This window comes from Lysinibacillus sp. NPDC098008, from assembly GCF_044760715.1.
Taxonomy (GTDB): domain Bacteria; phylum Bacillota; class Bacilli; order Bacillales_A; family Planococcaceae; genus Lysinibacillus.
Genome location: NZ_JBIWBA010000013.1, coordinates 39660 through 97330, shown reverse-complemented (window position 1 = coordinate 97330; position 57671 = coordinate 39660). Strand labels below are relative to the sequence as shown.

The following is a 57671-nucleotide window of genomic DNA, read 5'->3' as shown; positions in this document are numbered from 1 at the left end:
ATATTAGCCTCGTCGCCACCTGCTGCCCCACGGATTTCCATAATAACGTTTTTATTATCGTTCGGGTCTTTTGGAATTAACAAAATACGTAAACGTTCTTCTAATTCTTCCTGCTGTGCTTTTAATAGGTTAAATTCTTCTTTCACCATTTCGTGCATATCAGGGTCTTTTTCGCTATCTAACATTTCACGTGCATCTGCTAATTGCTCTTTGACACTTTTATATTCACGATAAGTATCCACTGTTTCTTGGATATCTGATTGTTCTTTTGAATACTCACGTAATTTCTTACTATCGTTCACAATATCTGGATCACTTAAAAGCTCTGTTAGCCTTTCATAACGATCTTCCACTGCTTGTAATCGATCAAACATGGATTTCACCTCTATTTAGTTTTTTAAGCATTTCTTCTTTTTCACAATTAACGAACATTGCTATTTCCACTACTTAGTATAAGAAAAATTTTGCATGGATGCTACTTTTTCTTGCTATCTTTAGCAATGCATTAGAGCGGCGGATTTGCGTGACATTTACGACAAACTGGATAATAAGCATCATTGCCACCGATTTGAATTTGATCTCCTGTATAAACAGGCTTACCGCTTTCATCTACTCGTAAATTCATTGTTGCTTTTTTATGGCAAAACCAGCAAATGGTTTTCATTTCTTCAATTTTATCCGCATATGTAAGCATATACTGACTGCCTTCAAACAGCTCATTTTGAAAATCATTTTTTAAACCAAAGCCCATCACCGGAATATCTAATTGATCCACAATATTTGCAAGCTGTAAAACATGTGCCTTTTTTAAAAATTGAACTTCATCCACAAGCACACAGTATGGCTTTACAGCATTGCTCTTTACTAGCTCAAAAATATTTGTATCTTCATAAACAGGAATCGCTTGCTGTCGTAAGCCTACTCGACTAGAAACAAAGCCAACCTCATCACGAGTATCTAAACCTGAAGTAAACATCATTACAGGCTTTTTTTGCTCTTCATAATTATGAGCAACTTTTAAGATTTCTATTGATTTACCACTATTCATTGCACCATGTTTAAAATAAAGCTGTGCCATCTATGTCTTCTCCCTTTCTTATTATCACATTAGATTTTGAAAAGACTATTTTCTATATACTGAAAAAAATACCTGCCAAGCACATGCTTGGCAGGTATTAAACTAACATTAGTTTTTAAGACCGTATTTTTTGTTGAAACGATCCACGCGACCATCAGCAGACGCGAATTTTTGACGGCCAGTATAGAATGGGTGACATTCGTTGCAGAACTCAACAACGATGTTTTCTTTTACTGAACCAGTTTGGAAAGTGTTACCACAAGAGCAAGTTACTGTTGCTACTTTGTAGTCTGGATGAATTCCTTGTTTCATATTCGTTTTCTCCTCTCGCCCTGAACCATCTGGAACAGAGTATTCTCGAACTGTACCTTACATAGCCCGAATATGTCGATCAATAATTTATATTGAAAGTGGAATGTCAGCTATATATGTACACGTTGCATACCTATGAAGTATAGCATAAGTATTTTGATCTTTTCAAGTAAAAAATATTAAATAGCTAGCATATCAATTACGCCCCAACGTAATTGTATCTGTCAACCGCTTTTAATAACGTCTATTTACCACAACCATTTGGACCAATAATCGTAGAAATTTGCCCTTCAGGAATCTCTACGCTTAAATCATTCACAATTAGCGTTGAGGAATAACCAATTGCAACGTGCTCTATTTCAAGTACCGACATTTTTAACTTCCTTTCATTTTTTATATTTGTAAGCCAAATTGAGCTGTATATAAACCATAGTAAGCATTTTGTCTTTCCATTAGCTGTGTATGTGTACCTTCCTCGATAATGCCTTTTTTCGATACAACGACAATTCGATCGGCATCCTTAATTGTTGCTAAACGATGGGCAATCACTAGTGTTGTCCGACCAATCGAAAGCTCATTTAACGCTTGTTGAATGGCCTGCTCTGTTTCTGTATCAAGTGCAGATGTTGCCTCATCTAAAATTAAAATTTTCGGGTTTTTTAAGAAAATACGCGCTATGGATAATCTTTGCTTCTGCCCACCTGATAACTTCACTCCGCGCTCACCAATCAATGTATCCATTCCTTCTGGAAGTGCATGAATCACATCCGTTAGTTGTGCACGCTGTGCAGCATACCAAATTTCCTCTTCACTAGCGTTTAAATTACCATAGGCAATATTTTCACGAATTGTTCCGTCAAATAAAAAGACATCTTGCTGAACAATACCAATATGTGAACGTAAAGATTGTAGCTTAAAATCGCGTATATCGATACCGTCAATTTTAATCGAGCCTTCATTTACTTCATAAAAGCGTGGCAATAAACTGCAAATAGTCGATTTCCCTGCTCCAGACGGTCCTACTAGCGCAACTGTTTCACCTGGCTGCACCTTTAAATGTATTTGATGAAGGGCACGTTGATTGTCTGTATAGCCAAATGAAACATTTGTAAATGTAATGGCCCCATCGATTTCATCAATAGCTTTTGCATTAGGACGGTCGGCAATTTCGGGCTCCGTTTCTAAAAATTCAATATAGCGTCTAAACCCTGCCATACCTTTTGGATAACTTTCAATAAACATATTAATTTTATTAATAGGGCCTAAGAGAATACCCGCTAGCAAAATAAAGGCAATAAAATCACCATTTGTTAAATGCCCATTTAATACAAAATAAGCTCCAACAAAAAGTGTAAATAATGATAAAACCTTTGTCAGAATACCTGAAACGGCTTCATTCCATGCCATCACCTTATAAGAAAAAAGCTTTGTCATTCGAAATCGTTCGTTGTTAACTTTAAAGCGTTTAATCTCATGTTCTTCATTTGTAAAGGCTTGGACAACACGAATACCACTGACATTATTTTCAACACGCGCATTAAAATCGGCAATATCTCCAAACATTTGGCGAAAAGCCTTAGACATTAATTTTCCAAAAATAATTGTTAGCACTAAAATAATTGGTACAAGGAGGAAAATAAGAAGTGTAAAGGTTGGATCAATATAGAACATAACTCCAAATGTACCGATAATCGTCATGGCAGCAATAAAAATATCCTCTGGACCATGGTGAGCTAGTTCACCGATATCCATTAAGTCATTAGTTAAACGAGAAACAAGATGCCCTGTTTTATTGTTGTCAAAGTAGCGAAATGATAGCTTCTGTACATGACTAAAGGCTTCTTTTCTCATATCTGTTTCAATATTAATTCCTAGCATATGCCCCCAATAGGAAACGATAAAATGGAAAATAGAATTAACAATATATAAGGCAAATAGCAATAAGCTCGCCATAATAATCCACTTTAATTCACCATCTGGTAAAATATCATCAATCACTTTATTTAAAACAATCGGGAATGCTAGCTCAATTAATGCCACTAATATGGCACAGCTAAAATCTAAAATAAATAAGCCTTTATATGGCTTGTAGTATGAAAAAAAACGCTGTAATAGCATAATGTAGCCTCCTATTCATAATCCCAGTAAATAATGGTTTGCTTTTTCTATCCTTAATTGCTGCAACTAAACTTGTGGTCTGGCTTTAAAAGTACGCTATAAATGACGTGTACTTATATGAAGCATATCTGCAAGTGCTTGTATAGATAATGGTTGATGAAGATGTTGCTCAATATATAAGCGCGCTGCCTCTGCCTTATCTATTGCATGAGGTTTTCCTTGCCCTTCGGCTAGCTCTTGAAATAGCCGATAAATTAACTCATATAAAAAGGCCTTCACAGATAAATGCTCTTGAATAGAGCCTGACTGCCATTTGCTATACATATCTCGCAGAATTGTCTGAATAGCTATAGAACTTGCTGGAGCACAGGAGAACGTTGTTTGGAATGGCTGGTATTACATTTGCAAATGCTATATAAGGGCATTCTGATACATCACATCACCCTTATAGCTAATAAGAAAGTATCTAACATGCTGCTGTGCTGTTATTTGAAGATACTATGATTTGCCGATATGAAAAATTGTAAAGCGTTGTACATAGTAAGGCTGCTTATCAATTACAATTTGTACTTCTCCTGTAGTAATAATTAGCAAGGTGCTATATGTCAATAGCTTTGACACTTGAACATCTGACTTATTTATGTAATCAATATGCTTTACCTGCACAAATGCATTTTGCCAGAGAAGCATATAGGCATCATATTTCATCTTTATCTCCTTTAAAAATAGCTGTATATAGCATTATTATAGTGATAATGATTATCAATTTCAATAAGCGATAAAAAAATCACCATCGATAATTTCTTATCAATGGTGATCTTTATGCTATAAAAGTCCTTTACCTTTTGTTGCCTTTTTCATATCTTCATTTAGCTTTTCGAAGAATTCATCATTCGATTTTGTAGTGCGTAACTTTTTCAGGAAACGCTCTGCAAAATCTGGTGCATCTGAAAAGGTTTTGCGAATCGCCCATAGCTTTTCAAGTTGCTCTGGTGCAAGAAGAAGCTCTTCCTTACGTGTACCTGAACGACGAATATCAAGCGCAGGGAAAATACGGCGCTCCGCTAAGTGACGATCTAAATGTAATTCTAAATTGCCTGTCCCTTTAAATTCCTCATAGATTACTTCATCCATACGAGAACCTGTATCTACTAAAGCTGTTGCTAAAATTGTTAAACTACCGCCCTCTTCGATATTACGCGCAGAACCGAAGAAACGTTTAGGTCTATGGAAAGCAGCAGGGTCAATACCACCTGATAATGTACGTCCACTTGGAGGAATTACTAGGTTATAGGCACGTGCTAAACGTGTAATAGAGTCCATTAAAATAATAACATCACGTTTATGCTCTACTAATCGACGTGCGCGCTCTAAAACAATTTCAGCCACTTTCACATGGTTTTCTGGCACTTCATCGAATGTTGAGCTAACGACATCTGCATTCACAGAACGTTCAATATCTGTTACTTCCTCAGGACGCTCATCGATCAGTAAGACAATTAACTCTGCCTCTGGATGATTTGTTGTAATAGCATTTGCAATTTCTTTTAGCAAAGATGTTTTCCCTGCCTTTGGCGGAGCAACGATTAAGCCACGTTGACCAAAGCCTACAGGCGCAACTAAATCCATAATACGTGTCGATACATTACGCTGTGTTGTTTCAAGCTTAATTTGACGATTTGGATATAGAGGCGTTAACGCAGGAAAATGGACACGCTCCTTTGCTACTTCAGGGTCTTCGCCATTGACAGCATCCACCTGTAATAAGCCATAATAGCGCTCATTTTCTTTTGGTGGTCGCACCTTTCCTGATACCTTGTCCCCATTACGCAGGTCAAAGCGGCGAATTTGAGATGCAGAAATATAAATATCCTCTTTACTTGGAGAATAGTTAATTGGTCGAAGGAAGCCAAAGCCCTCTTGCGAAACAATTTCTAATACACCTTCCATAAAGAAGTAGCCCTCTTGCTCTGAACGCGTTTTCAAAATAGCAAATATTAATTCTTTTTTCGTTAGCTTGCTATAATATGAAATTTTGTATTGGCGTGCAAGGGCGTAAAGCTCTTTTAACGTCATGTTTTCTAATTGAGCGATTGTCAATGCAGACATATGCACAACTCCAGTCTTTTTCAAAATATAATGCCGTTTTTGGGGTTATCATTGAAGTTTTTTACAATGACTCTGTTAATGCTTGTCTGGTTGTTTCAAACTATAGGCACTCTTCACAACCATAAACCATTGAAACAAAGCCCTACAAAACTATGGGATGGTTTATCTTAGTTCGGTGGGTATAGAAACGCCCGTTGAATCAAGATCATGTCACAGATTTTGAAGAGGAGCTTTTCGAGTGAATTCGAAAAAATCTGGACACATTGTTTATCTGCGTGAAAGCGAAGCGCCAGCAGCAGATGCTTTATGTGCTGAAAGCATTCGCGACAGGTACAATTACGCCAAGACATAATTGATTGTAAGAAAGAAGGTACCTAGCGCAAGTAGATGCACTAGGTATATTTTAGAAGAAAATATCATTAATAGCTAGGTTTTTTCTCAAGAGCATGACGGCCTTCAACAAAACGTACTGTGCCAGATTTTGCACGCATAACAACTGAATGTGTTAATGCATATGCACCTTTATATTGAACACCCTTTAATAGCTCACAATCTGTTACAGCCGTTGCTGCAAAAATAGCATCGTCACCTTTTACTAAATCATCTAAATAAAGAACTTTCTCAACATCTACACCCATCTTTGTGCAGCGTGCTAATTGTTCCTCATCTTCTGGTACTAGTTTTGCTTGGAAATCTCCACCTAAGCATTTTAAGGCTACTGCTGCAATAACGCCCTCTGGTGCTCCACCTGTTCCAAACATAATATCAATGCCTGTTTCATCAAAAGCGGTATTAATCGCTGCGCCAACATCGCCATCTTGAATAAATTTAATACGTGCACCAGCCTCACGAATTTCATCCACAATCGCTTGGTGACGTGGTCGATCTAATAGCGTAGCTACAACATCAGAAATATCTTTATTTTTAGCTTTTGCTACTTGTAATAAGTTATAAGTGACAGAAGCATTGATATCTACTTTGCCCGCCGCTTCTGGTCCTACAGCAATTTTCTCCATATACATATCTGGTGCATTCAGTAAGTTTCCTTTATCTGCAATTGCAAGAACTGTCATTGCACCATTTGTACCTTTTGCGACAATATTTGTACCTTCTAACGGGTCCACGGCAATATCTACTTGCGGACCACCATTGCGTAAGCCAAGTTCTTCACCAATATAAAGCATTGGTGCCTCATCCATTTCACCTTCACCAATTACTACTGTAGCATGCATTGGAATTGTATCGAACATTTTGCGCATCGCTGTTGTTGCTGCATCATCTGCTTCAATTTTCAAGCCACGTCCCATCCATTTCCCGGATGCGATTGCTGCTGCTTCTGTTACTCGTACTACTTCCATCGATAAACTACGTTCCATTGTTGCTTTGCCTCCCGCTATCGGCAGCTTTTTGCGCCGAAACATTCAAATTACCTCTATTGTAACATAGTTAGATGAAAACTTTTAGCTCTCATTATTCTTTTGCTTCTGCTACGCGTGCCATGATTGTTTCACGTCGAATATCAGCGCCCAAATCACGTAATTTTTCAATAAGTGAGCTATAACCGCGTTCAATATGGTAAATATCATGGATTTCTGTTTCGCCTTCTGCTAGTAACCCTGCTAAAACTAAAGCAGCTCCAGCACGAAGGTCTGTAGCAGTGACTGTAGAGCCATGCAATTTACTTGGGCCTTTAATAATTGCTGTATTGCCTTCTACACGAGCATTAGCATTCATACGACGAAGCTCGTCAATATGTTTAAATCGAGCTGTATAAATTGTATCCGTTACTTTTGAGGAACCAAATGCCTGTGACATTAACACAGCAAGCGGTTGCTGAATATCCGTTGGAAACCCTGGATAGACCAATGTTTTGACATCCACTGCCTGCAATGTTGCGAGATCGGTTTTTGGCACATAAATACTTTCTTCACCAATCTCAATTTTTACACCCATTTCACGAAGCTTGGCAATAATCGCTTCTAAATGCAGTGGAATGACATTATCGATGGTAATCCCATCACCGACTGCTGCAGCCATAATTAAAAATGTTGCTGCTTCAATGCGATCTGGAATAATTGTATGTGCTGTACCATGTAGCTCTTCTACACCTTCAATACGGATAACACTTGTACCTGCACCTTTAATATTAGCTCCCATATTTGTTAGTAAAGTTGCAACATCAATAATTTCAGGTTCCTTAGCCGCATTTTCAATAACAGTACGTCCTTTCGCAAGAACAGCAGCTAGCATAATATTAATCGTTGCTCCAACACTTGCAACATCTAAATAAATTTTTGCCCCAATCAATTCATCCGCGCGTAAATAAATGGCTCCATGCTCATTGGTAATTTTCGCACCCAATGCCTCAAAGCCTTTAATATGTTGGTCAATTGGTCGAGGTCCTAAAAAGCAGCCTCCGGGCAAGCCGATTACAGCTTTTTTAAAGCGTCCAAGCATAGCGCCCATTAAATAATAAGAGGCACGCAGCTTTTTCACGTTGCCGTTTGGTAATGGCAATGCAATCATCTCTGTTGGATCAATGGTCATCTTGCCATCTTCAAACGTCACTTCCCCACCAATTTCCTCTAATAAAGCCTTTAACGTCCAAGCATCTGAAATTTCAGGTATCCCTCCAATAGTCACTGGAGAGTTCGCCAAAATTGATGCAGGAATTAAGGCGACTGCACTATTTTTTGCACCACTAACTTTAATTGTACCTTGTAGACGATTCTCGCCAGTAATTTTATAAACATCCATTTTGCGTTCTCCCTCATGATTGGAAAGTAGTTTTTTGCGATTGGCTCACTTTATAATCTTATTATTCGCTTTTTCTCTTATTCCAATCCGCTAAAAATCCTTCAATTCCTTTTTCCGTTAATGGATGGTTGAAAAGTTGCTTTAATACTTTAAATGGAGTCGTTGAAATATGTGCGCCCGCTAAAGCTGCTGCTGTAACATGCTGTGGATGGCGAACAGAGGCAGCAATAATTTGCGTATCGATATTATGGATTGTAAAAATATCTGCAATTGTTTCGATGAGCTCAACACCATTTTGACCAATATCATCTAAACGGCCGATAAATGGTGACACATATGTAGCACCTGCACGCGCAGCCATTAATGCTTGGTTGGCACTAAAGATTAATGTTACGTTTGTTTTAATGCCTTTGTTGGCAAAGAAGCGACAAGCCTCTAATCCTGCTGGTGTCATTGGTAGCTTTACTGTAATATTTGGCGCAATTGCAGCTAATTCCAAGCCTTCTTTAATCATACCTTCTGCATCAAGTGCAATCACTTCTCCACTTACAGAGCCGTCAACAAGCTCCGCGATTTCACGAAGACGATCATGGAAAGAAACATTCTCTTCTTTAGCAACTAATGATGGGTTTGTTGTCACTCCTGATAAAATACCCCATGCATGTGCCTCTTTAATCTCTTCAAAGTTTGCTGTATCAATGAAAAATTTCATACTATTTCCTCCTGATCATTCCTTAATTATATTTAGTCTTTGCCAAAATTCATGATTTCAAAAACAAGAGAAGGTCGATTGATAGCATCAACACTTCTCTTATTATGTGTATTTATCTATACTTTTTCCATATATGAAATGCAAAAATTATGCTTTTTGTGCACTACCAAATTCGCGGATTTTACCAATAACCGTTGCTTTAATCGCTTCACGTGCTGGCCCAAGGAATTTACGAGGGTCATAAACAACTTTATCATTGTCAAGAATTTCACGAATTACTTTTGTTGCTTCAATTTGATTTTCAGTATTGACGTTAATTTTAGCTGTACCTAATGAAATGGAGCGTTGGATATCCTTTGTTGGAATACCTGTACCACCATGTAAAACAAGCGGAAGGTCTGCTAACTTAGAAATTTCCTCCATTTCCTTAAAGCCTAGGTTTGGCTCACCTTTGTAAGGACCATGTACAGAACCAAGCGCTGGTGCTAAGCAATCGATATCTGTGAGCTCAACCATTTTACGGCACTCCTCTGGATCAGCATAAATAATACCGCCAATAACACCGTCTTCATCGCCACCAACTGTTCCTAATTCTGCCTCAACGGAAACACCTTTAGCATGTGCGTACTCTACTACTTCCGAAGTAATTTTGACATTTTCGTCAAATGGATGATGTGATGCGTCAATCATAACAGAGGTAAAGCCTGCATCAATTGCTTCTTTACATTTTGCAAAGCTAGAACCATGATCAAGATGAATCGCTACAGGAACTGTAGTACCATAAGATTCCATTAAACCTTTTACCATATGAACGACAGCGATAAAGCCGCCCATATATTTGCCTGCGCCTTCTGAAACACCAAGAATCACTGGTGATTTTTCTTCTTCTGCTGCCTGTAAAATTGCTTGCGTCCATTCAAGGTTGTTAATGTTGAATTGACCAACAGCGTAACCTTCTGCTTTTGCTTTAATTAACATCTCTTTCATAGATACTAATGCCATACTAAAAATCCTCCTTATAGGACTATTCTTTCTACATAAATATGCTCCTCAATCATAGCAAAAATAATAGCCCCTGAAAAGCAGGGGCTATTATTTTCTACACGAAAGCGCAGTGAAACGAAGCGTCAGTGTCCACCGAAGTGAAGTGAAACGCAACATAGGCTCTCTTGCCCCTGAAAAGCAGGGGCTATTATTTTTGCTATGATCTAAGGAAATACACGTGATTTAAGAGTAGATACCCGCGGAGTCCATGCTAATACACGCGGCTCTGAGCTAAATACGCACGAAATAACTAAAATAAAAACAGGCCGTGTAGCTACACCGCCCGTTAGTTAAACTTGTAATGTTTTATTAACCTCATCACGCACTTCAAAAATATCAAAAGGCTTTGTAAAGTAACGAATTGCTCCTAGCTTTAAAGCTTCTTGTACAACATCTAGCTCACCATATGCTGTCATCATAAATACTGGAAGCTTTGGCCATTTCTCTTTTAAACGTCTTAAAATTTCAATACCATCCATTCCCGGTATTTTCATATCTAATAACACACAATCCATCTCTTGCTCACTGGCAAACTTTAATGCCTCTGGTCCATTAGCTGCTAAATATGTCGTATAGCCTTCCTTTTTCAATACTTCATTTAATAGCAACCGAATCCCCTGCTGATCATCGACAATTAATAATCTTTTCACATTCCATCATTCCATTCCACCCTTTTTTATTTTATTGTTTCATAAAAATTTTCTTCATTATTAATTATTCGCCTTTTTCCGCGTAATACCTTCTAATATTGTAAATTATCTGCTTTTGCTTTCTATCTTGTCCACCTCTATAATATGGAGAGAGGTGGGAACATGTCAAAAATTTTAACAACACAATTAAGTGGTTTACTACAACGAATTACGCAAAATGAAGAAGATGCCATTGAGGAAACAGCAAGGCTCCTTGCACAAGCAGCCATTGGTGAAGGACATGTCTATTTCGCTTGCTTTGGTGAAATGCAAACGATTGAGCTAAATGCCTTGCAAGCAGTTGAGCCATTCCATAAATTGGTTCCTTGGACAGCAGATACGGTTTTAACGGAGGCAGATCGTGTTTGTATTTTTACCCGTAGTGCATATAACATAGAAGCATTAGCCTTAGCGGAAGAATTACATCAGCGCTTTATTCCATTTGCGGCTATTGCTAGTGAAGTGGCAAATGCCGACAATCCGCTGGCAGATTTAGCTTATACGTATATTTCTACACGTGTTAAAGGTGGTTTATTGCCAAACGATGCTGGACAGCGAATTGTTGTACCACATGCGCTTGCTGGTCTTTTTGTGTACGAAGCAATAAAAATAGCCTATGATGAAATGCTGGAATTTGATGAGGAAGAGCTGTAGAATAACAGAATTTCTAGTAAAGAAAAACCCAAACTATTTGTATGAAACAGCCATTTAGTGTTTCGTAATAGTTTGGGTTTTGTTATTTATTGTTTATTTAAATGTTGCTCCAATAAAGTCGCGGAACAATGGTTGTGGACGGTTTGGACGTGATACTAGCTCTGGGTGGAATTGGCAGGCTACAAAGAATTCATTATCAGGCAGCTCAATAATTTCCACTAATTTTCCATCAGGGCTTGTTCCTGAGAAGACAAGTCCTGCTGCTTCCATTGCCTCACGGTACTCGTTGTTAAATTCATAGCGGTGACGGTGGCGCTCATATACAAGCTCTTTGCCATAAGCTTTGCTTGCTTTAGAGCCATCTTTTAATTTACATGGATATAATCCTAAGCGTAATGTACCACCAATATCTACATTATCATTTTGATCTGGTAAAAAGTCGATAATTGGATACTCTGTATCTGCATCAAGCTCTGTAGAATGCGCACCTTTTAAGCCAAGAACATTACGAGCAAACTCTACTGTTGCTAGCTGCATGCCTAGGCAAATACCTAGGAAAGGTACATTGTTTTCACGCGCATATTGGATCGCTAAAATTTTCCCCTCAACACCACGATCACCAAAGCCACCTGGTACTAAAATAGCATCAACGCCTTTTAATAGGCTCGCTACATTGTCCGCTTCTACATGCTCTGCATTAATCCATTCAATATCAATATCCGAATTAAATGCATAACCTGCATGCTTTAATGCCTCTACAACTGAAATATAAGCATCTTGTAGCTCCACATATTTCCCTACTAACGCTATTTTTCTTTTATTTGGTAGATTTTTCACTTTTTCTACAAGGTCGCGCCATTCTTCCATATCTGCCTCTGGTGCTTCAATACCAAAATGATCTAGCACAATATCATCAATATCTTGTGCATGTAGGTTTAATGGCACTTCATATAAATGCTCCGCATCGCGAGATTCAATAATTTCATGTGGTTGCACATCACAGAATAAAGCTAATTTTTCCTTCATATCCTGTGGTACTTCTTGCTCTGTACGCACAACAATAATATTTGGTTGAATGCCTAGAGAGCGTAATTCTTTCACAGAATGTTGTGTTGGTTTTGTTTTTAATTCACCAGCAGCTTTAATATAAGGAATTAATGTACAGTGGATATACATGACATTATCATGCCCTAAGCTTGTTTTCATTTGACGAATGGCTTCAAGGAATGGCAATGATTCGATATCCCCTACTGTTCCGCCAACCTCTGTAATTACTACATCTGCATTTGTTTCACGACCTGCACGTTGGATACGATCTTTAATTTCGTTTGTAATATGAGGAATAACTTGTACTGTTCCACCATTGTAATCACCACGACGCTCTTTCTGTAATACAGATTGGTAAACTCGGCCTGAAGTTACTGTAGAATGCTTTCCTAGGTTAATATCAATAAAACGTTCATAGTGCCCTAAGTCTAAGTCAGCCTCTGCACCATCATCTGTCACAAAAACCTCACCATGTTGATAAGGGCTCATTGTACCTGGGTCAATATTGATATATGGATCAAATTTTTGAATCGTAACTTCTAAACCACGATTTTTTAATAATCGACCTAGGGATGCTGCAACAATCCCTTTTCCAAGTGATGATACAACTCCACCTGTTACAAAAATATACTTCGTCATGAAAAATTCCTCCTTATGATGTACTAAAATTGCTAGTTCCATTGTTTGAATCGGGAATATACCCTAAAACAAGAAAAGCCGAGAATGTCTACAAAAATGTAGTCGATTCGAAGCTGTAATCGGTTCTATCTCTTTATCACTTTCCTTTAAATCCTGAAACACTAACATGTAGTCAGCCAACGTTTACAATTGTATTGGGAGAACTGGACTGAACCAAGGTAAAAAATAAAAAAACGTTCCTCCTGCATAGGTTTGCAGGGGGAACGTATTATATACACGGTCTTTCTCCTTCTTTTAAGGAGCCCAAGTAAAAGATTAAACGTAACCGTGGTAGAAGTCAAGATTTTTTACTTCTTGCCTAGAAGAAAATTCTAAGCTTATTGCTCTTAAAGCTCTTCTTCTTCCTCTTCAAACTCTTCTTCTTCATCGATAAAGTCTTCGTCAATTTCTTCATCAATGTCTTCTAAGTCGTCATCATCAAAATCGATATCTTCTTTATCATCATCTTCTTCATCAAGCTCATCGTCTTCCACGAACTCTTCAAAATCTTCATCAAAGTCAATATCTTCTTCGTCTAAATCGATATCTTCTACAAGATCATCGTCCTCATCGAGAACAGCTTTTGATTTTTTCTTTTGTACCTTTACAGAAGGCGCTGTTTCTTCTTCAATTTGCTCTACTTTAAACCATTCACGTAAGCCCCAGCCTGTTTCTTGGTTAAATAAGAAACGCCCATCTATATTGATATCTGTGTAAAATTGCAGTAAGCGAGATTTTATTTCTTCATCACTATAGCCCACAAGCTCTTGGATAATTTTCAATAAATCATTAAAAGCTATTGGGGTACGTTTTTCATTTAAAATTGCATACGCTAAGTTAATTAACGACTCTTCAGCTAATTGTTCCTTTGTCATTTCACGAAAATTCAATTCGTGCACTTCCTTTCCCTTATCACAATGGTTTTAAAATTACATGATGCTTTATTTCCAAGCGCAGCAAAAAAGCTACGCAAAAGTCACTTTTCATATCATAAGCATAATACCCATTATATACAAAGTTTTAGCCCCTTTGCTAGCTTCAATTACTGTTTTTTATATTACGCATTTTTTTAATGCCTAGATAAAATAAGTAGACAGATAATAGCAATAGAGGAATAGCGCCAATTTGCTTATTATACAGGAAAATGGCTCCCAATACTAAAGCTACTATGATGATGTAGTGAAGAATCGATTTCATCCTCTACCGCGCCTCCTCTTTTTTACAGTTCTATTATAACTAAAATACAAAAAAGTGCCTAATCCGAAGACTAGACACTTCAAATAAATTACATATTACGGCGATATTGTCCGCCTACTTCATATAAAGCTTTCGTAATTTGCCCTAAACTAGCTACTTTCACCGTTTCCATTAGCTCCGCAAAAATATTGCCATTGTTGACAGCCACTTCTTGTAAACGAGCAATCGCCGCTGCGCTTTCGTCCTCATGCTCCTTCCAGAAAGCATGTAAATTACGTATTTGTGTTTCCTTCTCCTCTGTTGATGCACGTGCAATTTCCATATTGTCAATATCTGCATCAGAAGGTGGGTTCGGATTTAAGTACGTATTAACACCAATGATTGGTAGCTCACCTGAATGCTTAAGCATTTCATAATACATAGACTCCTCTTGAATTTTACCTCGCTGATATTGTGTTTCCATTGCCCCTAGTACGCCACCACGATCATTAATGCGATCAAATTCTTCAAGAACCGCTTCCTCTACAAGGTCTGTCAATTCTTCCACAATAAATGCACCTTGCAGTGGATTTTCATTTTTCGTTAAGCCATGCTCTTTTGTAATAATCATTTGAATAGCCATAGCACGTCGTACAGATTCCTCTGTAGGTGTTGTAATCGCCTCATCATAGGCATTTGTATGCAATGAGTTACAGTTATCCTGTAATGCCATTAATGCCTGTAATGTTGTACGAATATCATTAAAATCAATTTCCTGTGCATGTAAACTGCGACCAGATGTTTGAATATGATATTTTAGCTTCTGTGCACGCTCATTTGCACCATATTTATCGCGCATAACAATCGCCCAGATACGACGAGCTACGCGCCCAATAACTGTATATTCAGGATCAAGCCCATTGGAGAAGAAGAATGATAAGTTTGGTGCAAAATCATTAATATTCATGCCACGGCTCAAATAATACTCTACATACGTAAAGCCATTTGCTAATGTAAAGGCTAATTGAGAAATAGGGTTTGCTCCAGCTTCCGCAATATGGTAACCAGAAATGGAAACAGAATAATAGTTACGCACCTTATGGTCTATAAAGTATTGCTGAATATCTCCCATTAAACGCAACGCAAACTCTGTCGAGAAAATACATGTATTTTGCCCTTGATCTTCCTTTAAAATATCAGCTTGTACTGTACCACGTACAACCTGCAATGTTTTTTCACGTGTCTCTGTAAATTCTTCAACTGTCAAAGTTCGACCAAGCTCTTGCTCACGTAATTTTACTTGCTGATCAATTGCCGTATTCATAAACATTGCTAAAATAATTGGTGCTGGACCATTAATCGTCATAGATACAGATGTGGACGGTGCACATAAATCAAAGCCTGCATACAGCTTTTTCATATCCTCTAATGTACAAATCGATACACCTGATTCCCCAACCTTCCCATAAATATCTGGACGATAATCAGGGTCTTCACCATATAATGTAACCGAGTCAAATGCTGTAGATAAACGTTTAGCATTATCATCCTTTGATAGATAATGGAATCGTTTATTTGTACGCTCTGGTGTGCCTTCACCAGCAAATTGACGCTTTGGATCTTCCCCCTCACGCTTGAATTGGAAAACACCTGCTGTATATGGAAATTCGCCAGGTACATTTTCTTTATAGACCCAGCGTAATATCTCACCATAGTCCTCAAATTTTGGCAATGCTACCTTTGGAATTTTTGTGCCAGAAAGACTTGTTGTTTTTAAAATGGTGCGTATCTCTTTGTCACGTACCTTTGTCACAAATTCATCTCCAGCATACGCTTCTTTTAAAGACTGCCAATTATCTAAAATACGCTTGGATTCCGCAGTTAATTCATCTCTGACACCTTCTGCTAAAGAAGTAAGTGAAGCGACAAGGGCATCATCTGGTGCTTTTTCCTGCACCGCTGCAATAGCACCCTCTAATTGGAATAAGCGTCTTGCAAATGCCACCTGCTGCTCTGTTTTTTTATGATAGCCCCGAACAGTATCCGTAATTTCACGTAAATAGTAGCGGCGATCATTTGGAATAATAACATCTTGCTTTTGCGTTTTAGCAAATTGCTCATAGCTTGTTTCCCAATCACTGCCTGTTTTTTGATTAATAATATTTACTAATGCGGCAAATAATGCATTTGTCCCTTTATCATTAAATTGACTTGCAATCGTGCCATACACTGGCATATTTTCAAGTGACTCATCCCATAGCTCGCGCGAACGTTGATATTGCTTTTGCACTTGACGTAATGCATCCTCAGAGCCTTTACGCTCAAATTTATTGATGGCAATAACATCAGCAAAATCAATCATATCAATTTTCTCAAGCTGTGTTGGTGCACCAAACTCACTTGTCATAACATACATGGATAAATCTGTGTATTTTGTAATTTCGGCATCACCTTGACCAATACCACTTGTTTCCACAATGATTAAATCATAGCCTGCTACGCGTACAACATCTAGCACATCGCCAATGGATGCAGATAATTCAGTACGAGAGCCTCGTGTTGCTAAGCTACGCATATAGACACGATTATTAAAGATAGCATTCATGCGAATTCGATCTCCAAGCAATGCCCCGCCTGTTTTTTGCTTTGTTGGGTCAACCGAAAGAATGGCTACACGCTTATCAGGAAACTCTTTTAAAAAGCGACGAATCAGTTCATCTGTTAAAGAGGATTTACCAGCGCCCCCTGTTCCTGTAATACCTAAGATCGGTGTGCCCTTTGAACGCTTTCTTGCTTCCTCTAGCATTTTTTGTGTTTCTTCATCTGCATTTGCCTCGGCAGCTGTGATTAAATTCGCTAAAATTTCAGGTGTTTCAGGCGTTAATGCCTCTAGCTTTTCTAAATAGTTACCTGTTGCTGTTGAGAAGTCTGTTCCTTTGATTTGCTCATTAATCATTCCTTGCAGCCCTAAAACACGGCCATCCTCTGGCGAGAAAATGCCTGCAATTCCGTAATCATGGAGCTCCTTTATTTCACGCGGTAAAATAACCCCGCCTCCACCACCATAAATTTTAATATGTGGTGCACCTTTTTCACGTAGTAAATCGTACATATACTTAAAGTATTCCATATGCCCGCCTTGGTAAGAGGAGATGGCAATCCCTTGTGCATCCTCTTGTATCGCTGCATTTACGACTTCCTCTACAGAACGGTTATGACCTAAATGAATTACCTCTACACCGCTAGCTTGCAAAATGCGACGCATAATATTAATCGAAGCATCATGTCCATCAAAAAGGCTTGATGCTGTTACAAAACGTACGTGATTTTTTGGACGATATACTTCTACCTTTGTCATCTGAAATCCTCACTCTCTCCCTGAATAAATTGAAAAAAGCCGACAATTGCATGATCGCTGTATGCAATTGCCGACAACCCCTTTACGAAATATTAGAACCCCTTTATGCCTGAAATGAACAATGTAATTTGCATTTCAATAAACTCGTCAATGGAATGCTGACGATGTAATGCCCATTTACGGAATGCCCAACTTTGCCCTGAAACGACTAAGTTATTGGCTGCTAAATGGATTTGCTTGTCTGTCATTGTTAATTCACCAGACTGCACACAACGTTTTAACAATCGCTCAAAGGTAGCAACCATTTCAAACTCTTTACTAAAAACATAGCGTTGTGCTTCTTTGGATAATGATTTTGTTTCCTGATACATAATGGTTAGCTCATCAACCATGTGATCGATTTGCAGGAAGTATTCTCGAATCATTTCTTTTAATTCTTCAATTGTTCCTGCCTTTACTTCATAGCTTGAAAGTCGCTCCATCGCATGATGATAAATGCTATCACATACAAGGTATAAAACGTCTTCTTTCGTTCGGATATATTCATATAACGTACCGATACTAAAGCCTGCTGCTTTTGCGATCTCTCTCGTTGTAGCACGATGGAATCCTTTTTCTTTAAATAGCTTAATAGCTCCTTGAATCATTTGCTCACGACGCATGGCGATTAAATTTTCATCTTTTACAGTTGACTGTACTTGGGGCCTTTTCTCTTTTTCTGGCATCCGTTATTTTGTTAGCATACGCGAGATTACTAGACGCTGAATCTCCTGCGTACCTTCATAAATTTGGGTAATTTTTGCATCACGCATAAAGCGCTCAACAGGATAATCTTTTGTATAACCATAGCCACCAAATACTTGAACCGCCTCTGTTGTTACACTCATTGCCGTATCGCCAGCCATTAATTTCGCCATTGCAGATGCTTTACCATATGGTAGGTTATTAGATTCTAACCAAGCAGCTTGGTATGTTAGCAGTCGAGATGCCTCAATTTGAGTTGCCATATCTGCTAGTTTAAAGGATACGCCTTGATTAGCAGCGATCGGCTTGCCAAATTGTACACGTTCTTTTGCATAGTCTACTGCTGCATCTAATGCTCCCTGCGCAATACCAACAGCTTGAGCCGCAATACCATTACGTCCACCATCTAATGTTGTCATCGCAATTTTAAAGCCTTCTCCCTCAGCTCCAAGCAGATTTTCCTTTGGCACACGGCAATTATCGAAAATAATCTCCGTTGTAGGTGATGAACGAATACCTAGCTTTTTCTCCTTTTTCCCTACAGAGAACCCTTCGAATCCTGCTTCTACGATAAATGCAGATGTACCATGCTTTGCTTCTGGGTCTGTTACTGCAAATACAATATATGTATCCGCTACTCCACCATTTGTAATAAAGATTTTTGAGCCATTTAAAATATAATCATCACCATCACGCTTCGCATACGTTTTCATACCACCTGCATCTGAGCCTGAGCCTGGTTCTGTTAAGCCGTATGCACCAATATGCTTCCCTTCAGCCATTGGACGGAGATATTTTTGCTTTTGCTCTTCTGTGCCAAACTTATAAATCGGCCAGCCAGCTAGTGATGTATGTGCAGATAATGTTACTCCTGTTGAAGCACAAACTCGTGATAACTCCTCAACAGCAATGACATATGCGAGGTAATCAAATCCTGCGCCACCATATTCCTCTGGCCATGGAATACCTGTTAACCCAAGCTCCGCCATTTTATCGAATATCGCACGGTCAAATTCTTCCTTTTCATCACGTTCTGCCGCTGTTGGTGCTACTTCATTTACTGCAAAATCACGAATCATTTCACGTAATTGCTCATGCTCTTCTGTTAATTGAAAGTTCATTGTCCATTTCCCCTTTGCATTAAACTTTGTTTGATTGTGATACTCTGGATTGAGCGCTTATTATTTCAATAAATGTTTGCTAATGACCAATCGTTGAATTTCACTTGTACCTTCATATATTTCTGTCACTTTGGCATCGCGGAAATAGCGTTCCACAGGGTAGTCCTCTGTATAGCCGTAGCCACCGAATACTTGAACAGCCTCAATTGCCGTTTGTACGGCTGTACGTGATGCAAAAAGCTTAGCCATTGAGGCTTCCGCTCCACATGGTAAGCCTTTCGCACGTAAATCTGCTGCACGATAGACTAAGAGCTTTGCTGATTCAACAGCCGTAGCCATATCCGCAAGCTTAAAGCTAACTCCCTGCTGGGCAGCAATCGGCTTGCCAAATTGAATGCGCTCCTTAGCGTAGGCTGTTGCAGCTTCAAGTGCTGCCTCTGCAATACCTAGAGCCTGTGCGGCAATACCAATTCGACCAACATCTAAATTAGCCAGTGCAATTTTAAAGCCTTCTCCCTCTTTCCCCAATAGGTTGTCGGCTGGAATTCGGCAATTATCAAATGTTAGCTGCACTGTACGTGAGCCATGTAAGCCCATTTTCTGCTCATCTTTGCCAATAATAAGCCCCGGTGTACCTTTTTCTACAATAAACGCAGAAATCCCTCGTGTTTTCTCCGCTGGATTAGTGGAGGCGAATACAATATATACATCAGCCTCTCCACCATTTGTAATAAATGCCTTTGAGCCGTTGATGACATAGTCATCGCCATCTCGTACTGCCTTGGATTGTAAAGAACCTGCGTCTGAGCCAGCACTTGGTTCCGTTAAACAAAATGCACCTAAATATTCCCCTGTGGCAAGCTTTGGTACATAGCGTTTCTTTTGTTCATCATTGCCAAAATAAATAATTGGATTTGTTCCAACAGAAGTATGCACCGATAAAATAACACCCATTACAGCGCTTACTTTTGATAGTTCATGAATCGCAATAATATACGATGTAAAATCCATCTCTGAGCCACCTAGCTCTTCTGGCGTTGTAATGCCCATTAAGCCAAGCTCGCCCATTTGTTCAAGAAGCTCGCGTGGAAACTCCCCTGCTTCCATACGCTCGATCCATGGCTGAATTTTTTCCTGAGCAAACTGACGCACCATATCACGCATCATCAATTGCTCATCTGTAAATTGCAAATGCATCTATCATGTCACCCCTCTAAGTTGTCACGTAACATTTAAATAATCCCATCCCCATAGCATTATTCATATACGTAAAAGCCTCTTCCTGATTTCTTTCCTAGCCAGCCTGCTGCCACGTATTTACGAAGCAACGGGCACGGACGGTACTTACTATCGCCTAGACCCTCATGTAAAATTTCCATAATGTATAGGCATGTATCTAAGCCAATAAAGTCAGCTAATGTTAATGGTCCCATCGGATGGTTCATCCCAAGCTTCATGACATTGTCAATGGCTTCCTTTGTTGCTACCCCTTCATAAAGCGCATAAATTGCTTCATTAATCATTGGTAGTAAAATACGGTTTGAAATAAAGCCTGGAAAATCGTTTACTTCCACAGGTGTTTTAGCTAACTTAAGTGTCATTTCTTCAACCGCCTTGTATATCTCGTCAGCTGTTGCTAAACCTCTAATAATTTCAACAAGCTTCATCACAGGTACAGGATTCATAAAATGCATACCAATAACCTGCTCTGGACGCTTTGTCACCGCTGCAATTTCTGTAATTGGTAGTGAAGAGGTATTTGTCGCTAAAATAGCATGTGCTGGTGCAATCTCATCAAGCTGCTTAAAGATCGTTTGCTTGACATCCATATTTTCGACAGCAGCTTCAATAACAATATCTACACCACTAGCATCCTGTAAATCTAAGGATGTGTGAAGTCGTCCTAAAATAGCTGCTTTCTCTTCCTCGGTTTTACGTCCTTTTTCAACATCACGCGATAAATTTTTTATAATAACCCCTAATCCACGCTCTAAAAATTCTTGTTTCACGTCATTTAATGTCACTTCATAGCCTGCCTGTGCGCAAACTTGTGCAATACCGGAGCCCATTTGTCCTGCCCCAATGACCATTACTTTTTGAATTCCCATCTGTTTAGTCCCCCTGTTTTGGTACTTCAATCATAATTGCATCGCCTTGCCCACCGCCTGAACAAATAGCTGCAATGCCAATACCACCGCCACGGCGCTTTAACTCCTGTGCAAGTGTTAATATAATGCGTGCTCCAGATGCACCAATTGGATGACCTAAAGCAACTGCTCCACCATTAACATTGACTTTTTCTGCATCTAAATCTGCTAATTGTGTGCTAACTAAGGCAACTGCTGCAAAAGCTTCATTGATCTCAAATAGGTCAACATCTGCTAGTGATTTATTGGTCTTTTTCAATAATTTATTAATAACAAGCCCCGGTGTTTGTGGGAAATTTTCTGGTTCAATTGCAAGCTCTTCATGACCAATAATAAAGGCTAGTGGTTCCCGACCTTCACGTGCAGCACGTTCCTCACTCATCACAACAAGTGCACATGCTCCATCATTTACTCCTGGTGCATTTCCTGCTGTAATCGTGCCCTCCTTATCAAAGGCTGGCTTTAGCTTTGCTAATATTTCCATAGATGTACCCGCTCTTGGTGCTTCGTCTGTAGCGACAATAAGCGGTTCGCCTTTTCGCTGTGGAATTTCTACTGGTACGATTTCCTCCGCAAAATAGCCTTTTTCAATAGCCGCAAGCGCACGTTCATGACTGCGTACAGACCACGCATCCTGCTCTTCACGGCTTAATGAAAATTCTCTAGCTGTTGTATTACCATAGTTCCCCATATGTGGTCTTGCTTTATCAAACGCACATGTTAAGCCATCATAAAGCATGCCATCGACCATTGTTGAATCTCCCATACGTAAGCCTGTTCGACCATTTAACAAGTAATATGGCGCATTGGACATAGACTCCATACCACCAGCAACAATCACCTCTTCGTCCCCTAATCGAATCAATTGATCTGCCAATGTTACTGCGCGCATCCCCGACGCACAGACTTTATTGATTGTTTCGGTTTTTACACCTATTGGTAAATTAGCTTTGATAGCAGCTTGTCGTGAAGGAATTTGCCCCTGTCCCCCTTGTAAAACAGAGCCTAAAATCACTTCATCTACTTCCTCTGCTGCTAGATTTGCTTTCTCTAATGCCCCTTTGATTGCAATCGCACCTAGATCACTTGCCTGCAATGCTGCTAGTGAGCCACCAAACTTACCAAATGCTGTTCTTGCTCCTGCTAAAATTACAGCTCTATTCAAGTAAAACACCCCTTTTGTTTTACATTCACAATGAAGCGGCGAAGTATCATTAATTGACTGAACGCTCGCTCGACTTCTACCGATGAAAAATGGGAGTATCAAATGCCACTCCCATTTCCATTTAATCTTATTCTACAAAACAATTTTTTAATGTGCAATTTATATTTTTCAGATAATGAAAATATTGCTGCAATAGCAATTACTTTTCTGCGTTTGATTCTCCATTTTCTATCGAGGCCACTACTTCTTCAAGTGTTTCCTCACCTGAAGTTTCCACTGCTTTTACCTTTTCCCCAAATACTGAACGCTCCAATAATTCTGCAATATCAAATGTGCCAATGGCATCTTCAACCTCTTTTGCCTTCGTACCATCCTCTAGCATTGTTAAGCAATAAGGGCAGCCAGAAGAAATAACGGATGCATTCGTTGCTAAAGCTTGCTCTGTACGAGCTACATTAATACGGTTGCCGACATGCTCCTCCATCCACATTAAGCCACCACCTGCACCACAGCACATTGCTGTTTCGCGATTACGCTCCATTTCTACCAGTTTGACCCCTGGAATGCCACGTAAAATCTCACGTGGTGCATCATAAACGTCATTATAACGACCTAAGTAGCAGGAATCGTGGAAGACAATTGTTTCATGAACCTCATAATTTAACGCTAGTCGATTTTCTTCAATTAGCTGGTTCAATAATTCTGTATGGTGATATACCTCACCCTTCCAGCCAAAATCTTGATATTCATTTTTAAAAATATTGTACGCATGAGGATCAATTGTTACGATTTTTTTCACATCATTTTTGACGAATTCATCAATATTAGCTGTTGCTAGTTCCTGGAATAAAAATTCATTTCCTAAACGGCGAGGCGTATCCCCTGAGTTTTTCTCTTTATTACCTAAGATTGCAAACTTCACGCCTGCTTCGTTTAATAGACGACAGAAAGCTAAAGCAATTTTTTGTGAGCGATTATCAAATGCCCCCATTGAGCCAACCCACAATAGATATTCCATTTCCTCGCCAGATTTCTTTAGCTCTTTTACTGTTGGAATATGGATTGTTGGGTCTAAATCACGCCAATTTTCTTTTTCTTTACGGTTTAAGCCCCAAGGATTGCCTTGTCGTTCGATATTTGTCATTGCACGTTGCGCATCTGGGTTTACTTTCCCTTCCGTCATTGTTAAATAACGACGTAGGTCAATAATTTTATCCACATGCTCATTCATTACTGGACATTGATCCTCACAGTTACGACAAGTTGTACAAGCCCAAATCTCTTCCTCTGTAATAACATTGCCAATTAAAGATGGACTGTAAATATCTTCAATTACTGCACCTTCAGCACCAGCTGCCATTGCAAGCTGATTACCCTTTGTATTCGCAAAAAATTGATAAGGAACCCATGGCTTTTGCTTTGTCACAACTGCACCTGTAAATGTTAAATGATCACGTAGCTTTACGATTAAATCCATAGGTGATAGCATTTTTCCTGTTCCTGTTGCTGGACACATATTTGTACAGCGTCCACATTCTACACAGGAGTATAAATCAAGCATTTGCTTTTGTGTGAAGTCCTGTATGCGTCCAACCCCAATTGCAGGCATTTCCTCTTCACTCTCAGCATTTTCTAAAGCTTCAAAATCGATTGGTGTTAATGTACCTGCTCGATCTAAGCGATTCATATAAACGTTAAGCGGACTAACAATTAAGTGGAAATGCTTAGATTGTGGTACATAGACAAGGAATGTTAATAGAATTAAAAGGTGTGCCCACCACATTACATAAAACACACCAGCGGCAACTGATGTAGGTAGGAAGCCAAAAATAGCAGCAATGCTAGAAGCAACTGGCTCTGTATATGTTAGCCCTTCACCATGCCAAATTAACCCCATACCATTCGCGATTAATGTCGATACCATTAAGCCACCAATGAAAATCAATACTAGTCCATTTTTCCAGCCACGTTTTAAACGTACTAGCTTTTCAACATAACGGCGGTAAAATGCCCATACTACCGCTATTAAAATCATTAAAACAACAAGCTCTTGGAAGAATGTAAAAACACCATAGAAAATGCCTAAAGGCAAATGTGAGCCCGGTGCTAATCCTTTCCAAATTAAATCAATGGCCCCTAGCTGCACCATTAAAAATCCATAGAAGAACATTACATGGATTAAACCACTTTTTGGATCTTTTAATAGCTTATTTTGACCAAATACATTGACCATAATATAACGCAGTCGTTCTTTAACACTTTCATCAAACTCAACCTTTTTTCCCAATTGCACATACTTATAGCGTGTTTTTAACAGATAGAAGAACAACCCTACTGCATAAAGCACAACCACGACTGTTAAAATAATATTGGCAATTAATAATGGACTCATGGTTGGTCCCCCCCCTTTAATTTGTCGCAATTTCTCTCTTTGTGGCAAATTTGCTAGTTCATACAGAAATGTAAGTCACTTAATCATTATATTCCTATTCTAATAAATGAGTGAGCATTCAGTCAACATAAAACAGAAAATCTTTCTGATAATTTTCTATTCTTACATTTTACAAGAAAAAAAGCCACCCTGATTTTTTCAAAGTGACTCTTTCAGCTAAATTATTTTTTAAAAACATTCCCGCTGCGAATATATTCAACATCTGCTACATTTAATCGAACATTGACAACACGTGCTGCTGCAAATAAATAATCGGATAAACGGTTTAAATATTTTTGTACAACCTTTGGTACATCTTCGACTTCTTTCATAAGTGTTACCATTTCACGCTCCGCTCGGCGTGCCACTGTACGTGCAATGTGTAGAGTTGCCGCAGCTGGTGCACCTCCCGGTAAAATAAAGCGTTGAAGAGGCGGTGCTTCATCTGACAATGCATCAATACGAGATTCTAACACTTCAATCGGCTGCTCTGTTAGCTTATAATGGCGCTCCTTCATCACATTAGCAAGATCACCGCCAGCATCAAACAGCTCATGCTGAATCGTTTCTAGGTCTGTTAAAATATCCTGAAACAGCGCTGCATCTAATTCACTAACAGCCTTGCCAATAAAAGAATTTAGTTCATCGATGGCTCCATACGCCTCCACACGCAAACTATCTTTATCAACACGTCCACCAATAAGGCTTGTTTTCCCCGTATCGCCTGTTTTCGTATAAAGCTTCATTTCCCTCATCCTCCTAGGACTGACTTTTATAATTCTTAATAGCCTGAACTGTTGTTTCAAAAACACCCTTGGCAATTATTTTTCCTACCTCTGTAATCGGGCCAGCATACAGCATTTCTTCCCCTTTTTGTGTTGCAGCAATTAACAAGCTATCCGTAGCTGTCCCTGTAGCAATTGTTCCGCTACGTGCATCATGAATATTTTCTGATTGCAGCGCTTTTGTCTTCGCCTCAGTAGCGGTCATTGTCGCCTGTAAAAATGCCTCCTCAGATAAGCAGCCATTAATAATCACCCATGTATTAATTGTACCAATATATGGCTCATCCTGCCGTTCATACACACGCGATACATCAACCGCATTGCCAACACCAGCTGTTACAGCTACTATCATATTGCCAAAGGGTGCAGAAAATTCATTGATTGCTACAAGAGATGTTGGCACTGCCGTTAGCATTACCACCGTGCTCGTAGGTGCAAAATTTTCTCTCTGTAAAAATTCATTGACCTCTCGTTTTACATCACTAATCACATAATCACCTGGCACTGAACGATTTAATAAGCAGGTATACCAGCCAATGCCGGGATTATGTACGGCTGAAGATACTGTTTTTAAAGGAATTTCTGATTGTAGCTGAATATAATGCTCCGTTATTGTAAAATGCTCTTTTTGAATAATAGCACGTTGCTGCCGATCACTTGTTGTAGGCATTATTGTAATTTGGGGCTTTGGAATTTCAGGATGTGCATAGGTTGCTACTCTTGCTTGATAAACATCTTCAATTTGTGAGGCAATAATGACTTCATGTGGTGCGCCAAATGCTCGCATCTGCCCGCTCTCCATTAGCAATAATTCATCACAATAAAGCGAGGCTAAATTCATATCATGCAATACCATCACAACTGTTAAACCACATTCCACAGCCTCTTTGCGCACCATATCTAAAATTTGACGTTGATGGGCAATATCTAGATGGTTTGTTGGCTCATCTAGCAATAAAATTTCTGCGGTTTGAGCAAGTGCCTGTGCCACAAATACTCGTTGCTGCTCTCCACCTGATAGAAATTCCATCGGTGTATGCTCATAACGTTTAACGCCTGTCTGCAGCATCGCATGTTGGACAGCCTGCTCATCACGCTCAGACCAGCTAGCAAAAAAGCCTGTTTGGTGTGGATAGCGTCCAAGCGCAACAACCTCTCGCACACTATTGGAAAAGGCATTAGCATGTAGCTGCGGTAAAACAGCCATTTTTTTCGCTAGAGCACGTGCATTATAAGAAAGAATAGGTTTCCCATCAATCGCAATTGCGCCTGTAGCAGCTGGCAAAATACCGCTTATAACCTTTAATAATGTAGACTTTCCACTACCATTGGGTCCTAAAATACCAAGCACTTTTCCCTTTTCAACCGTAAAGCTAATATCTTTGACAATCGGTGTATCTTCATAGCCACCTGACAGATGTTTAACAACAATCATGCCCGCACCCCCTTGCTTTTACGCTGCTTATAAAAAATATAAGAAAAAACGGGCGCTCCAATAAAGGCTGTGATTACACCAATAGGCAGCTCTCTTGGCAAAATGATTGTACGTGCTACTAAATCACAAACAATTAGTAATGTTGCTCCATTTAAAAATGATAGTGGTAGCAAATGACGATGGTCAGAGCCCCAAATCATTCGTGTCATATGTGGCACAACTAATCCTACAAAGCCAATTGTACCAGACACTGCTACAGCAGCTCCTGTTAGCATAGAGCCACCTGCTAAAATGATATACTTACTACGCTTCACATTAACCCCTAAATGCCTAGCACGCTCCTCACCATATAATAAAACATTTAGCTCTCGTCTTTGTGTCCACAGCATAAGAGAGCCAATCACTACGAATGGGATAATCATTTGTACATATGGCCAGCCTCGCATCGATACCGAGCCAAGCAGCCAGCCCACTACTTGTCGTAGCTCCTCACCCGATAAAGCAATCATTAAAGAAATCAATGAACCTAAAAAGGAGCTAAAAATAACACCTGTTAAAATCAATGTTTCCATCTTCAATGAACGATCTATCGCTCTCGCAAAGGTCATCACAATAATCATTGTAAAAATCGCACCAATCATGCTGAAGATTGGCAACGTATACAGTCCTACAGCAGGGATTGATATACTTAAAAAAATTGTCATTACCGCACCAACAGAAGCACCAGAAGAAACACCTAATGTGTAAGGGTCAGCTAATGGATTTTTTAATAATCCTTGGAAAGCAGCCCCTGCAATCGCAAGAGAAGCCCCTACTAGCCCTGCTAATAACACACGTGGCAAGCGAATTTTCCAAAAAATATTGGCGGCTGTTTCATCAACCGCCTGATTCCATAAAATTTCAAATGGAATATGAACTGAGCCTATTGCTGCACCGCACCAAATACTGATGATAAGAAGCATGCATGCTACGAAATAGGCTCCTGTTATTTTTTTCACTCAAATACCTCTGGGTGGATCGCTTTTGCTAATTCCTCAAGTCCCTCTGCTAAACGTGGTCCTTGACGGCTTGTTGTACTTTCATCTACTTGCACGATTGCATTATTTTTCACGGCATTTACTGTATCAAAGCCAGCACGCTGTGGAATTTTTGTTAAAATATCTGGTACATAGTGGTATGTCACGATCAGCACATCTGGGTTTTTCGCGATAATTTGCTCTGCATCAATCTTATACCAATCTTCACCATCTGCTGCTACATTTTCTGCATGAAGCATTTCTAGCATAGCGTTCATAAATGTACCATTACCAGCTACATAAATATCTGGCTCATCGGATGCTTCTACTAGGACTTTCTTAGGCTCAACATCCTTCACTTTAGCTTGAATCTCTTCTACCTTCGCCTTCATATTAGCGATGATTTTTTCAGCCTCTGGTAGCTTCCCTGTAGCACGGCCAAGCTGCTCAATTGTTGCATATGTTTCATCAAAATCCTGTGCATTTTTCACAACAAATACTTTTACACCTGCTGATTCGAGCTGTGCAATCGCTGCTTCTGATAAGGACATGCTAGATTCATGTGAAAACACAATATCTGGCTGTAGGGCAATAACCTTCTCAATATCGTACTCCATACCACCAACCTTTTCCTTATCAGCAGCCTCAGGTGGGTAATCATCATTATCTGTCACACCTACAATTTCATCATTTAAACCAAGTCCAAATAATATTTCTGTATTACTCGGAATAAGCGAAACAATTTTCTTAGGAGGCGCTTCAAGTGTAATCTCCTTCCCAAGCGCATCTGTCATTGTCATTGGGAATGTAGCTTCATCCTCCTGCGCTGTACCTTGCTCTGTTTGTGACTCGTCCGTTGAAGGCTTAGTATTCTTATCTTCCTGTCCACAGGCAGCAAGTATACCGATTGCTAAAAATGCGGATAACCCTATTTTCCAAAACTTCTTCATTATAATCCTCCTTATTTATCTACCGTTGCTTTGAATAATGGCATGACAGAGCAGCCACTATTCAATCGATTTTATTATACACGAAAAGAAAAAAAGTCGCCTCCATCTCAAGGCAACTGACTTTAATTGAGTTAAAAAATGATAAAGGCATCGAGAAGTTCAAGCTCGATGCCTTTTGTCTATGGTTCGAAGGGTGACTGCATATTATTATACAATTTCGGAAAAATATCGTATGGTCTTCATCTCTGCACCCATTTGTCGTAACGACCATGTCTGCTCTAAATATATATCTGCTAGTTTTTCATATTTACCACCAAATTTTTGTGCCCATTCCACAGCTACGACACTTTCATAAAGATGCGCCATTTTTTTTGCCATTTCTTTTGCTTCAAATGTTTTAGTCGCGTCATCTAAAGCACTAAACCGTTGTAATGTTTCAGTTAGTATCGCTAATTGCTCTTTGACAATTTTCACTAATGGGCTATCTGCTAGCGGTGCTAATCGTTCTCCCATCTTCTGCACAAATAATTGATGTGCATGAAATTTATCTACTAAACGAATTAGCTCCAAGGCAAGAATATTTGCAGTCCCCTCCCATACTGTTAGCACCTGTGCATCTCTTAGTAAACGAGGTGTCACAAAATCCTCAATATAGCCATTTCCACCGTGCAATTCAAGCGCCTCACTTGCATAGTGAACAGCTTGTTCTGCTGTTTCCTTTTTCATAATGGCAATATATAAGCGATTCATAATAATATCCTGCTCTGTTCCTTGCCCACTCGTTACTTTGTCATATAGTTGTATAAGATCAAAAACAGTTGCTACTTCAACATGTAGCTTAGCTGCAAAGTTACCTAATGTATCCTGAATCATCGGATAATGTGTCAATGGCTTACCGAAGGCATAGCGATTTGTTACATAGTGCTTTGCCTCTAAATAGCCACGACGCATAATGCCAAGCGATGCAACTGCATTACAAATTCTCGATAAATTGAGTGCCTCCAGCATATAATAAATTCCCTTATGTTGCTCACCCACCACATAAGCAAGTGCCCCATCAAACTCCACCTCACCTGACGGAACAGCCCGAACACCTAATTTATCCTTTAAGCGTCGAATCCGAAGATTATTGACGCTTCCATCCTCCTGTCGCCACGGCACTGCAAATAATGTTAAGCCTTTAGAGCCCGCCTGTGCCCCCTCTATACGTGCTAGCACCATGGCAACTCCACACATACCCGCATTGGAGGCAAAATATTTTTCGCCATAAAGACGATAGGCATCTCCATCTTTTCTTGCCTCCACAATATTTGCGCCAACATCTGAGCCTCCCTGACGCTCTGTTAAAAATGTTGCACCTTCATAAAGCTCTGTGTCACCTGTTGCACAAACATGCGGTAAGAAGCGCTGCTTTACCTCCTTATCTGCATAATGGTCTAAAAGATAGGCTGTAGCCATTGTCAATGTAACAGGACAATAAAAGCCAAGCTCTGCGTGCGACAGTAAGTAGCCCTGCGCAAAGCTATAAACGTAATTCCCCTTGCGACCTAATTGCGGGATAGCTTTATGCACATAGCCAACAATACCTGTATTATATGTTTCCTCAATCGTTTTTTTATAGCCATCATTAACCCAAATTTCAGATATCTCTTCACCATAGGCATTATATCTTTGAAGCTTCGGCTCACCTTGTCGATCTGTATGCCTTGCCCGTACATCAATATCATTCGCACATAACTCTCCAAAATCTGTAAGCTCACGCTGTGCATATGTTAAAAGCTCTTGGTCTAGCATCATCTCTAATACTTTGTGCAGTGTATCATCCTCTGTAAAAAAATTTGTTGTACGTCTGGCTTCCTGCTGTAATACTTTCATGCTAGTTCACCTCTTGCCCCTTTAAGGATTGTTTTAAAATTTTGCCCGATGCATTACGTGGCAGCGCTTCTACTTTTTCAAAAATACGTGGAATTTTATATTTGGCAAGATGCTTCTCTAAATAGGCTTTTAAAGCCTTCTCATCAATATCATGCTTTGCAGCATAAACAGCCTTTACTGTTTCTCCCCACTGTGGATGTGGCACACCAATAACAGCCACCTCAAAAATGCCCTCATAGCTTAGCAGACAATCCTCAATTTCCTTTGGATAAATATTGACACCACCTGAAATAATGACATCCTTTTTACGATCAACAATCCAAATAAAGCCATCCTCATCCATACGTGCTAAATCTCCTGTTTTTAGCCACCCATTTATAAAGGCTGCATTTGTCGCCATTTCATCCTTATAATAGCCAAGCATATTGCCCTCACCAAACAGGGCAATTTCACCTATTTCACCAACACCTACATCCTCCCCATTGTCATTCATGATTCGTAGCTCTGTGCCAAGTGGTGCTCGTCGTCCAATACTTCCTGCCTTTGCAGCATGTTCTTCACCAAACAATAATGAGCCGCTTGGACCTGCCTCTGTTAGACCATAGACGCATGTTAACTGCTCTGTTCGGAAAGCCTGCTGAATAAAACGAATTTCATTTTGAGATAATGGCGCACCACCATATACCCACCATTTCATCGACGCTAGATCAGCCGTTTGTAAACGTGGCATTTGTGCTGTTAACAAATAGGCAACTGGCGCACCAAAGAAGTGAGTTGTTCTTTCCTGCTCAATGGAGTCAATCAATAGGTCTGGTGTAAATGTTGGTGTTAATACATTTGTTGAGCCTACAAGTACCCCTGCCATTAAAAATAAATGCAGTGGCGCTGAATGCGTTAATGGCATCATCAGCAAAATACGGCTTTCAGGCTTTACTTCCATTTCTACAGCAATCATTTGTGCCACCGTTAAAATATTGCGGTAGCTAAATAACACACCCTTTGGTTTCCCCGTTGTACCTGATGTATATAAAATAGTCGAGGCATCATCCTCACAAAGCTGGCAATCAATTGTTACTGCGCTAGCATTTTGAAGCATTGCTTCATATTGAAGCCAGCCTACCTGCTCCTGCCCTGTTTTAATTTTTATTGGCATAGTTATCTGCTCAACTGCCGCAAAAATAGCTTCATGGGCAACAATTGCCTTCGCTTCAGCATGCTGTGCAACATATTCAACCTCTTGCAAGGTAAATTTCGCATTAACTGGAACAACGATAGCGCCAATACGCTGAATCGCAAAATAGCTAACTACAAACTCTACAACATTTGGCATAAAGATAATAACCTTATCGCCCTGCTTTACTCCCTGCTCTAGTAAAGCATGGCTAAAACGGGTCACTTGCTCATCTAAATCGCGATATGTCACTCTTCTGCCATGACAAATAACAGCTTCATGTTGCGGATACTTACGGGCATTACGTGCTAATAAATTGGAACTATTCATCATGCATTTCCCCCTTTAAAGTCGCTAATTTTTCACTAAACATCCTATGCAATTGCTGCAATTCACCCTTCATTTGCATTAGCTCAGCTATTTTGCTATTAATCTCTTGGATTTTTTGCTCACCATATTCAACAGTTCGCTCTAGCTGCTGCATGCCTGAGCGATCAAAATCAAATAGTAAAACCATTTCTTTAATTTCCTCCAAGGAAAATCCATAGCGCTTTCCCCTAAAAATAAGCTTGAGCTTTGCCAATTCTTTTTTTGAAAAGGTTCGTTGATTTGTTGATGAACGTTGAGGACAAAGCAGCCCAAGCTCCTCATAATAACGAATTGTTCGTGCTGACACATTAAACTCCTTCGCTACTTCCTGAATCGTCTTCAATCCCATCTCCCCCTTCCTTGTTGGCAACAGTATACCATTGACGTTAACGTAAACTTCAACAACATTTTTGATATTTATAGAAAAATCCATACACGAAGTAGCTACTTTAAAAGGCAGCTATCCGTCACCTTGGCGGTTCTATCCATCACTTTTGCGAGTCTATCCGTCACTTTTATACTTCTATCCATATAAAAAGCCCCTAGCATACCTAAAATGCTAGGGGCTAAAAGCTGCTATTACATTTTTTCAGGTGCAGATACACCGATTAGGCGTAGTGCATTGGCAATTGTTGTACGTACAGCTGTAATTAATGCTAAACGAGCCTCTGTCAGCTCTTTATTTGTAGCATCTAATACCTTCTCCGCGTTATAGAAGCTATGGAAGGCTGCTGCTGTTTCTTGAATATAGTTGGCGATACGGTGTGGCGTGCGGTGTTTTGCCGCTTCTGCTACCACTCGTGGGAAGTCGCCTATTTTTTTCAATAAATCAATTTCCTTCTCTGCTGTTAATAGATCAAGATGTGCTGTTGAAGCAGCAAATCCTTGCTCATTTGCAGAACGTAAAATAGAAGAAATACGCGCATGTGCATATTGTGCATAATACACTGGATTTTCATTGGATTGTGATACGGCAAGATCAAGATCAAAATCCATATGAGAATCGCCTGCTGTTTTTACAAAGAAATAACGCACTGCATCTAAGCCAACCTCTTCCACAAGCTCACGCATTGTGACAGCATTTCCTGTACGTTTTGACATTTTGAATTTTTCACCGTTTTTATAAAGCTGAACCATTTGAATAACTTCCACTTCTAACGTATCACGATCATAGCCAAGCGCTTGGATTGCCGCTTTCATACGTGGAATATAGCCATGGTGGTCAGCTCCCCAAATATTAATTAGCTTATCGAAACCACGCACAATTTTGTCCTCATGATAAGCAATATCTGGCATTAAATAGGTGAATGAGCCATCATTTTTAATTAACACACGGTCTTTATCATCACCAAATGTTGTGGAACGGAACCATGTTGCACCATCTTCTTCAAATACATGGCCATTAGCCTTTAATTTATCTAATGCTGCTTCAATTTTACCGTTTTCATAGAGAGATGTTTCTGAATACCAAACATCAAAATTTACACGGAAGTTTGCAAGGTCTGTTTTTAGCTTGTCCAATTCTAGCGCTAATCCATGCTGGCGGAAAAATGCAAAACGTTCTTCCTCTGGTTTCGATAAAATTGCCTCACCATGCTCTTGCGCTAGCTTGCCAGCAATTTCAATAATATCAGCACCATGGTAGCCATCTTCTGGCATGTCCGCATCTAACCCTAAAGCCTGCTTATAACGAGCCTCCAGTGAATATGCTAAATTATTAATTTGATTCCCCGCATCATTAATATAATACTCACGAGAAACCTCATAACCAGCCATATCTAATACATTACATAATGAATCCCCAACAGATGCCCCGCGTGCATGTCCTAAGTGAAGGTCCCCTGTTGGATTAGCAGATACAAACTCCACTTGAATTTTTTCACCTGCACCAGCGTTTGAACGCCCATAATCAGCGCCTTGCTCAAGGACTTGTGACACCACTTCTGTTAAAAAACCTTTACGCACAGTGATATTCATAAAACCAGGACCAGCAATATCAATTTTTTCAATATCTGTGCCTGCTGTTTCCAAGTTTTCTAAAATAGCCTCTGCAATCACACGAGGTGGCTTTTTCGCTAGTTTCGTTAATTGCATAGCAATATTTGTTGCATAATCACCATTCGCTTTATCCTTTGGTGTTTCAAGGTGAATCGTTAATTCTGTACCTGCTTCAACTAAGCCCGTCTTTTCAACAGCTTGAGCGATCGCTGCTTTAATAGCCTGCTGTACTTGTTCTACTGCGTTCATCATTATACCTCCGTAAATGTAATGTCTAATGTATAGTTGCCAACGGATTGCCCACCCATTAATAAATCGTACTGTACATGGAAATCTCCGCTTATTACCTGTTTTGTAAATGCCATTTTCTTTGTATCAATAACAAGTGGCATTGAACCAAACTCGCTTTCATAATGACCTGTTTGCTGTTCAATGATATTCAGTGGTAGTCGCATATTCACTGCACCAGCACGCATAATAAGCGCCCGTTCATGACCTAGCTTCATTGTTGTGCGGATCGTTTTATCCTCCTGCACCTCTTCGTATTTCAAATACATGCTTCCTGCTTTTTCAAGTAGCTGCCCTGTCAGCCACATTTCATAACTTTCAGACTCTCCATCAACTGGCTGAATCGTTGAAATGAGCTTAATTTTCACCTGCGATCTTACCTCGTTCGCCATACTGGACGCTCCCTTTTTAGTCTTTTACGATAACCTTTTTATTATAGGATGAATACGACTGTTTTTTCAAGGTTGAAGTCAAGCAGCTAGAAGCGAATAAGACATACATTTATGGATGATCCGCACGGAATAGATGATTAATTTTATACTGGTACATCGCTAAAAATACACTTCTGCCTAAATTGAAAACAATAAAAGCTAGCCATAGCCCATGATTAGACCATAAAGGAATACAAATCACGAGAACGATAAAATAGGATACTAATGACCAAATATGCGAATCTCTTATCGGTTTAATTAACGTTGCGCCTGAAAAAATGCCGCCCAACATTAACGCCCAAAAGCCGCAAATTGGGAAAAGAGTCAGCCATATATAATAATCCAATGTTAGTTGATATACTTCCTGAATATTAGTGAATTTAGCTAGCATCCATGGACCTAATACATAAAATGTAGCAGACATTAATAGCGCAAAAACAAAGGACCACCAAAATGAAAGGTGAAGAGTTTTTTTATAGAGCATTTCATTTTTTGCGCCAACTGCATTGCCCATAAATATACTGGAGGCATTGGCAAGACCATCAAAAAAATAGGCAAAGACAAAATGGAGCTGAAATAAAATCGTATTTGCCGCTAATACTTCAACACTCATGGATGACCCTATAGCTGTAAAGATTGTATGTGCTGTAAGCAGACAAATCGTACGAATAAAAAAGTCTCTATTCATTGCCCACATCACTTTTAGCATCTTTATATCAAATAGTTCTTTTCGCACTTTATGCCAGTCAGCTAGGAATTGTTGCGACCTTACTAGAAAAATTCCTAAAATAGGAGCGGAAATTTCAGCAATTACAGTCGCAAGGGCAACGCCTTTTACCTCCCAGCCTAACACCATCACAAAAACGATACATAAAATAATATTTAAGACATTCATATATAATTGAAGGAATAGCGTTATTTTTACTTTGCTTGCGCCAATTAGCCAGCCAACAATTACATACATTGCTAATGCAAAAGGTGCACCCCAAATACGAATAGAAAAGTATTGCTTGGCAAACATCCAGACGCTTTGCTCTGGCTTCATAATAAAGTAGGCAGCAGACAAAATAATTTGCTGTGCAAGTACAAAGACAACCCCAATTACAATTGCGACAAGAAGTGGCCTAAAAAACGCCAGCTTGGATTCATATGCATTATTACGTCCAAATGCTTGCGCAACAAGCCCTGTCGTACTTACACGCAAAAAACCAAATAACCAATAGAGTGTATTAAAAATCATCACGCTGATGGCAATTCCACCAATGAACGAAGCATTCGATAAATGTCCTATAACCATCGTATCGACCATTCCTAACAAAGGCGTCGTAATTGTTGATAAAATTAATGGAATCGCAACCAGTATATATTTCTTCGATGTAATCATCCTATAACTTCCTTATTCGCGTTAAATTGCTCGATATGTAATACTGCATTTAATAAGCCCTGTGCATAGGGGTGGCTTACATTGGTTAATTGGTCTAATGATTGAACCTGCTCTACGATGCGTCCATCTTTTAAAAAGCAGACACGATCACAAATATATGTAAGGGTCATAAGGTCATGTGTAATGAAAATATATGATAATTGCTCCTCTTCCTTTAATTTAATGAGTAAATCTAAAATTTTTAATTGGATGGATACGTCTAAGGAGGATATCGCTTCATCTAATACAACAAGCTTCGGTTTAGTAGCAATGGCTCTTGCAATACAGACTCTTTGTAGCTGACCACCGCTTAATTCGTGTGGATAACGCTCCAAGAAGCTATCATCTAATTCCACCTTATAAAGCAGCTCTGTAATTCTAGAACTTTTTTCTTTCTCTGCTACATTTTTTAATAAAAATAAAGGCTCTGCGATAATTTCCTTTACAGTAAAGTTCGGATTTACTGAGGATGTATAATCCTGAAAAACAATACTAATTTCTCTCTTTAAAGCTTTTCTTTGGGCGCTTGATACCTCCCAAAAATTATGACCATCCATTAATATGTTTCCTTCATTGGGCTTCTCTATCCCTAAAATCATTCTGCTTAGCGTGCTTTTCCCACTGCCGCTTTCGCCGATAATTCCTAAGCATTCACCTTGATTTAAATAGAGAGAAACACCATTGATAATATGATGGTATTTTTTTCGAAAAATCGTTTTTTCCTTGATTACATACTTTTTCTGAACGTTTTCCACCTTAACTAACAATCAAATTCCTCCTAACACAGATTCATATTTTTTTAGCATAGCTAGCTTTGTATTAAGCAAATATCGTGTATAGTCATCCTTTGGGTTTGCAAATATTTGTTCGACGGAGCCATGCTCTACTTGTTGCCCATGATTCATCACAAGTACATCCTGTGCTAAATTCGCAACAACAGCTAAATCATGGGATATAATAATCATTGAGCTATCCAATTCTTGCTGTAACTGTTGCAGTTCGTACATAACTTCTTTTTGTGTCACTGCATCTAAAGCTGTTGTTGGCTCATCAGCAATAATTAACGATGGATTTAAGACCAATGCATTGGCAATCATAATACGCTGTAGCATACCACCACTTAATTCATGTGGATATTTTTTTAGAATGACCTCAGGCTGCTTTAAGAGCATTTTAGAAAGCGCCGCACATGCCATCTCAAGTGCTTCCCCTTTGCTCACCTGTAAATGCGCTCGTATCATTTCCTGCATTTGATTGCCGATTGTAAAAATTGGATTAAAGGCGGTCATCGGATTTTGCAAAATCATTGAAATATCATTGCCACGGAGTGCTCTTATTTCAGATGGGCTAGCCTCTAATAAGTTTTTATTGTCCCACCATATTTGCCCATCAGTTGTAAAGTTTTGAGGAAGCAGTCCCATAATCGCCTTACACGTTATACTTTTGCCACTTCCGCTTTCTCCAACAATCCCTAAGCATTGGTGCTGATGCAAATCAAAATGTACATTTTGCACTAAGTATTGCTCTTTTAGCTTGATCGTTAATGCGTCTACTTGTAATAGTGGGTTCATCATCAAGCCTCCTTTTTATCTAGCACATCACGCATGCTATCGCCTAAATAATTAAATGCAGCTACCACTAATAATAGTGCTATGCCCGGTACAATCATTTGCTCTGGATGTGTCATCATCACTGTTCTTGCCTCACTAAGCATTGCTCCCCATTCGGCTGTTGGTGCCTGTACACCTAAACCTAAAAATGATAGTGCCGAAATACTAATAATAACCCAGCCAGTATCTAATGATGCTAGCACAAGAATTTGAGAGAGCGACACAGGTAAAACATGCTTTCTTAAAATAAATAGCTTCGGCATACCAATTGTTTGTGAATATAAAATATAATTTTGATTACTAGATTTATAGACAATTCCTCGAATCATTCTTGTATACCATGCCCATTTTACCAATACACTAGCTAAAATAATATTAAACATTCCTGGGCCTAATAAACCGACAATTGCCAATATCATAACTTCACTAGGGAATGATAATAAAACATCACAAACCCTCATAAGGAAATTATCAATATGACCTTTCAAATAACCTGCCAGTAAGCCAAACGTAATCCCAATCGTCATTGTCACAATCATTGTTAGCATTGCTAAAAATACTGTTGTTCGAATACCATACAATAATCTTGAAAAAACACAGCGACCTAGCTGATCTGTCCCTAACCAGTATGTCTTTGATATGCCTTTATACTTCATCGCGATATTTGCTAAATTAGGATCATTTGGCGCAATCAACGGCGCAAAAATGCCTAATAGAAAAATAGCGATAAGAAGTAAAACGCTAATAAATGCTATTTTATCTTTTTGTAGCTTCCTCCATCCTGCCACCATACTAATTCAATTCCTTTCTCAATCTAGGATCAAGCGCATAATTGACAATATCCACAAGTAAATTAAAGACCACAAAGATAATAGCCATCATTAAAATATAAGCCTGAATAATCGGATAATCTCTATTAAAAATAGCTGATACACAAAGCATCCCTATGCCAGGCCATGAAAAAATCGTTTCTACTACAAACGCCCCTGCAATTAGCTTTGCCACACTCATGCCAAAAGAAGTAATCGTAGACTGTAATGAATTTAATAAAACATGCTTAAATACAATGCTTTTTTCTACTAATCCTTTTGCCCTAGCATATAAAACATATGTTTCCTTCATATTATCTAGCATGCTATTGCGAATTAAACGAACATATGTAGAAATATATGTAAGCGACAGTGTAATCGTTGGTAAAATTAAATGCTGGATTGTCCCTCTTCCGCCTGTTGGAAATAAATCTAATTGAACCGCTAAAAACGCAATTAGCAGTAGCCCAACCCAATAGTTTGGCATAGCTGTCACAATAAATATAAACACTCGTACAATTTTATCGAACCAGCTATCTTTCCAAACAGCACAAATAACGCCTAACGGTACACTTACCACAACAATGGCAAGCAATGTGGCAGCGGCTAATTGTAAGGTGGCTGGCAATGCCTGTGTTATTTCCTCTAATACGGGATGCTTACTAACAAAGGAAGTACCAAAATCGAGATGTAGACTTGCTGTTAACCAATCAATATAACGGGTAATTAACGGTTTATCCAAGCCCAATTCTATACGAGTTAACTCTACTGCTTCTTCTGTCGCTACCGCACCATTAACCCTTAAAGCAACCTCTGCTGGATCAGAAGGCACTAATTCTACTAACACAAATGCTAAAAATGTTACAAGCAGTATAGTAGGGATTGCCAGCATAAGTCTTTTCAAAATATATTCTTTCACATCGTCACCCTCCTAGTGAAGTTTGTCTTTCCCAAGATAAAAGTGGCTGGCGCTTGTCTATTACATGTTCATAAACAAGCTTCAGCCACAAATTAATTATTCATCTTATTCAAAGCTCATTTTTTCAAATGGTATTTCAAATTGTGAAGGATTGAACGTCACATTTTTTAAGCCATCCACAAAAACAGCTCGATTTCGTTCATATGTTAATGGAATATAAACAGCTTCGTCATGTAATGTTGTTAAAATTTTTGTAAATAACTCTTGTCTTGCTTGCTCATCCGTAGAAATTAAAACATCTGCAATATTTTGATCTAATTCCGCTTTGTTTGGTAAGCCTTGCTGTGCATAGTAATCGCCATATACAGGAAGCTTCATAGCAGAAATAAATGATTGAGGGTCATAAGGCGTGCCCCAAGAAATATCAAAAATAATATCAAAATCACCAGCTTTTTGACGATCTCTATAGGACTGCTCCTCCTCTCCTGCTATTTTCAATGCAACACCTAATTTTCCAAACTCACTTTGCAAATATTCACTAATTGTTTTTTCAGAAGCTGTGTCGCTATTGTAGTACAGATTCAATGTTAGCTCTTTGCCATCTTTTTTACGCACGTTAGCAGCCTTATCCATCTTCCAGCCTGCCTCATCTAATAATTTCTCTGTTGTTTCCACATCATATTTATAAGGTTTTAGTCCAATATTTGCATAAGGAACTGTCTCTGCTAGCAGTGTGTCTGCTGGCGCTTCACTGCCATTAAAAATACCTTCAGAAATAGCCACTTTATCTACCGCATGCTGTAAAGCCTTTCTTACATTAACATCATTTAAAATTTCATTCGTTGTATTTAAAAGAATGATGCGAGACGATATAGGGTCTGACAGCAATGAATCAAATTTGCCTCCTGCTACTAATGATTCAAAGGATTCTGCATCAATTAAATTTTTACCGTAAATTAAATCAATTTCACCTTTTTGTAGCGCTAATACTCTAGCCTGATTATCTGGTATAACCTTAGCAATCACAGTTTTAATAGCAGGTGCCTCACCCCAGTAGTCCTCAAAATATGTAAATGTGGCACTTTCATCTTTTTTATGGTCTGTTAAAGCATAAGGACCTGTTCCTATGTATTCTTTGACACCATCTTTTGTCTTTCCATCAATCATTGCATTCGGTGAAATAAAACGGAATGGTCTTGTTACAGCTAGCTCCGTTAACATTGGAAAATATGGCTCAGTCATCTTAACTTTCAAGGTATATTCATCCACTGCCTCAACGCTTTCCATTAATCGGACTAATTCCAGCCAGCCATGTCTTTCAATATTATCTAAAATAGCATCGAAGTTTGCTTTTGCAGCATTTGCATTAAATTTTTCACCATCATGAAACTTCACATCATCTCGTAAGAAAAATGTATACTCCTTGCCATCCTCACTAATCTCCCAATCCTTGGCTAGCCAAGGCTCTATTCCCTTATCTGTCACTTTCACTAATGACTCATAGAGCATTCCTTGTGCAAATAGCTCACCAGCATATAAATGTGGATTCAAATCTCGAATATCTCGAAAATTAGCAAAAACTAATTGATCCTTGGAACTTTTATTAGTATTACCTTTGCTCGAGTCTTGCTTATCCTTATCCCCTGTACATCCTACTAGTAGCAATGCCATAATAAGTATAAGGGTAAACGAATATAGCTTTTTCATACAAACTCCCCCTAACCGATAATGATTATCATTCTATGATATTATAAATGGTATATCAATAATAATTTTTTGAGTGCTCCCATTTTACAAAAAATATTATTCAAATATAAATAAATAACTATATCATTAAACAATGATTCATCCATCTACTTCATCCATCTACTACATCCATCTAACAACCTATTTCACACATAATTAACTAATTATTTCTTCTAAAACAAGTACTTTTTGATAGACTAAATCTAAATATACCTTCTCTATATGTAATCTAAATAAAGCTATTATAGATAATTTCATTTGGTTACTAAAATTTCCACCTTGTAAGCTTATAAACGATAATGAAAATTATTATTAATTATTTAAGATAATAAAAATTATTCTCTAAAAGAGTAGTAAAATCCTAATGACTCCTACATGTTTTATTGACCAAAGAAAAAACCGCACTGACCTAATAAACTGAGACAAATAAAAACACCTTATATTGAAAAACGGGTATTAAACCCTTAAATCAACGTGGAGGTGTTTTTTCTATGGGAACAAGAGTTAGTTATCCAGTAGAGATTAAGAGAAAAGCAATTGAAATGAGATTAGCAGGAGTGTCTGTCAAACAAGTATTAGAAGAATTAAATATTCGAAATCATTCACAACTGAAAACATGGATGAAGTAGTATCGAAAGGGTGAACAGCATCATTTTGAACAGCCGGTTGGAAAACAATATACTTATGGCAAGGGACCAGAATATGAAAATGAAACGGCTAAATTAAAAGCAGAAAATCGATATTTGATGAACTAAAAGAATACATGACAATCATTGAAATCTGTGAACATTTGGGTGTAGGTAGATCATGTTATTACCGTTGGAAAAAGAATAATAACGTTGAAACACAGAAAGAAATACGAGATAAGAAAATTGGTGAACTTTGTATCCTCCATAAATTTCGATAGGGCTACCGGAAAATCATGAGTATTTATGGAGAAGCGATTAGTAAAAATACAGTGCAAAAAATAATGCAAAAATATGGTTGGCAGTGTCGAGTAAAAATGAAAAAACGTAAGCGTACTGGTCAACCAGCTTATATTGCACCAAATTTATTAAATCGTGACTTTACTGCAGAGGCACTACTCGAAAAACTAGTTACAGATATTACCTACTTGCCTTTTGGACAAACAATGATGTATCTTTCAAGTATTCTAGATATCTTTAATGGCAAGATAGTCGCACAAACAATTGGATTTCCTCAGGATACTGAGTTTGTCTTAGATACTTTAAATCAATTGCCTACATTACCAGAAGGTGTATGTTGCATAGTGATCAAGGCTCTGTATATACGTCATATGCCTATCAAAAAGCAGTAAAAGAAAAAGATATTATCATGAGTATGTCCTGTAAAGGTACGCCCGCTGATACTTCCCCAATTGAAACGTTCTACTCCTCGCTAAAGTCGGAAACGTTCTATCTCGACAAAATCTATCACACAACGAATGCGCATGTGATTCAAATCGTCGAAAACTATATAAACTATTATAACAATATCTGTATTCAAACGAAACTAAACAGCCAGTCGCCGGTAAAATACCGGCAACTAGCTGCAAGGTAAGGTGTTTTCATAATGTTTCAAAAATGATGGTCAGTACCCTACTGAATGGTGTTTTGATAATGGTTCATACTTAATTAACTTCTCCCTTTATTTTACCCAGCCTAATATCATTTCTCGTAACAATTTTGAAGCCGTATTCGCTGTCATTTCGGATGAGTCATAGATTGGTGCTACTTCTACTAGGTCAAAGCCTACAACGTTGACGCCGCTTGCTGCAATGGCATGAATTGAAGCTAGTAATTCTTTCGATGTAATACCACCACAATCTACTGTACCCGTGCCTGGTGCATGAGCTGGGTCTAGTACATCAATATCAATTGTTACATACACATTGCGTCCAGCTAATGATGGTAGTACCTCTTTTAATGGCTCTAGCACTTCGAATTTTGAAATATGCATGCCGTTTTCCTTCGCCCATTCAAATTCTTCCCTCATACCTGAGCGAATACCGAATGAATAGACATTTTTTGGTCCAATATGCTCAGCAATTTTACGAATTGGCGTTGAATGCGAAAGTGGCTCACCCTCATATTCCACACGTAAATCTGTATGTGCATCAAAATGAATAATGGCTAAATCATCATATTTAGCGGAAACAGCCTTCATAACAGGCCACGACACTAAATGCTCTCCGCCCATACCAACAGGAATTTTGCCATCTGCTAATAATTTTTCAATAAATTTTTCAATTTCATCCAATGAACGTTGTGCATTGCCAAATGGTAGCGGAATATCACCTGCATCAAAATACTTTACTTCCTCCAGCTCACGATCTAGATACGGACTGTATTCCTCAAGGCCAATTGATACCTCACGAATACGCTGTGGACCGAAACGTGACCCCGGACGATAGCTTACTGTCCAATCCATTGGCATGCCATAAATAACTGCCTGTGCATCCTCATAGGTAGGATGACTTTTTATAAAAACATTCCCTGAATATGCTTCATCAAATCTCATTGCTGTGCCTCCATTATATTTAACATCATGTTCGTTAGCTCTTCTATTATAGCTTACAGGATTGTAATGAAACCTGTATCCTTCTATCCTCGTATACATTATTGGAACATCTGGCAAAATTCGATTAAAATCAACAAAGTGTGATGTTGATGTCGAATGCTAGTATTTCAAGTAGTACAAAAAAAGTATAGATGTTTTTGTATAAAGTGCAATAGTTTTTAGCCAAAATTTCGATTAAAGATAAATATTCAGACACATACTAACGCTAAGTTCGAAGCTGTAAGAAAACGAGGTGAAGTCGGATGAAACGAAAAAGCTATCATCGCAAACAAAAGCGTGTAAAGCGCACACGTAAAACCCTTACTTTTTTTGTTGCCTTTACATCTGCCATTGTTGTAGCCATTATCGCACTACGCATCTATGTTCAAGTGGCTGGTGCACCGCCTTTAACCGTACCGAAAGCCTCCATTTTTTTAGATGAAAATGAGAACCAAATCGGAGATCACTTTACAAACCAGCGACGTTATTGGGTGAGTCTTGATGAGATGTCCCCCTATTTAAAAGAAGCAGTCGTTGCTGTAGAGGATAAAGATTTTTATAAGCATAATGGCTTTGATTATTCACGTATTGCTGGTGCTATTTTAGTGGATATTAAGGCTGGAAGCAAAGTACAAGGAGCAAGTACAATCACCCAGCAATATGCACGAAACCTATATCTTTCCCATGAAAAATCATGGACACGTAAATTAAATGAGGCGCTCTATGCTTATAGATTAGAAGTTTTTTATGATAAGGATGAAATATTAGAGGGCTATTTAAATACTGTCTATTATGGTCATGGCATGTACGGTGTAGAGGCAGCTAGTCGCTTCTTCTTTGGAAAGTCAGCGAGTGATTTAACACTTGCCGAGGCAGCAATGCTTACAGGAATACCAAAAGGGCCAAGCATTTATTCACCGATCGCTAATTTGGAGAAGGCGACAAACCGCCAGCATGTTATTTTAAAGCTAATGGCTGACCAAGGTGCCATTACACAGGAAGAGCAAGCACGTGCAAAAAATGAACAGCTTGTCTTGAAAAATGATAGCTGGGTGGCAACAAAGTCAGTTGCTCCTTACTTCCTTGATGTGGCTTGGCAAGAGGCTAGTGAAATTTTAAAATCCAAAAACCTTGATATTAGTGAGGGTGGTTGGACAATCCAAACAACACTAAATGTAGCACATCAAAAAGCAGCGGAAGAAGCAATTGCTAAAAATATGCCTGCAAATGATTTACAAACAGCATTTGTTAGTATGGAAGCTAAAACAGGCGCTGTTACTGCTTTAGTTGGAGGCCGTGATTATGCTGTCAGCTCCTTTAACCGCGTTACACAAGCAAAACGACAGCCGGGCTCTACCATTAAGCCAATTTTATATGCAGCAGCTTTAGAAAATGGCTATACTCCGCTGACGTTTTTAGATGTTGGTGAAACAACCTTTACGTATGATAATGGTCGAGGAACGTATGCGCCTAAAAACGTTAATGGACAGTTTGCAGATCATGATATGTCTATGGCACAGGCAATTGCGATTTCTGATAATATTTATGCAGTGAAAACATTAGAGGATATTGGCTTTAAGGAATTTCATAATATGGCTAATCGCTTTAGTGTAGGCATTGGTGCAAAGGATAATTTATCCATTGCATTAGGAACAGTCGAAACAACATTATATGAAATGACAAATGCTTATAATATTTTGGCGTCACAGGGGCAGCAAACAATTCCAACAACCATTGTATCCATTCAAAACGCCCAAGGTGATACAATTTATGAAAATAAAGAGGTGACGCAAAAGCCAGAAACAGCTATTTCTAAAGAAAATGCCTTTATTTTAACAGAAATGATGACAGGTATTTTCGATCCTGTTTTCAGTGATTACTCACCTGCTACAGGCATTAGTATTCGCTCGCGTATGACACACACATACGCAGCTAAATCTGGCTCTACGAATAGTGATCAATGGCTAATCGGTTATACACCACGGCTAACTGCCGGGGTATGGAATGGCTATGATCAAGGCAAAAACCTAACAGCCAAAGAGGACTCGGCTGCAACAAAGCAAATATGGATTGACTTTATGGAAACTGTGAACAAAGGCATTAAAAATGAAGACTTTAAAAAGCCTAAAGGTGTAAAAGGTGTTGTCATTGATATTGAAACGGGTAAACTTGCAACAGATGCCTGCCCTAAACAGCGTCTTATCTATGTAGAGGAAAAGGATGTACCAACTGAAAAATGTACAAACTTTGATATTCTTGATAGCAATACATGGGGTGAGTTTTGGAATATGCTGCCGTTTTCACTTTTTAAAGACGATGAAAAAAATAAGCAATAATAGGGAAACCTTTTTTATCGTCACACGTTCTATATGATGAAAACTCTCGACAAAGTAACAATAGACAAAAAATAAGAAAAGCTTTCTCTTCCCCGGAAACTTGTCCGTGGGAACAGAAAGCCTTTCTTTTTTATGGTACGCGAAGTATGAGCATCATGGGGCATTTGGCTTGGGTTTGGGTTGTTCAAATGCCGCATAGCGCTCATCACATTCGCAATACCAAGTGTCCTAGCTTACTAAAATGTAAGCTCTGCCTCAAGTGTACTTTGTTTCAAACCCACTTTCAACCTAATATCGAAAGCGATCGCAAAATGTCACAGATTGTTCAATCATTAGGTCACTATTCGACAAATAAGTCTTGACGTAATTGCTCTACACTGCGCTCCCATAGCTCAGGATTAAGCTCCTTTAAGAAATTAGCTAACACTTTTTTAGACGATGCATCCATATGTTCTACGATAATATGACGTTTCATGGATTTATCCATTTTATTGACATGGTCAGCTAAAATTTTATAGCCACGGCGTTTCTCACGATTCACAACCATTTCACAAGCTGTTACACCCGCATAGTATGGTCCATCCGCTTTATGGTCGATTGTGACCCATACGAGCCAATAGGGTTTACCACCCTCTGAATCAGCACGATCCGTTGTAAATTTAATGCCGCGTTCAACATCACTCCGTGCATGCATTGCTCCAATTTCAACAGAGGCTGTTCCTTCCTCTACATCAATAATTACTGGTGATACATTCTCTAATGAAAGAGAGCCAATACCAAACCCCTTATGTCCATCTGTTGGATCATTTTTAATAATGGTAAAGCCCATTTTTTGTTTTGGTTTTTCTTCATTTGTCATACTTAAATATCCTCCATTCTGCTATTATAAAGGAAAGCATCTTGCCGCTAACAAGCTATAGCGCAAATGCCTAGTTGCAAGTAAGAAGTTTATACTTTCTTATAAACTAACTATACAACATTATTCTATAAAGGAGGCAATATTATGCCATATGTAACTGTGAAAATGCTTGAAGGTCGCACAGAGGAGCAAAAACGTGCACTTGTAAAAGAAGTAACAGAAGCCGTTTCCCGTACAGCCAATGCACCTGAAGAAAATATCGTCGTTTTTATCGAGGAAATGTCTAAAAACCATTACGGCGTTGCAGGTGTTCGCTTTAGCGATAAATAATAGCAGCATGGGTAGAGCCAATAGCACTCTACCCATTTTTATAGGACAATTTGTTATTTCAATGTCAGGATGTGATAGATAGATTGAAGCACTTTAAACGAATCTTACTTATTTTAATACTGATTATTGGTGTATTACTTATTTTTATTAATCCCATCCAAAACGCAATTATTGACCATTTAAGTGGTCGATTAAATACAACCGATTATAGCGCAGCAGCTATTGAAAAAAACAATCAAGCACATGCGGATTTTGAGTTTGACGATGTACAATCACTCTCCATTGCAGAAGTGCTCCAAGCGCAGGTAAAGGCTAGCAAAATGCCTGTGATAGGCAGTATTATCGTACCAAGTGTGGAGATGCAGCTTCCTATTTTAAAGGGTGTTGGCAACGCTGTACTTGCCGCTGGAGCTGGTACAATGAAGCCTGACCAGCAGCTTGGGCAAGGAAACTATGCGCTAGCAGGTCATTATTTTGAGAATAGGGATATTTTATTTAGCCCTCTCTATGAAGCACAGGTTGGCGATATCATTTATGTAACGGATATGACAGATATTTATGAGTATAAATTAGCTACAAAAAAAGTGATTGCCGCAACAGATATTTATATTATTGATGATATTCCCGATCAAACAATACTAACATTGATTACTTGTGCAGAGAAAGGAACGAAGCGACTAGCTATACAAGCTGACTTTGTGCAAAGCTATCCTATAGAAAATGCACAGGATATCCTTCAGTCTAAATAAAAAGCGCCATCCAAATTGGAGGCGCTTTTTATAATTTATGCTTTTGTTTGACGGCGACGCATTAACAATACCGCACCAATAACAAGAAGTAAGCCAACAACTACAAGAGCTGTTTGATTAGCCTCATCTGTTTGTGGTAATTTACCTTTCGATCTTAACAGTGATTCTAAACGTTCTGCATCCGCTTTGATTTTATTAATATCAATAGCTTGAGCTACTTTAGCCTGATCTTCTTTTGATAGCTTATTATAATTATTAAGGAAATCTTGGTAAGCCTTTAATGCTTGGTTTGTTGCATTTGATGGATCAAAGGCTGGTAATTGTTGTCCTTGACTAATAACATCCTGTACCGTTACATCCCCATTACCAGAAGCTGATGGATTGTTTGGTCTTGGTGTTGGATTCGCTGGATTACTTGGATCTGGATTGTTTGGGTTCACCGATTCATTTGGATTTGGATTGTTCGGATCCACTGGCTCATTTGGTTCTGGATTGTTTGGATCCGGGTTATTTGGGTCTACCGGCTCATTTGGTTCTGGATTATTTGGATCTGGGTTATTCGGACCCGGCTCATTTGGTTTTGGATTATTTGGATCTGGGTTATTCGGACCCGGTTCATTTGGTTCTGGACTATTTGGATCTGGGTTATTCGGACCCGGTTCATTTGGTTTTGGATTATTTGGATCTGGGTTATTCGGACCCGGGGTACCCGGTTCTGGATCTGGTGTTGGATTATCTGGATTTGGCGGTGTAACTGGTCGTGGTGGCTGAATTATAGCCTCACATGTATTACCCACTGTAATTGTCCCGATAATTGTTTGACCATTCTCTTTTACAACATACTTGCCTGGTTTGATAATTGAATTGCTAATAACAATTTGTCCTTGGCTATTTGTTGTAAATTCTGTTGAACCATTCTCCTCTACATCTACCCCATCTTCACCTGTTATTGTAACTTTCACACCTGCACGTGGCTGACCATATGCATTGTTAATTGTTAATGTGAATTCTGGACATGCCGGCGCAATTTGTAACTTTGTTTGACAAGTTTGTTTATAAGATACTTCAATCTCACCTAAATAAACTTTATTATCATATACATCATACATACCTGCTGGCACATCTTCCGAAACAAATGTGATACGTCCATCCGCATCTATTGTTGTTGGAATAGTGTTGCCTAATTTATCCTTAATCACTACGCTTTGACTAGCTGGCACTAATACATCGTTATCATCTTTTAACTCTACAGTAAACTGTGGACATGCTGGCTTTTGTTGAACCTCACCTCGACAATTAATATTGCTTGAGAATTCACCAATTTCCACGCCATTTTCATCTTCAACTGTGTAAGTGCCCGGTTCTAAATCTTGTAGCTCTACTTTACCATCTACTGTTCTTTCAGTAGCGATTACTTGACCATTTTCGTCTTTAATTGTTACTTCGGTATTATCAGCTACTAACTCCCCATCAACATCTCTGATAGTTAGTTCAAAAATTTCGCATTTTGGCGCTTGTATTACTTCATCTTGGCAATTACCATTTTGGTACGTAATATTTACATCACCTAAATATTGTGTGCCTTCATATAATTTATACGTACCTGCTGGTGTTGTAGACGGTACAGTAAATTGACCATTTTGATTTGTTGCTCTTGTAACAACCTCTTCATTGTTTGTATTTTTTAGAGTAACTGTTACATTTTGACGTGGCTGACCATCCTCATCCTTCACCGTAATTGTAAATACATCACATGCATTTGCTGGTTGAACTTCATCCTGACACTCACCTTGATTATATTTAACAGCAATAGTGCCTAGTATATTGCTATTTTCATCCATCACTGTATATGTGCCTGCTGGAACCTCTGTACCTAAGCCGCTTACACCTGGACGTTTAATTGTTGTAATTTGCCCTGAGCCGTCTGTGCTACCAACATCAAACTCAATCTCATTACTATTTACTAATGTGATTTGCTCACCAGTGATTAAATTGCCATCAATATCTCTCACTGTTAATGTGAATCTATCACATGCATTTGTTGTATCAACTTGCTCATAGTTGATAAGCTCAATAACCTTTGAAGCATTAGGAGCTAAGTCTGTATCAGTTGTTACATCTAATCTAATTGGATAGTTATCCATTAAATCATAACCTACTGGTGCAGCTTTTTCTCTTACAGTATAGTTTGCATAGTTAACATCTTCAAACGTAATATTGCCGTCTGCATTAGATGTTGCCGTAGCCACAATATAGTCTGTTCCTCTTACTACTTTAACTAATTCAAATTCTACATCTGCTAAAGATCTTTTAATACCTGTTAGTGGATGTAAGCCCACTTTATTAAATTTCAAAGTTCCTTTTGTTAATGAAAAATCCGCATCCGAAGCACTGAAGCTAAAGTTATTACTATACTTTGCTTCTTTTTCTTGGTTGTTAGCAGTTGCAAAGCCAAAGTTAATTTTTGCATCGTTGCTAAAAGGATCTCCCTGTTTACCAAGCACAAGTGTTTGATATTGAATCTGATAACCTTCTTTATTTAATTCGCCAAAATCAATTTCAAAGCCACCTGTTGCTGGGAATGTCACAGCCAAGCCATAATCGGCTGGATTTGACCATGCACCACCTGGCACAGACGTACCATTGTCTGCATGGACATTGTATTTTTTTACTCGAATTGTATCTTTTAATAACATTTGATTTTCTGATGGTGTATCACTTACTGTCGTAGCACCTAATGTCGATAATGAACGATTGACATTTAATGTCCATGTTAAACGTTCAGTAGTAGAGTTAGCACTTGGTGCACCCTTTGTAATTAATTGATTTGTATAAGTTGGTGTAACAGGTGTTGCTGGTAAATTATAAACTCTTGGTGCACCTACATTTGTTGTAAATGTTGCTGTATTTGTATATGCCTTACTTTTATCATCCTTCGTAGTGGATTCAATTCCAATAATATTATCAGAATCCTTTGTTTGATATTTCACAATATATACTTTATTGTTTGCAGTTCCTAAATCATTTGCAAACGTAAGCGTAAATCTTTTATTGTCTGGGGCAATAGCCAAATCGTATAAACCAGAAGCTAAGTCTGCACCTTCAGTACCCAGCTCATCATTATCTGGATTTGTTAGTGTAAATTCCTTTATTACAAAGCTACCTGGCACAATTTCATGCCCTTCACCAATTACATCGTGTAGAACTGCATTGTTAATATTTTGTTTATTAATATTCACCTTGATATTCCAATTGAATACTTGCTCAATATAATCATATGTCCCTTGCTTACGTCCATTATTAACAGAGTTACTAGCTGGTTGATAGTGGGCTGATTTTGTTACAGAATATGGTTTATCAGTCGTCCAATTGGCTACGGCTGTATTACCATAACCTTGCGCATGAACTGAACCATCTGGCAAAATTTCATAAGCTGTTTTATAGGTAATAGTAGCTGTTTGACCTTTTGCCACTGTACCGCCCGTTAACGTAAAGCCATTGGTATTAATTGTAATATTCTGCCCTGTCATATTCGATACAGTAATATCAGCATTATTTGCTACACTATCATTATTGGCATCCACTAATGTGTGTAGCGCATTATATGTGCCTTCTACAAATGTGTCTTCAATTGTTAAACCTGTGATAGCTGTTCCATCAGCGGACTCATTATCGGCTTTTACAGTAATCGTCCATGTGATTTCTTTTTTATCTGTATCCACTGTACGTGATTTTGTTAAAATATCCTCTGTCAATATATGTGTCGCAGTTTCTGGTTGTGATGCCGTACCACTCATAACTGTGTTTGTCATTGTTAGCGATGAACTATTAACATAGAAATCATCTACTAGTTTAGCATCATAAGTAACGCGATAGGCTTTTGTAATATTATCATTAAATGCTAATTTAAAACCATTTATAATAGGGTTTACTTTATATTCTGATGCATCAATTTCTGAACCTGCACCTGTTGCTGTACCAGTATCATTTACTGGTACTTCATATACCTTAATCGTAGCTATATCAATAACATGACCTGTTGGCAATGTATCTTCTATCCAAGCTTCAGCTTGTGAAATAGCTGCTTGATTATAGTTATAAAGAATCTCCCATGAAGAGATATAATTATTATTTGTCTTTGAAGTATCTAAATTTTTATCTAATGCCTTACCATACGTTGTTGTTGCTGTAGCAGTGTCTGATCCGCTATGTGTAGGATCAGTTAATGTCAAATTATTTCCAAACGTTTTTTGACCTTCTTGATCAGCAATTGGTAAGTTAACCTTTGTTCGATACGTAATTTTATAGGCATTTTTACCATTAAATTCGATATCTTCAAAGTTTACATTGTCTTGTGTACCTGTAGCTGGTGTTATGACACCATTTAAGCCTACTTCATAAGTTTCAACAGTCACAGAGTTTGCTACAATCTCATGACCTGTATCCGGTGTATCTTGTAATGTTGCGCCTGTAAGGTTCTTACCTGCTCTATTCACCCATGCTTCCCAAGTAATAAAACGCTCACCATTATCAATGGAAACACCTGTTGACTCTTTCGATACCATCGACTCATTACTTGTTGTTGGTAAGAATGTTAGCGTCACATAATCCGTTCCACCACTAGTATTTGGAATCGCTAAATTTTGTTCTACATTATTACCAGAAAGATTGAATCCTGATGTAAAGTTCATTATAAATGCAACACCAAGAGCACCTACAACTTCCTCAGGTGGATCTGCTGTTATTGTAACTGTTACTAAATTTCCTGAAGTACTCCACTCAAATGCTGGAGAAGTAGCTGTTTCAGGTAGATTACCATTAAATTCACCATCAAAATCAATTAATGAAGGTGACAATGTATAAGTGAAAAAATCCCCTGCCTTTACATCGTCTGGTAGATCGACTTCAAATACAAATTTTCCTTGAGCTTGTTGGTTTTGTGATAGCTCTGTATCAAATGCTGGCGGTCTGACAGGTTCACCATTAATCGTTAATTCAAATTCACTTAACGTTGCATTAGCTGTTAAATCTGTAGGTGTAACATTTAATGGTGTAATCATTGGAGCATCTGGGTCTTCTAAGCTTGTTACATCTTCCGTTGGAACTTCTCCATCCTCTTCCCCATTTGCATCTATTTCAGGTGCTTCTGACAATGCTTCTTCGCTGTTATCCTCTTCAGATGTAGTTGGTGGTGGTGTGACAGATGACTCATTATTATTATCATCAGTACCATTTTCTTCTGGCAAAGCTGATCCATTATCATCATCCGTGCTACCTTCTTCGGGTGAAGCCGGTGGTATACTATCGGTAGGATTATTTTCTTCTGGTACTGTTACAGATGGCTCATCTGTATTATCAGCGTTTGTATTAGCGTCATCTCCCTCAGTTGATGCTACTGGTGGCAGTACGGGATCACCCTCTGCTGCAAGCACTGAAATCGGGGATAAAACTGTTTGAAATACAAGTAGCAATGTAATAATTGCTAAATTAAATTTCTTCATATTTCTCTCCTTTACTAAGTTTAGAGATCCCTGTTATTGTGTGAAGGACAATTATGCCCCTCTCCACTTCAAAATGTATATCACAAACATCTAGGTGAATCTCTTTGCTTTTGTTAAATTGTCGTTATTGCTAAGACAAGTCAACTAGCATTTCACAAAAGGTGATAAGGACTAAAGACACACGACTTTTCTCATAAAACAAAACACTCTCATGACTTTTATCTCGTATCAAATGATGGTCCTCACCTCCTTTTAGATTTTGTACCTCATTATAACTAGTGGTACTGAACAACTTCTAAACATCCCAGTATTCACCAGTTCATTGCTCCCTTTACATATAAAAAAGCAGTAAACAATCGCTCCTGTTGAGCGTGTTTACTGCTTTACGGTTTTATCTGTTATTTTCCTAGTATTGCTAAAATTTGCTGTTTCACATTTGCATGTGTTGAATCGTCCTCTAAAAAATCCAATGGGAAATATACTTTATGGTCACGTTTCATACGACCTGAAATGGAATCAACAATAATCGATTCCCGTGATAGCTCACGTAATTCGCCATTTTTCATTTCTAAAAAGATCGGCACACGCACTTCTTCCTCACCAGGTCTATAAAAATCATAGGGTAGGTCTGCTGTTGTATCATGCACAAGGTAATAGTCTGGATTTAATTCCGCCTGCCTAAAAAGCTCCTGTAGCTTTTGATATTTTTCTAGCTCAACACCAGGGTCTAAATCAATGTACTGAAATAGCTTACGATTCACAAAGCGACGACTTAAATCGCTAAGAATGCTATCCTCCTCTTGCATCCATAGTTGAAAATATGTAAATAAAATACTTTCATCTAATGCAAGATAATCATTCAATGTAATCTTATTGCGGAAAAATGCTTGAAAGTGTGTTGGTTCATGCTTAAATGTATAGCCTGCCAAGCTTAACTGCTTCACACGCTTTAAAATATTATTTAAAATAACCTCTGCACTTCGTGATACGGGATGAAAGTAAATTTGCAAATACATTTGATAACGGCTCATAATATAATCCTCTACGGCATGCATGCCTGTTGCCTTAATAACAACTTGGTTTTTACGAGGGCGCATTACTCTTAAAATTCGTTCCATATCAAAGTGACCGTAGCTAACACCTGTAAAATAAGCGTCACGTTGCAAGTAATCCATACGATCTGCATCAATCTGACTTGAAATTAAACTAACAACCTGTTTATTTGGATATGTTTTTGCAATTACTTGCGATACCTTTTCAGGGAAATCAACCGCCACTTTTTTTAATACAGCATTTACTTCAGTATCTCCCAATAAAATTCGCCTTGTATAATATTCATGGTCAAGCTCAAAGACATTTTCAAAAGCATGCGAAAATGGCCCATGTCCTAAATCATGTAGTAAGGCTGCACATAGCACAAGGAGCCGCTCATCTTCATCCCAATCAGGACGACCTACAAAAATATCATCGACAATGCGGCGGACAATTTCATACACACCAAGAGAATGACTAAAGCGACTATGCTCTGCTCCATGAAACACTAAAAAGGTTGTGCCAAGCTGACGAATTCTGCGTAAACGTTGAAATTCTCTTGTCCCTACCAAATCCCATATCATTTGATCCCGTACATGCACATATCGATGAACAGGGTCTTTAAATACCTTTTCTTCTTGCAATTTAGCTTTTGCATAATGTGTCATTTGTACAGCACCCCCGTTTTATTATAGTTCTATTATATGCGATAAATATAGGACTAGCATACTTATTAAGCTTTTTCTATAGATACTAATAACCTATTCTGCCAAAAGTAAGAAACTCCTCTATGTTACTAGCATAAATATAACACCTATTTTTCCTTCTAGAAAAAATATAAGACTATCCCCCGCAAATAGAGATAGTCTTATGCTTGCCTTACTTTTTTAATTTTGCTAAAACCTTTTCCATTAGTTCATCTTCTGTTAATGCAGCAACAGGTCGGCTATTTACAAAGGTAAATGTTTTTTTACGTCCTGGGCCACAATAAGAATGACAGCCAATTTCGATGGTTGCATCAGGATCGATTTCCTTTAATTTTGGAATTAACGTTTTGAGGTTAACGGCCTGACATTCATCGCAAACTTTAAATTCGTTTGCCATTTTGTCAACAACCCTTTCTATATAGTATTTGGTGAAACAAAAATCGCTCTATTGAACGTATGACCTTCACATATTTAAGTATGTAGCATACGCACAAACCTACATCGGGTATTGTATCGTATTTTTCCCCTCCTATTCAAGCATAATTCCTTCTACATAGATGAATAAAAGGTTAAAAGATTGGTCATGCTAATCTTACAAAACAAGTACCAAATAAAGGTGGGAGGATTTTAAGATGAGTAAAGTAAGACAAGATGCTTGGTTAAAAGAAAACGATGAATTATTAGCAGAAGCGGTAATTCGTCATGTCACAGAGGGTAGCACACAGTTAAATGCCTTTGAAGAAGCTGGTGATGCATTAAATCGTACCGCTGCAGCATGTGGTTTTCGTTGGAATGCCGTTGTTCGTAAAGAATATGAGGAACAGTTAGCACAGGCTAAAAAAGAAAGAAAAGAGAGAATGCGAGTATTGGGCACACCAACAAGGCGTCGCGCTTCAAATATGTTTACAGTCAATAGCAGTGCTGCAGAGGGTAAATCCATTCCTCTTTCTGCGCTTTCACTTGATATTGTAATAGCTTATTTATTACGTTTACAGCATTCTGGTGAAGTAGGCAATGAATCTTCAAAATGGCGACAGCTTGTCCATGTAACGTCCGAGAAAAATAAAAAACTAGAGAAAACCATTGCCAAACTAGAAGAAGAAAACCGAGCAATCCGCAAAGATTATGAGCAATTTGTACAAATTATGAACCGTGCTAGACGACTTGTAACATTAGATGAAGAGGAAGAACGAGTTGCACCTGTCTTTAAGATGGAGAAAAACGGTAACCTTGTCACTAGCAATGCAGTTTATCAACAAGAAAACGGCGATGCGCTAAATTAGCAGCATCGCTCTTTTTATTGCGAAAGCGTAGTGCAACGTAGCGACAGCAATACTCGCTCTTTTTATTGCGAAAGCGTAGTGCAACGTAGCGACAGCAATACTCGCTCTTTTTATTGCGAAAGCGTAGTGCAACGTAGCGACAGCAATACA

The 57671-nt window shown here is 38.6% G+C and carries 47 protein-coding genes and 2 pseudogenes (1 of these 49 only partly in view); 6 read left to right on the top strand and 43 right to left on the bottom strand.

What is annotated here, in order from left to right:
- The 13 genes and pseudogenes from prfA to ACIQVU_RS12410 all read right to left on the bottom strand — a co-directional run.
- On the bottom strand, window positions 1-374 hold the start of the coding sequence (gene prfA / locus ACIQVU_RS12470) for a peptide chain release factor 1 (RefSeq protein ID WP_340804271.1). Its footprint begins 703 nt before the window's first position; 374 of the gene's 1077 nt are visible here — the first part of the coding sequence; its start codon is at window positions 372-374; the stop codon falls past the left edge of the window.
- Window positions 375-505: 131 nt separating this feature from the next.
- On the bottom strand, window positions 506-1078 hold the full coding sequence (locus tag ACIQVU_RS12465; RefSeq protein ID WP_340804269.1) for a thymidine kinase: 573 nt from the start codon (window positions 1076-1078) through the stop codon (window positions 506-508).
- A gap of 108 nt (window positions 1079-1186) precedes the next feature.
- Window positions 1187-1390, bottom strand: coding sequence for a 50S ribosomal protein L31 (gene rpmE / locus ACIQVU_RS12460; protein WP_340804268.1), 204 nt, complete (start codon window positions 1388-1390; stop codon window positions 1187-1189).
- Between the two features lie 247 nt (window positions 1391-1637).
- A pseudogene (locus ACIQVU_RS12455) lies at window positions 1638-1763 on the bottom strand (ABC transporter ATP-binding protein); the annotation flags it as partial.
- Window positions 1764-1783: 20 nt separating this feature from the next.
- Window positions 1784-3508, bottom strand: coding sequence for an ABC transporter ATP-binding protein (locus tag ACIQVU_RS12450; RefSeq protein WP_340804267.1), 1725 nt, complete (start codon window positions 3506-3508; stop codon window positions 1784-1786).
- 96 nt (window positions 3509-3604) lie between these two features.
- Window positions 3605-3832: a hypothetical protein gene (locus ACIQVU_RS12445; RefSeq protein WP_340804266.1), complete on the bottom strand. Its 228-nt coding sequence runs from the start codon at window positions 3830-3832 to the stop codon at window positions 3605-3607.
- Between the two features lie 174 nt (window positions 3833-4006).
- Entirely contained in the window at window positions 4007-4216 is a 210-nt protein-coding gene (locus ACIQVU_RS12440) for a hypothetical protein (protein ID WP_340804265.1), read from the bottom strand.
- A gap of 117 nt (window positions 4217-4333) precedes the next feature.
- Complete coding sequence (gene rho, locus ACIQVU_RS12435; RefSeq protein WP_340804264.1) at window positions 4334-5617, bottom strand: transcription termination factor Rho; 1284 nt, start codon at window positions 5615-5617, stop codon at window positions 4334-4336.
- Window positions 5618-6036: 419 nt separating this feature from the next.
- Window positions 6037-6993: a class II fructose-bisphosphatase gene (glpX, locus tag ACIQVU_RS12430; protein ID WP_053993411.1), complete on the bottom strand. Its 957-nt coding sequence runs from the start codon at window positions 6991-6993 to the stop codon at window positions 6037-6039.
- 94 nt (window positions 6994-7087) lie between these two features.
- Window positions 7088-8374 carry a UDP-N-acetylglucosamine 1-carboxyvinyltransferase gene (locus tag ACIQVU_RS12425; RefSeq protein ID WP_340804263.1) on the bottom strand — a complete coding sequence of 429 codons (1287 nt, stop codon included), beginning with the start codon at window positions 8372-8374 and terminating at the stop codon, window positions 7088-7090.
- A 61-nt stretch (window positions 8375-8435) separates the two neighbouring features.
- Window positions 8436-9086, bottom strand: a complete 651-nt coding sequence (gene fsa, locus ACIQVU_RS12420; protein ID WP_402895766.1) for a fructose-6-phosphate aldolase — start codon at window positions 9084-9086, stop codon at window positions 8436-8438.
- A gap of 147 nt (window positions 9087-9233) precedes the next feature.
- Entirely contained in the window at window positions 9234-10088 is an 855-nt protein-coding gene (locus ACIQVU_RS12415; RefSeq protein ID WP_340804261.1) for a class II fructose-bisphosphate aldolase, read from the bottom strand.
- A 332-nt stretch (window positions 10089-10420) separates the two neighbouring features.
- Entirely contained in the window at window positions 10421-10780 is a 360-nt protein-coding gene (locus ACIQVU_RS12410) for a response regulator (protein ID WP_340804260.1), read from the bottom strand.
- A gap of 162 nt (window positions 10781-10942) precedes the next feature.
- Here ACIQVU_RS12410 and ACIQVU_RS12405 point away from each other — a divergent pair, with 162 nt between their 5' ends.
- Window positions 10943-11473, top strand: a complete 531-nt coding sequence (locus ACIQVU_RS12405) for a DUF2529 family protein (protein WP_340804259.1) — start codon at window positions 10943-10945, stop codon at window positions 11471-11473.
- A 93-nt stretch (window positions 11474-11566) separates the two neighbouring features.
- On the opposite strand, the gene ACIQVU_RS12400 is transcribed toward ACIQVU_RS12405, so the two are convergent.
- From ACIQVU_RS12400 to nikA, 24 genes are all read right to left on the bottom strand, one after another.
- Window positions 11567-13159, bottom strand: a complete 1593-nt coding sequence (locus tag ACIQVU_RS12400; RefSeq protein ID WP_340804258.1) for a CTP synthase — start codon at window positions 13157-13159, stop codon at window positions 11567-11569.
- Window positions 13160-13545: 386 nt separating this feature from the next.
- On the bottom strand, window positions 13546-14088 hold the full coding sequence (gene rpoE / locus ACIQVU_RS12395; protein WP_340804256.1) for a DNA-directed RNA polymerase subunit delta: 543 nt from the start codon (window positions 14086-14088) through the stop codon (window positions 13546-13548).
- 395 nt (window positions 14089-14483) lie between these two features.
- Window positions 14484-17732, bottom strand: coding sequence for a fused isobutyryl-CoA mutase/GTPase IcmF (gene icmF, locus ACIQVU_RS12390; protein ID WP_340804255.1), 3249 nt, complete (start codon window positions 17730-17732; stop codon window positions 14484-14486).
- Window positions 17733-17824: 92 nt separating this feature from the next.
- Entirely contained in the window at window positions 17825-18457 is a 633-nt protein-coding gene (locus ACIQVU_RS12385; RefSeq protein WP_340804253.1) for a TetR/AcrR family transcriptional regulator, read from the bottom strand.
- Window positions 18458-18460: 3 nt separating this feature from the next.
- On the bottom strand, window positions 18461-19597 hold the full coding sequence (locus tag ACIQVU_RS12380) for an acyl-CoA dehydrogenase (RefSeq protein ID WP_340804252.1): 1137 nt from the start codon (window positions 19595-19597) through the stop codon (window positions 18461-18463).
- 60 nt (window positions 19598-19657) lie between these two features.
- Window positions 19658-20794: an acyl-CoA dehydrogenase gene (locus ACIQVU_RS12375; RefSeq protein ID WP_340804250.1), complete on the bottom strand. Its 1137-nt coding sequence runs from the start codon at window positions 20792-20794 to the stop codon at window positions 19658-19660.
- A gap of 59 nt (window positions 20795-20853) precedes the next feature.
- Window positions 20854-21705: a 3-hydroxybutyryl-CoA dehydrogenase gene (locus ACIQVU_RS12370; RefSeq protein WP_340804249.1), complete on the bottom strand. Its 852-nt coding sequence runs from the start codon at window positions 21703-21705 to the stop codon at window positions 20854-20856.
- 4 nt (window positions 21706-21709) lie between these two features.
- Window positions 21710-22909: an acetyl-CoA C-acetyltransferase gene (locus tag ACIQVU_RS12365; RefSeq protein ID WP_340804248.1), complete on the bottom strand. Its 1200-nt coding sequence runs from the start codon at window positions 22907-22909 to the stop codon at window positions 21710-21712.
- 199 nt (window positions 22910-23108) lie between these two features.
- The gene (locus ACIQVU_RS12360; RefSeq protein WP_340804247.1) at window positions 23109-25301 is read right to left on the bottom strand and encodes a heterodisulfide reductase-related iron-sulfur binding cluster; all 2193 of its coding nucleotides are present in this window, start codon (window positions 25299-25301) and stop codon (window positions 23109-23111) included.
- A 221-nt stretch (window positions 25302-25522) separates the two neighbouring features.
- Window positions 25523-26086: a cob(I)yrinic acid a,c-diamide adenosyltransferase gene (locus ACIQVU_RS12355; protein ID WP_340804246.1), complete on the bottom strand. Its 564-nt coding sequence runs from the start codon at window positions 26084-26086 to the stop codon at window positions 25523-25525.
- 13 nt (window positions 26087-26099) lie between these two features.
- On the bottom strand, window positions 26100-27560 hold the full coding sequence (locus ACIQVU_RS12350) for an adenosylcobinamide amidohydrolase (RefSeq protein WP_340804244.1): 1461 nt from the start codon (window positions 27558-27560) through the stop codon (window positions 26100-26102).
- Window positions 27557-28558: a FecCD family ABC transporter permease gene (locus tag ACIQVU_RS12345; RefSeq protein WP_340804242.1), complete on the bottom strand. Its 1002-nt coding sequence runs from the start codon at window positions 28556-28558 to the stop codon at window positions 27557-27559. Before ACIQVU_RS12345 ends, ACIQVU_RS12350 begins: the two co-directional genes overlap by 4 nt.
- Window positions 28555-29526: an ABC transporter substrate-binding protein gene (locus tag ACIQVU_RS12340; protein WP_340804241.1), complete on the bottom strand. Its 972-nt coding sequence runs from the start codon at window positions 29524-29526 to the stop codon at window positions 28555-28557. The genes ACIQVU_RS12345 and ACIQVU_RS12340 overlap by 4 nt, the downstream gene beginning before the upstream one ends.
- Before the next feature lie 207 nt (window positions 29527-29733).
- Window positions 29734-31401, bottom strand: a complete 1668-nt coding sequence (locus ACIQVU_RS12335) for an acyl-CoA dehydrogenase family protein (RefSeq protein ID WP_402895753.1) — start codon at window positions 31399-31401, stop codon at window positions 29734-29736.
- A 1-nt stretch (window position 31402) separates the two neighbouring features.
- Entirely contained in the window at window positions 31403-32902 is a 1500-nt protein-coding gene (locus ACIQVU_RS12330) for a class I adenylate-forming enzyme family protein (RefSeq protein WP_402895781.1), read from the bottom strand.
- The gene (locus ACIQVU_RS12325; protein ID WP_340804239.1) at window positions 32895-33284 is read right to left on the bottom strand and encodes a MerR family transcriptional regulator; all 390 of its coding nucleotides are present in this window, start codon (window positions 33282-33284) and stop codon (window positions 32895-32897) included. Before ACIQVU_RS12325 ends, ACIQVU_RS12330 begins: the two co-directional genes overlap by 8 nt.
- Window positions 33285-33520: 236 nt before the next feature.
- Window positions 33521-35188: an arginine--tRNA ligase gene (gene argS, locus ACIQVU_RS12320; protein WP_340808512.1), complete on the bottom strand. Its 1668-nt coding sequence runs from the start codon at window positions 35186-35188 to the stop codon at window positions 33521-33523.
- Window positions 35189-35190: 2 nt separating this feature from the next.
- Complete coding sequence (locus tag ACIQVU_RS12315) at window positions 35191-35619, bottom strand: YwiB family protein (protein WP_340804238.1); 429 nt, start codon at window positions 35617-35619, stop codon at window positions 35191-35193.
- A 109-nt stretch (window positions 35620-35728) separates the two neighbouring features.
- Window positions 35729-37042 (bottom strand): MATE family efflux transporter, encoded by a 1314-nt coding sequence (locus ACIQVU_RS12310; RefSeq protein WP_340804236.1) that lies wholly within the window; start codon window positions 37040-37042, stop codon window positions 35729-35731.
- Window positions 37039-37848: an ABC transporter ATP-binding protein gene (locus ACIQVU_RS12305; RefSeq protein ID WP_340804235.1), complete on the bottom strand. Its 810-nt coding sequence runs from the start codon at window positions 37846-37848 to the stop codon at window positions 37039-37041. The genes ACIQVU_RS12310 and ACIQVU_RS12305 overlap by 4 nt, the downstream gene beginning before the upstream one ends.
- Complete coding sequence (locus ACIQVU_RS12300; RefSeq protein WP_340804234.1) at window positions 37849-38655, bottom strand: ABC transporter ATP-binding protein; 807 nt, start codon at window positions 38653-38655, stop codon at window positions 37849-37851.
- Complete coding sequence (gene opp1C, locus ACIQVU_RS12295; RefSeq protein ID WP_340804233.1) at window positions 38655-39482, bottom strand: nickel/cobalt ABC transporter permease; 828 nt, start codon at window positions 39480-39482, stop codon at window positions 38655-38657. Before opp1C ends, ACIQVU_RS12300 begins: the two co-directional genes overlap by 1 nt.
- A 1-nt stretch (window position 39483) precedes the next feature.
- Window positions 39484-40419: a nickel/cobalt ABC transporter permease gene (gene opp1B / locus ACIQVU_RS12290; RefSeq protein ID WP_340804232.1), complete on the bottom strand. Its 936-nt coding sequence runs from the start codon at window positions 40417-40419 to the stop codon at window positions 39484-39486.
- Window positions 40420-40524: 105 nt separating this feature from the next.
- On the bottom strand, window positions 40525-42126 hold the full coding sequence (nikA, locus tag ACIQVU_RS12285; RefSeq protein WP_340804231.1) for a nickel ABC transporter substrate-binding protein: 1602 nt from the start codon (window positions 42124-42126) through the stop codon (window positions 40525-40527).
- 530 nt (window positions 42127-42656) lie between these two features.
- Between nikA and ACIQVU_RS12280 the strand changes: the two are divergent.
- Window positions 42657-43725 (top strand): annotated as a pseudogene (locus ACIQVU_RS12280) (IS3 family transposase).
- 87 nt (window positions 43726-43812) lie between these two features.
- Here ACIQVU_RS12280 and speB read toward each other — a convergent pair.
- Window positions 43813-44685, bottom strand: coding sequence for an agmatinase (gene speB / locus ACIQVU_RS12275; RefSeq protein ID WP_340804230.1), 873 nt, complete (start codon window positions 44683-44685; stop codon window positions 43813-43815).
- A 302-nt stretch (window positions 44686-44987) separates the two neighbouring features.
- Here speB and ACIQVU_RS12270 point away from each other — a divergent pair, with 302 nt between their 5' ends.
- The gene (locus tag ACIQVU_RS12270) at window positions 44988-47060 is read left to right on the top strand and encodes a transglycosylase domain-containing protein (RefSeq protein ID WP_340804229.1); all 2073 of its coding nucleotides are present in this window, start codon (window positions 44988-44990) and stop codon (window positions 47058-47060) included.
- 340 nt (window positions 47061-47400) lie between these two features.
- On the opposite strand, the gene ACIQVU_RS12265 is transcribed toward ACIQVU_RS12270, so the two are convergent.
- The gene (locus tag ACIQVU_RS12265) at window positions 47401-47919 is read right to left on the bottom strand and encodes a YwhD family protein (RefSeq protein WP_340804228.1); all 519 of its coding nucleotides are present in this window, start codon (window positions 47917-47919) and stop codon (window positions 47401-47403) included.
- 144 nt (window positions 47920-48063) lie between these two features.
- Here ACIQVU_RS12265 and ACIQVU_RS12260 point away from each other — a divergent pair, with 144 nt between their 5' ends.
- The gene (locus ACIQVU_RS12260) at window positions 48064-48249 is read left to right on the top strand and encodes a 2-hydroxymuconate tautomerase (RefSeq protein ID WP_340804227.1); all 186 of its coding nucleotides are present in this window, start codon (window positions 48064-48066) and stop codon (window positions 48247-48249) included.
- A gap of 83 nt (window positions 48250-48332) precedes the next feature.
- The gene (locus tag ACIQVU_RS12255) at window positions 48333-48998 is read left to right on the top strand and encodes a class A sortase (protein ID WP_402895743.1); all 666 of its coding nucleotides are present in this window, start codon (window positions 48333-48335) and stop codon (window positions 48996-48998) included.
- A 35-nt stretch (window positions 48999-49033) separates the two neighbouring features.
- Here ACIQVU_RS12255 and ACIQVU_RS12250 read toward each other — a convergent pair whose 3' ends face one another.
- From ACIQVU_RS12250 to ACIQVU_RS12240, 3 genes are all read right to left on the bottom strand, one after another.
- Window positions 49034-54499: a collagen binding domain-containing protein gene (locus ACIQVU_RS12250; protein ID WP_402895740.1), complete on the bottom strand. Its 5466-nt coding sequence runs from the start codon at window positions 54497-54499 to the stop codon at window positions 49034-49036.
- Between the two features lie 398 nt (window positions 54500-54897).
- Window positions 54898-56199 (bottom strand): HD domain-containing protein, encoded by a 1302-nt coding sequence (locus ACIQVU_RS12245; RefSeq protein WP_340804224.1) that lies wholly within the window; start codon window positions 56197-56199, stop codon window positions 54898-54900.
- Between the two features lie 211 nt (window positions 56200-56410).
- Window positions 56411-56635, bottom strand: coding sequence for a YuzB family protein (locus tag ACIQVU_RS12240; protein WP_004227652.1), 225 nt, complete (start codon window positions 56633-56635; stop codon window positions 56411-56413).
- Between the two features lie 235 nt (window positions 56636-56870).
- Here ACIQVU_RS12240 and ACIQVU_RS12235 point away from each other — a divergent pair, with 235 nt between their 5' ends.
- Window positions 56871-57521, top strand: a complete 651-nt coding sequence (locus ACIQVU_RS12235) for an RsfA family transcriptional regulator (protein ID WP_340804223.1) — start codon at window positions 56871-56873, stop codon at window positions 57519-57521.
- Here the strand turns inward: ACIQVU_RS12235 and ACIQVU_RS12230 are convergent.
- Window positions 57475-57671: hypothetical protein (locus ACIQVU_RS12230; RefSeq protein WP_402895736.1), on the bottom strand; the 197-nt coding region annotated here is incomplete at its 5' end. The two genes, ACIQVU_RS12235 and ACIQVU_RS12230, sit on opposite strands and share 47 nt — an antisense overlap.

Coding starts and splice junctions, on each gene's coding strand:
- rho (WP_340804264.1), bottom strand. CDS start 5,617: ATGTCTGCATTGACAATCGCTCAATTAGAAAACATGACGTTAAAAGAG.
- nikA (WP_340804231.1), bottom strand. CDS start 42,126: ATGAAAAAGCTATATTCGTTTACCCTTATACTTATTATGGCATTGCTA.
- ACIQVU_RS12445 (WP_340804266.1), bottom strand. CDS start 3,832: ATGTATAGCAAATGGCAGTCAGGCTCTATTCAAGAGCATTTATCTGTG.
- ACIQVU_RS12385 (WP_340804253.1), bottom strand. CDS start 18,457: ATGCCAGAAAAAGAGAAAAGGCCCCAAGTACAGTCAACTGTAAAAGAT.
- ACIQVU_RS12330 (WP_402895781.1), bottom strand. CDS start 32,902: ATGAATAGTTCCAATTTATTAGCACGTAATGCCCGTAAGTATCCGCAA.
- opp1C (WP_340804233.1), bottom strand. CDS start 39,482: ATGGTGGCAGGATGGAGGAAGCTACAAAAAGATAAAATAGCATTTATT.
- ACIQVU_RS12465 (WP_340804269.1), bottom strand. CDS start 1,078: ATGGCACAGCTTTATTTTAAACATGGTGCAATGAATAGTGGTAAATCA.
- ACIQVU_RS12405 (WP_340804259.1), top strand. CDS start 10,943: ATGTCAAAAATTTTAACAACACAATTAAGTGGTTTACTACAACGAATT.
- ACIQVU_RS12240 (WP_004227652.1), bottom strand. CDS start 56,635: ATGGCAAACGAATTTAAAGTTTGCGATGAATGTCAGGCCGTTAACCTC.
- ACIQVU_RS12375 (WP_340804250.1), bottom strand. CDS start 20,794: ATGCATTTGCAATTTACAGATGAGCAATTGATGATGCGTGATATGGTG.
- ACIQVU_RS12425 (WP_340804263.1), bottom strand. CDS start 8,374: ATGGATGTTTATAAAATTACTGGCGAGAATCGTCTACAAGGTACAATT.
- rpmE (WP_340804268.1), bottom strand. CDS start 1,390: ATGAAACAAGGAATTCATCCAGACTACAAAGTAGCAACAGTAACTTGC.
- speB (WP_340804230.1), bottom strand. CDS start 44,685: ATGAGATTTGATGAAGCATATTCAGGGAATGTTTTTATAAAAAGTCAT.
- ACIQVU_RS12450 (WP_340804267.1), bottom strand. CDS start 3,508: ATGCTATTACAGCGTTTTTTTTCATACTACAAGCCATATAAAGGCTTA.
- ACIQVU_RS12260 (WP_340804227.1), top strand. CDS start 48,064: ATGCCATATGTAACTGTGAAAATGCTTGAAGGTCGCACAGAGGAGCAA.
- fsa (WP_402895766.1), bottom strand. CDS start 9,086: ATGAAATTTTTCATTGATACAGCAAACTTTGAAGAGATTAAAGAGGCA.
- icmF (WP_340804255.1), bottom strand. CDS start 17,732: ATGACAAAGGTAGAAGTATATCGTCCAAAAAATCACGTACGTTTTGTA.
- ACIQVU_RS12380 (WP_340804252.1), bottom strand. CDS start 19,597: ATGAACTTTCAATTAACAGAAGAGCATGAGCAATTACGTGAAATGATT.
- ACIQVU_RS12360 (WP_340804247.1), bottom strand. CDS start 25,301: ATGAGTCCATTATTAATTGCCAATATTATTTTAACAGTCGTGGTTGTG.
- ACIQVU_RS12250 (WP_402895740.1), bottom strand. CDS start 54,499: ATGAAGAAATTTAATTTAGCAATTATTACATTGCTACTTGTATTTCAA.
- ACIQVU_RS12370 (WP_340804249.1), bottom strand. CDS start 21,705: ATGGGAATTCAAAAAGTAATGGTCATTGGGGCAGGACAAATGGGCTCC.
- ACIQVU_RS12300 (WP_340804234.1), bottom strand. CDS start 38,655: ATGATGAACCCACTATTACAAGTAGACGCATTAACGATCAAGCTAAAA.
- ACIQVU_RS12245 (WP_340804224.1), bottom strand. CDS start 56,199: ATGACACATTATGCAAAAGCTAAATTGCAAGAAGAAAAGGTATTTAAA.
- ACIQVU_RS12270 (WP_340804229.1), top strand. CDS start 44,988: ATGAAACGAAAAAGCTATCATCGCAAACAAAAGCGTGTAAAGCGCACA.
- ACIQVU_RS12350 (WP_340804244.1), bottom strand. CDS start 27,560: ATGATTGTTGTTAAACATCTGTCAGGTGGCTATGAAGATACACCGATT.
- argS (WP_340808512.1), bottom strand. CDS start 35,188: ATGAACGCAGTAGAACAAGTACAGCAGGCTATTAAAGCAGCGATCGCT.
- ACIQVU_RS12235 (WP_340804223.1), top strand. CDS start 56,871: ATGAGTAAAGTAAGACAAGATGCTTGGTTAAAAGAAAACGATGAATTA.
- ACIQVU_RS12415 (WP_340804261.1), bottom strand. CDS start 10,088: ATGGCATTAGTATCTATGAAAGAGATGTTAATTAAAGCAAAAGCAGAA.
- glpX (WP_053993411.1), bottom strand. CDS start 6,993: ATGGAACGTAGTTTATCGATGGAAGTAGTACGAGTAACAGAAGCAGCA.
- ACIQVU_RS12265 (WP_340804228.1), bottom strand. CDS start 47,919: ATGACAAATGAAGAAAAACCAAAACAAAAAATGGGCTTTACCATTATT.
- ACIQVU_RS12310 (WP_340804236.1), bottom strand. CDS start 37,042: ATGATTACATCGAAGAAATATATACTGGTTGCGATTCCATTAATTTTA.
- ACIQVU_RS12440 (WP_340804265.1), bottom strand. CDS start 4,216: ATGAAATATGATGCCTATATGCTTCTCTGGCAAAATGCATTTGTGCAG.
- ACIQVU_RS12340 (WP_340804241.1), bottom strand. CDS start 29,526: ATGAAGAAGTTTTGGAAAATAGGGTTATCCGCATTTTTAGCAATCGGT.
- ACIQVU_RS12355 (WP_340804246.1), bottom strand. CDS start 26,086: ATGAAGCTTTATACGAAAACAGGCGATACGGGGAAAACAAGCCTTATT.
- ACIQVU_RS12400 (WP_340804258.1), bottom strand. CDS start 13,159: ATGACGAAGTATATTTTTGTAACAGGTGGAGTTGTATCATCACTTGGA.
- ACIQVU_RS12315 (WP_340804238.1), bottom strand. CDS start 35,619: ATGGCGAACGAGGTAAGATCGCAGGTGAAAATTAAGCTCATTTCAACG.
- ACIQVU_RS12335 (WP_402895753.1), bottom strand. CDS start 31,401: ATGAAAGTATTACAGCAGGAAGCCAGACGTACAACAAATTTTTTTACA.